At 37.9% G+C, this 57,542-nt stretch carries 59 protein-coding genes (2 of these 59 cut by a window edge); 25 read left to right on the plus strand and 34 right to left on the minus strand.

Going from position 1 to position 57,542, the window contains the following annotated elements; genetic code table 11:
- From aspT to RMA95_RS03975, 3 genes are all read right to left on the minus strand, one after another.
- Positions 1-817, minus strand: the start of a protein-coding gene (aspT, locus tag RMA95_RS03965; RefSeq protein ID WP_311069643.1) for an aspartate-alanine antiporter. 869 nt of this gene lie to the left of the window's left edge; the window shows 817 of its 1,686 coding nt (coding positions 1-817); the start codon lies at positions 815-817; its stop codon lies beyond the left edge, outside the window.
- Between the two features lie 589 nt (positions 818-1,406).
- Entirely contained in the window at positions 1,407-1,817 is a 411-nt protein-coding gene (locus RMA95_RS03970) for a tautomerase family protein (RefSeq protein WP_311069644.1), read from the minus strand.
- The gene (locus RMA95_RS03975) at positions 1,808-2,125 is read right to left on the minus strand and encodes a carboxymuconolactone decarboxylase family protein (protein ID WP_311069645.1); all 318 of its coding nucleotides are present in this window, start codon (positions 2,123-2,125) and stop codon (positions 1,808-1,810) included. The genes RMA95_RS03970 and RMA95_RS03975 overlap by 10 nt, the downstream gene beginning before the upstream one ends.
- A gap of 92 nt (positions 2,126-2,217) precedes the next feature.
- Between RMA95_RS03975 and RMA95_RS03980 the strand changes: the two genes are divergently transcribed.
- From RMA95_RS03980 to RMA95_RS04000, 5 genes are all read left to right on the plus strand, one after another.
- Positions 2,218-3,102, plus strand: coding sequence for a LysR substrate-binding domain-containing protein (locus RMA95_RS03980; protein WP_311069646.1), 885 nt, complete (start codon positions 2,218-2,220; stop codon positions 3,100-3,102).
- 121 nt (positions 3,103-3,223) lie between these two features.
- Positions 3,224-3,832 carry a paraquat-inducible protein A gene (locus RMA95_RS03985; protein ID WP_151767877.1) on the plus strand — a complete coding sequence of 203 codons (609 nt, stop codon included), beginning with the start codon at positions 3,224-3,226 and terminating at the stop codon, positions 3,830-3,832.
- Positions 3,829-4,638 (plus strand): paraquat-inducible protein A, encoded by an 810-nt coding sequence (locus tag RMA95_RS03990; protein WP_311069647.1) that lies wholly within the window; start codon positions 3,829-3,831, stop codon positions 4,636-4,638. Before RMA95_RS03985 ends, RMA95_RS03990 begins: the two co-directional genes overlap by 4 nt.
- A 7-nt stretch (positions 4,639-4,645) precedes the next feature.
- Positions 4,646-6,313, plus strand: a complete 1,668-nt coding sequence (locus RMA95_RS03995; protein ID WP_311069648.1) for an MlaD family protein — start codon at positions 4,646-4,648, stop codon at positions 6,311-6,313.
- Entirely contained in the window at positions 6,303-7,010 is a 708-nt protein-coding gene (locus RMA95_RS04000) for a membrane integrity-associated transporter subunit PqiC (RefSeq protein ID WP_199987797.1), read from the plus strand. Before RMA95_RS03995 ends, RMA95_RS04000 begins: the two co-directional genes overlap by 11 nt.
- Before the next feature lie 60 nt (positions 7,011-7,070).
- On the opposite strand, the gene uraH is transcribed toward RMA95_RS04000, so the two are convergent.
- Positions 7,071-7,472: a hydroxyisourate hydrolase gene (uraH, locus tag RMA95_RS04005; RefSeq protein WP_005046214.1), complete on the minus strand. Its 402-nt coding sequence runs from the start codon at positions 7,470-7,472 to the stop codon at positions 7,071-7,073.
- Positions 7,473-7,483: 11 nt separating this feature from the next.
- Positions 7,484-7,951 (minus strand): heme-binding protein, encoded by a 468-nt coding sequence (locus RMA95_RS04010; protein ID WP_167564335.1) that lies wholly within the window; start codon positions 7,949-7,951, stop codon positions 7,484-7,486.
- Positions 7,952-8,076: 125 nt separating this feature from the next.
- Between RMA95_RS04010 and RMA95_RS04015 the strand changes: the two genes are divergently transcribed.
- The 10 genes from RMA95_RS04015 (at position 8,077) to RMA95_RS04060 (ending at position 18,393) form a co-directional block, all read left to right on the plus strand.
- On the plus strand, positions 8,077-8,748 hold the full coding sequence (locus tag RMA95_RS04015; RefSeq protein WP_311069649.1) for a heavy metal response regulator transcription factor: 672 nt from the start codon (positions 8,077-8,079) through the stop codon (positions 8,746-8,748).
- On the plus strand, positions 8,745-10,148 hold the full coding sequence (locus RMA95_RS04020) for a heavy metal sensor histidine kinase (protein WP_311069650.1): 1,404 nt from the start codon (positions 8,745-8,747) through the stop codon (positions 10,146-10,148). Before RMA95_RS04015 ends, RMA95_RS04020 begins: the two co-directional genes overlap by 4 nt.
- Before the next feature lie 96 nt (positions 10,149-10,244).
- Positions 10,245-10,808, plus strand: coding sequence for a lipocalin family protein (locus RMA95_RS04025; RefSeq protein ID WP_311069723.1), 564 nt, complete (start codon positions 10,245-10,247; stop codon positions 10,806-10,808).
- Between the two features lie 120 nt (positions 10,809-10,928).
- Positions 10,929-11,900, plus strand: a complete 972-nt coding sequence (locus tag RMA95_RS04030; protein WP_311069651.1) for an acyl-CoA desaturase — start codon at positions 10,929-10,931, stop codon at positions 11,898-11,900.
- Positions 11,897-13,159 carry an FAD-dependent oxidoreductase gene (locus tag RMA95_RS04035; RefSeq protein ID WP_311069652.1) on the plus strand — a complete coding sequence of 421 codons (1,263 nt, stop codon included), beginning with the start codon at positions 11,897-11,899 and terminating at the stop codon, positions 13,157-13,159. The genes RMA95_RS04030 and RMA95_RS04035 overlap by 4 nt, the downstream gene beginning before the upstream one ends.
- A gap of 21 nt (positions 13,160-13,180) precedes the next feature.
- The gene (locus RMA95_RS04040) at positions 13,181-13,972 is read left to right on the plus strand and encodes a DUF1365 domain-containing protein (RefSeq protein WP_311069653.1); all 792 of its coding nucleotides are present in this window, start codon (positions 13,181-13,183) and stop codon (positions 13,970-13,972) included.
- Positions 13,969-15,168, plus strand: coding sequence for a cyclopropane-fatty-acyl-phospholipid synthase family protein (locus RMA95_RS04045; protein WP_311069654.1), 1,200 nt, complete (start codon positions 13,969-13,971; stop codon positions 15,166-15,168). The genes RMA95_RS04040 and RMA95_RS04045 overlap by 4 nt, the downstream gene beginning before the upstream one ends.
- A gap of 29 nt (positions 15,169-15,197) precedes the next feature.
- A complete protein-coding gene (locus RMA95_RS04050) occupies positions 15,198-15,977 on the plus strand; it encodes a DUF1295 domain-containing protein (protein WP_042076852.1) in 780 nt (259 codons plus the stop codon).
- An 8-nt stretch (positions 15,978-15,985) separates the two neighbouring features.
- The gene (locus RMA95_RS04055) at positions 15,986-17,035 is read left to right on the plus strand and encodes a cyclopropane-fatty-acyl-phospholipid synthase family protein (protein WP_311069655.1); all 1,050 of its coding nucleotides are present in this window, start codon (positions 15,986-15,988) and stop codon (positions 17,033-17,035) included.
- Positions 17,036-17,064: 29 nt separating this feature from the next.
- Positions 17,065-18,393, plus strand: coding sequence for a HAMP domain-containing sensor histidine kinase (locus RMA95_RS04060; RefSeq protein WP_311069656.1), 1,329 nt, complete (start codon positions 17,065-17,067; stop codon positions 18,391-18,393).
- On the opposite strand, the gene RMA95_RS04065 is transcribed toward RMA95_RS04060, so the two are convergent.
- The 4 genes from RMA95_RS04065 to RMA95_RS04080 form a co-directional block, all read right to left on the minus strand.
- Complete coding sequence (locus RMA95_RS04065; protein WP_311069657.1) at positions 18,390-19,082, minus strand: response regulator transcription factor; 693 nt, start codon at positions 19,080-19,082, stop codon at positions 18,390-18,392. The genes RMA95_RS04060 and RMA95_RS04065 overlap by 4 nt on opposite strands.
- A 17-nt stretch (positions 19,083-19,099) precedes the next feature.
- Positions 19,100-19,594, minus strand: coding sequence for a chalcone isomerase family protein (locus RMA95_RS04070; RefSeq protein WP_311069658.1), 495 nt, complete (start codon positions 19,592-19,594; stop codon positions 19,100-19,102).
- Positions 19,561-20,133, minus strand: a complete 573-nt coding sequence (locus RMA95_RS04075) for a nuclear transport factor 2 family protein (protein WP_200001876.1) — start codon at positions 20,131-20,133, stop codon at positions 19,561-19,563. The genes RMA95_RS04070 and RMA95_RS04075 overlap by 34 nt, the downstream gene beginning before the upstream one ends.
- Positions 20,134-20,283: 150 nt before the next feature.
- Positions 20,284-20,790, minus strand: coding sequence for a GNAT family N-acetyltransferase (locus RMA95_RS04080; protein WP_311069659.1), 507 nt, complete (start codon positions 20,788-20,790; stop codon positions 20,284-20,286).
- Positions 20,791-20,927: 137 nt separating this feature from the next.
- Here RMA95_RS04080 and RMA95_RS04085 point away from each other — a divergent pair, with 137 nt between their 5' ends.
- Entirely contained in the window at positions 20,928-21,662 is a 735-nt protein-coding gene (locus RMA95_RS04085; protein ID WP_311069660.1) for an aspartate/glutamate racemase family protein, read from the plus strand.
- 9 nt (positions 21,663-21,671) lie between these two features.
- Here RMA95_RS04085 and yddG read toward each other — a convergent pair whose 3' ends face one another.
- Positions 21,672-22,583: an aromatic amino acid DMT transporter YddG gene (gene yddG, locus RMA95_RS04090; protein WP_311069661.1), complete on the minus strand. Its 912-nt coding sequence runs from the start codon at positions 22,581-22,583 to the stop codon at positions 21,672-21,674.
- 349 nt (positions 22,584-22,932) lie between these two features.
- Here yddG and RMA95_RS04095 point away from each other — a divergent pair, with 349 nt between their 5' ends.
- Together RMA95_RS04095 and RMA95_RS04100 are read left to right on the plus strand one after the other, a co-directional pair.
- On the plus strand, positions 22,933-24,282 hold the full coding sequence (locus RMA95_RS04095) for a sorbosone dehydrogenase family protein (protein ID WP_311069662.1): 1,350 nt from the start codon (positions 22,933-22,935) through the stop codon (positions 24,280-24,282).
- A gap of 189 nt (positions 24,283-24,471) precedes the next feature.
- Positions 24,472-25,623, plus strand: coding sequence for a sterol desaturase family protein (locus RMA95_RS04100; protein ID WP_191001408.1), 1,152 nt, complete (start codon positions 24,472-24,474; stop codon positions 25,621-25,623).
- A gap of 38 nt (positions 25,624-25,661) precedes the next feature.
- Here the strand turns inward: RMA95_RS04100 and RMA95_RS04105 are convergent, their stop codons facing one another.
- The gene (locus tag RMA95_RS04105; RefSeq protein WP_311069663.1) at positions 25,662-26,864 is read right to left on the minus strand and encodes an MFS transporter; all 1,203 of its coding nucleotides are present in this window, start codon (positions 26,862-26,864) and stop codon (positions 25,662-25,664) included.
- Between the two features lie 137 nt (positions 26,865-27,001).
- Between RMA95_RS04105 and RMA95_RS04110 the strand changes: the two genes are divergently transcribed.
- Together RMA95_RS04110 and RMA95_RS04115 are read left to right on the plus strand one after the other, a co-directional pair.
- Complete coding sequence (locus RMA95_RS04110; protein ID WP_311069664.1) at positions 27,002-27,562, plus strand: TetR/AcrR family transcriptional regulator; 561 nt, start codon at positions 27,002-27,004, stop codon at positions 27,560-27,562.
- 480 nt (positions 27,563-28,042) lie between these two features.
- A complete protein-coding gene (locus tag RMA95_RS04115) occupies positions 28,043-29,341 on the plus strand; it encodes a dicarboxylate/amino acid:cation symporter (protein WP_311069665.1) in 1,299 nt (432 codons plus the stop codon).
- Between the two features lie 241 nt (positions 29,342-29,582).
- Here RMA95_RS04115 and RMA95_RS04120 read toward each other — a convergent pair whose 3' ends face one another.
- The 11 genes from RMA95_RS04120 to RMA95_RS04170 form a co-directional block, all read right to left on the minus strand.
- A complete protein-coding gene (locus RMA95_RS04120; protein WP_000758190.1) occupies positions 29,583-29,786 on the minus strand; it encodes a hypothetical protein in 204 nt (67 codons plus the stop codon).
- 359 nt (positions 29,787-30,145) lie between these two features.
- Positions 30,146-30,877, minus strand: coding sequence for a hydroxyacylglutathione hydrolase (gene gloB / locus RMA95_RS04125; RefSeq protein ID WP_209046110.1), 732 nt, complete (start codon positions 30,875-30,877; stop codon positions 30,146-30,148).
- A gap of 146 nt (positions 30,878-31,023) precedes the next feature.
- Positions 31,024-31,719 carry a methionine ABC transporter permease gene (locus RMA95_RS04130; protein WP_022575478.1) on the minus strand — a complete coding sequence of 232 codons (696 nt, stop codon included), beginning with the start codon at positions 31,717-31,719 and terminating at the stop codon, positions 31,024-31,026.
- Positions 31,716-32,741, minus strand: coding sequence for a methionine ABC transporter ATP-binding protein (locus tag RMA95_RS04135; RefSeq protein WP_004708029.1), 1,026 nt, complete (start codon positions 32,739-32,741; stop codon positions 31,716-31,718). The genes RMA95_RS04130 and RMA95_RS04135 overlap by 4 nt, the downstream gene beginning before the upstream one ends.
- Before the next feature lie 75 nt (positions 32,742-32,816).
- Positions 32,817-33,689 carry a MetQ/NlpA family ABC transporter substrate-binding protein gene (locus RMA95_RS04140; RefSeq protein WP_311069666.1) on the minus strand — a complete coding sequence of 291 codons (873 nt, stop codon included), beginning with the start codon at positions 33,687-33,689 and terminating at the stop codon, positions 32,817-32,819.
- Between the two features lie 471 nt (positions 33,690-34,160).
- Positions 34,161-35,447: a phosphoribosylamine--glycine ligase gene (gene purD / locus RMA95_RS04145; protein ID WP_004700803.1), complete on the minus strand. Its 1,287-nt coding sequence runs from the start codon at positions 35,445-35,447 to the stop codon at positions 34,161-34,163.
- Positions 35,448-35,572: 125 nt separating this feature from the next.
- Positions 35,573-37,147, minus strand: a complete 1,575-nt coding sequence (purH, locus tag RMA95_RS04150) for a bifunctional phosphoribosylaminoimidazolecarboxamide formyltransferase/IMP cyclohydrolase (RefSeq protein ID WP_311069667.1) — start codon at positions 37,145-37,147, stop codon at positions 35,573-35,575.
- Between the two features lie 88 nt (positions 37,148-37,235).
- Positions 37,236-37,505 (minus strand): DNA-binding transcriptional regulator Fis, encoded by a 270-nt coding sequence (gene fis, locus RMA95_RS04155; RefSeq protein ID WP_001086304.1) that lies wholly within the window; start codon positions 37,503-37,505, stop codon positions 37,236-37,238.
- A gap of 376 nt (positions 37,506-37,881) precedes the next feature.
- The gene (locus RMA95_RS04160) at positions 37,882-38,724 is read right to left on the minus strand and encodes a zinc-ribbon and DUF3426 domain-containing protein (RefSeq protein WP_311069668.1); all 843 of its coding nucleotides are present in this window, start codon (positions 38,722-38,724) and stop codon (positions 37,882-37,884) included.
- A gap of 13 nt (positions 38,725-38,737) precedes the next feature.
- Entirely contained in the window at positions 38,738-39,643 is a 906-nt protein-coding gene (prmA, locus tag RMA95_RS04165; protein ID WP_311069669.1) for a 50S ribosomal protein L11 methyltransferase, read from the minus strand.
- A 155-nt stretch (positions 39,644-39,798) separates the two neighbouring features.
- Positions 39,799-40,083 carry a hypothetical protein gene (locus tag RMA95_RS04170; RefSeq protein ID WP_311069670.1) on the minus strand — a complete coding sequence of 95 codons (285 nt, stop codon included), beginning with the start codon at positions 40,081-40,083 and terminating at the stop codon, positions 39,799-39,801.
- A gap of 232 nt (positions 40,084-40,315) precedes the next feature.
- On the opposite strand from RMA95_RS04170, the gene mnmG reads away from it, so the two are divergent.
- A complete protein-coding gene (gene mnmG / locus RMA95_RS04175) occupies positions 40,316-42,196 on the plus strand; it encodes a tRNA uridine-5-carboxymethylaminomethyl(34) synthesis enzyme MnmG (protein WP_311069671.1) in 1,881 nt (626 codons plus the stop codon).
- Positions 42,197-42,583: 387 nt separating this feature from the next.
- Here mnmG and RMA95_RS04180 read toward each other — a convergent pair whose 3' ends face one another.
- A complete protein-coding gene (locus RMA95_RS04180) occupies positions 42,584-43,591 on the minus strand; it encodes a YafY family protein (RefSeq protein ID WP_200027567.1) in 1,008 nt (335 codons plus the stop codon).
- Positions 43,592-43,816: 225 nt separating this feature from the next.
- Between RMA95_RS04180 and RMA95_RS04185 the strand changes: the two genes are divergently transcribed.
- From RMA95_RS04185 to RMA95_RS04200, 4 genes are read left to right on the plus strand one after another with little or no spacing between them, the layout of a single operon-like run.
- Complete coding sequence (locus tag RMA95_RS04185) at positions 43,817-45,367, plus strand: circularly permuted type 2 ATP-grasp protein (protein WP_311069672.1); 1,551 nt, start codon at positions 43,817-43,819, stop codon at positions 45,365-45,367.
- A 22-nt stretch (positions 45,368-45,389) separates the two neighbouring features.
- On the plus strand, positions 45,390-45,986 hold the full coding sequence (locus RMA95_RS04190; RefSeq protein WP_263614055.1) for an alpha-E domain-containing protein: 597 nt from the start codon (positions 45,390-45,392) through the stop codon (positions 45,984-45,986).
- A 2-nt stretch (positions 45,987-45,988) separates the two neighbouring features.
- Positions 45,989-46,768, plus strand: coding sequence for a transglutaminase family protein (locus RMA95_RS04195; RefSeq protein WP_263614054.1), 780 nt, complete (start codon positions 45,989-45,991; stop codon positions 46,766-46,768).
- 16 nt (positions 46,769-46,784) lie between these two features.
- Positions 46,785-47,519 carry a proteasome-type protease gene (locus RMA95_RS04200; protein ID WP_263614053.1) on the plus strand — a complete coding sequence of 245 codons (735 nt, stop codon included), beginning with the start codon at positions 46,785-46,787 and terminating at the stop codon, positions 47,517-47,519.
- Between the two features lie 56 nt (positions 47,520-47,575).
- On the opposite strand, the gene alr is transcribed toward RMA95_RS04200, so the two are convergent.
- The 11 genes from alr to RMA95_RS04255 all read right to left on the minus strand — a co-directional run.
- Complete coding sequence (gene alr, locus RMA95_RS04205) at positions 47,576-48,646, minus strand: alanine racemase (RefSeq protein ID WP_263614052.1); 1,071 nt, start codon at positions 48,644-48,646, stop codon at positions 47,576-47,578.
- Between the two features lie 32 nt (positions 48,647-48,678).
- Positions 48,679-50,124, minus strand: a complete 1,446-nt coding sequence (dnaB, locus tag RMA95_RS04210; protein WP_263614051.1) for a replicative DNA helicase — start codon at positions 50,122-50,124, stop codon at positions 48,679-48,681.
- A gap of 201 nt (positions 50,125-50,325) precedes the next feature.
- Positions 50,326-50,772 carry a 50S ribosomal protein L9 gene (gene rplI, locus RMA95_RS04215; protein ID WP_000382591.1) on the minus strand — a complete coding sequence of 149 codons (447 nt, stop codon included), beginning with the start codon at positions 50,770-50,772 and terminating at the stop codon, positions 50,326-50,328.
- A gap of 8 nt (positions 50,773-50,780) precedes the next feature.
- Positions 50,781-51,008: a 30S ribosomal protein S18 gene (rpsR, locus tag RMA95_RS04220; protein WP_000090661.1), complete on the minus strand. Its 228-nt coding sequence runs from the start codon at positions 51,006-51,008 to the stop codon at positions 50,781-50,783.
- An 11-nt stretch (positions 51,009-51,019) separates the two neighbouring features.
- Positions 51,020-51,403 carry a 30S ribosomal protein S6 gene (rpsF, locus tag RMA95_RS04225; protein ID WP_002049107.1) on the minus strand — a complete coding sequence of 128 codons (384 nt, stop codon included), beginning with the start codon at positions 51,401-51,403 and terminating at the stop codon, positions 51,020-51,022.
- A gap of 181 nt (positions 51,404-51,584) precedes the next feature.
- Entirely contained in the window at positions 51,585-52,463 is an 879-nt protein-coding gene (gene cyoE, locus RMA95_RS04230) for a heme o synthase (protein WP_311069674.1), read from the minus strand.
- Between the two features lie 10 nt (positions 52,464-52,473).
- Positions 52,474-52,803 (minus strand): cytochrome o ubiquinol oxidase subunit IV, encoded by a 330-nt coding sequence (locus RMA95_RS04235; RefSeq protein ID WP_000094534.1) that lies wholly within the window; start codon positions 52,801-52,803, stop codon positions 52,474-52,476.
- The gene (cyoC, locus tag RMA95_RS04240; protein ID WP_002049203.1) at positions 52,803-53,423 is read right to left on the minus strand and encodes a cytochrome o ubiquinol oxidase subunit III; all 621 of its coding nucleotides are present in this window, start codon (positions 53,421-53,423) and stop codon (positions 52,803-52,805) included. The genes RMA95_RS04235 and cyoC overlap by 1 nt, the downstream gene beginning before the upstream one ends.
- A 4-nt stretch (positions 53,424-53,427) precedes the next feature.
- On the minus strand, positions 53,428-55,419 hold the full coding sequence (gene cyoB / locus RMA95_RS04245; protein WP_039251505.1) for a cytochrome o ubiquinol oxidase subunit I: 1,992 nt from the start codon (positions 55,417-55,419) through the stop codon (positions 53,428-53,430).
- A gap of 3 nt (positions 55,420-55,422) precedes the next feature.
- A complete protein-coding gene (cyoA, locus tag RMA95_RS04250; RefSeq protein WP_200027564.1) occupies positions 55,423-56,475 on the minus strand; it encodes a ubiquinol oxidase subunit II in 1,053 nt (350 codons plus the stop codon).
- Positions 56,476-56,792: 317 nt separating this feature from the next.
- Positions 56,793-57,542, minus strand: the 3' portion of a protein-coding gene (locus RMA95_RS04255; protein ID WP_311069676.1) for an RDD family protein. 6 nt of this gene lie beyond the right edge of the window; only the last 750 of its 756 coding nucleotides appear in the window; the start codon falls outside the window, past its right edge; it ends in the stop codon at positions 56,793-56,795.

Below are 57,542 nucleotides of genomic sequence, written 5' to 3' on the forward strand. Positions count from 1 at the left end.
CCAGCAATACCACATCGTCTGTTTGTAAGGTTAGTTCAGGAGCAACATCAATAAACTGATCTTTACGTTTTAACCGTTCAATCGTAATGCTTGCTTCTTTTGCTTCAAGTTCCGCAATAGTGTGTCCATTGGCTTGTTTAACTTTATAAATACGGCCAACAATTTCCGGCATTGCCAGTTCCTGACCCGGTGCGAGTTCAAAAGCACCTTTAAGTCGTTCACTTTGAGCTTTTAGAGCATCGTCGTGAATTTCTTTACCCATAAATTTAGGCAAGATATTTACACATACAATGATTGCGCCCAATGAACCGAAAATGTAAGTCACCGCATAGCCAATCGCGACATTTGCTTGAAGTCTTTGAATCTCAGCCAGAGGCAGATCGAGTCTAGAAATGGCATCTCCGGCAGTACCAATAATCGCAGATTGAGTCATGCCGCCAGCAGCGAGTCCAGCCGCCAAACCTTTATCGAGATGGAAAATTTTAGCCATGACTAAAACGGTGACTAAACCACACACTGCCATAAATACTGCTAACAAAATTTCTTTTATAGACTGTGGTCCGAGTGATTTAAAAAACTGGGGGCCACTTTCAAACCCTACGGCGTAAATGAAGAGAGCAAACAAAATTGCTTTAACGCCGTTATCGACAGGTATGCCAATAAGACTTAAAACAACCGCTACAAGTAAGGAGCCTGCGACTCCACCAAACTGAAATTTTCCAAACTGGAACTGTCCAATCCAGAAGCCGATTGCGAGTGATAAGAACAATAATATTTCGGGGCTGTGTTTTAAAACACCTTGTAACCATTCAATCATTTTGATCTCACTTTTATTATTAGATCTATCTTTAATATATAAATTTATTTATTTTTTCATTTTTAAAATACTATATGAAAATTACTTAAGCAAACCTTCAAGTTTATTGCTTTTCTTAAGTTTAATTATAAAAATTAATAAGTTTAAAATGCTTGCAATCCAAGGTATATCGGTAATTCTGAGTAATTAAATTGGTTTTTATTTTTTTAATGTAAGGTAAAATTTACTTACAATAATATAAAGAATTTTTTGTAAGATGAAATTGTCTTTATTTAGATTTTTTGAAGATAACTTTTGTTAATATATTGATATTTAGTTGATTTAATTTTTACTGTTATGTGGATGGCTCTTTGTTGATTAGAATAATAAGTAATCTAATTAAAATTAACTTTCTGTTAAATATGTCGCACATTTTATATATTTAAATTGATCTTAATAATAAGGTTGATTTTAAAGAAAATGTAGAGCTTATATTTATATTTTTAATTGAATTTATATAAAAACATAAAGCTTCTTAATATCGAAGCTTTATGTTTGAGTGAGTTTAACGTATTAAAAATAGTAATTTAGTCGGATTTAAATTTGTCAATTAACTTATAGAAGTTAAGGTTTTTAAATAAAGATCTGCACGCTGTGCATGCCCAAAGCACCAATCTTCTGCACTGTTTTGTACAATCACAAACATGACATCCTGCTCAGGAATGTTAAATGTTTGATGGAGCTGTGTAGTCACATGTCGCATTAAATCTAATTTTTGCTGAGCTGTTCTGGGTTTGCCAGAAGTGATGTATAGCAGGATAAACTTTTCGGTACGGGAAGACTTCACCCAATAGTCAGGATCGACAAGTACATTGCCTTGAGGTAATTGCTCAAAGAAATGAAAGCAATCATTTGGAGGAGTATCAAAATAACTTTCCATACAAGTTTGGACAATTTTCGAAATCTGAGCTTTCTCAAGATCTGTATATGCATAACTAGTCGTAAAACGAATCATGGGCATGACCATATCTCCTCTGGCATATGTTCAAGGGCTGAAATAGCGGTGGGTAGTCCTGCATAAAAAGTAAGGTGGGTAATCACTTCAATAATTTGTTCTTTGGAAATACCTTCATTTAGAGCATTTTTGATGTGCCATTCGAGCTGTGAATAGCGGCCTTGCAAAACAAGTGCGGTGATTGTAATAAAACAACGTGTTTGAGTATCAAGCATCGGCCTTTGCCAGATATCAGCAAATAAATAGTCTTTGCCGAATTCATAAAGCTTGGGTGAAATACTTTCTAAATTATTAATATCAATTTTTCTGAACATGTTAGGACTCAACATTGATGTTGTTGTCGCTAATATGGCAGTTTGTTATAGTTAAAAAAATCAAAACTTTTCTAAGTAATAGTTCAGTTTTTATGAATGATCATGCCAAACTTCCGACCAATCTTGATTTAGATGCCTTACGTGCATTCATTAAAGGAATTGAGCTTGGGAGTTATCAGCTAGCAGCACAACAGTTATGCCGCTCTCCGGCCGCAATTAGCGCGCAATTAAAAAAGCTAGAGCAACAAACGGGCTGCCTGCTTCTTAGAAAACAGGGGCGTTTATTAGAATTAACCCCAAGTGGTGAATTGTTATTGAGCCATGCAAAAAACATGTTGGCTTTGAACGATACAGTGCTTTTAAAGCTGCATCAGACTCAAGCGAGTGGAGTCATTCGTTTTGGTTTACAAGAAGATTTTGCTGAAGGAACCTTACAGCAACTTATCGCTCAGTTTATGTTGCAGCATCCAAACGTACAGTTTCAAATTCGGGTTGACCGCAACCTTAACTTGATTGATAAAGTACAAAAGCAAGAGCTTGATTTAGCACTTATATGGCAGCAAAAACCAGTAATTGAAAACTTTCATGAGCTTAAAAGTGTAGAGACAAAATGGTTATTCTGTCCTCATCCCCATATCTTGCAAATCATTGAAAATAGAGCCTCCATACCACTTGTGGTATTGCAGCAACCATGCATTTTAAGGCAAATGGCTATTGAAGCACTGGAACAGTTTGGGCTGCCTTGGCATATTGCTTATGAGTGTAATTCTGTTCAGGCATTGTGGCCTGCTGTAAGGGCGGGTATAGGTATAAGCTTGAGATCATGTTTTCAGATTCCTTCAGACATTCATCGCATAGAAAGTGATGTATTGCCGGAGCTTAAGCCTTTAAATTTTGGTCTCTATTTCAATTCAACCACACAATCTGTACATATTATTCAGCAGTTTCAACAATATATTGAACAGCACCTACGGTAATTTTTATTCTAAAATTTCCATTGTCTGATATAGCTTTTAGATTGATTAATATTTTAATTTATCTTAGTAATAAAAAGAGCTTTATGTGACACAGTAAAACGATAAACCTTAGAGTATAACTATGAAGCTTAAAGAATTAGCAGGTTGTGAGGAGTGCGATACCGTCTATCGTAGAACCCCGCTTGCTTATGGAAAAAGAGCTTATTGCGTATGCTGCGGTGCTGAACTCTATCGGCACACCAAACCTTTTTCGACATTATTGGCTTTGATCTTAACGGCATTAATCGTATTTGTTATTGCCAATAGCTTTCCGATTGTAAAAATTGAATTACAGGGAAACACATCTGAAACCACCTTACTTGGAGCGGTTTGGGTGATGTTTCACTATGATCGGGCCTTTGTTGGTGTACTCATCTTAATCACTACCTTTATTGTGCCGCTTACCTATCTTTTATTACTTTCCTATGTACTGGGTACGGTAAGTGTATTAAAGAAAAGACCAACATTTTTGGTGATTGCCTTACGCACACTTTTTTTTATGAGAGTGTGGGGAATGGTTGAGGTGTTTTTAATCGGAATTTTGGTCACGCTTGTAAAGTTAATGGGAATGGTCTTGGTGATTCCTGAGATTGCGTTATGGGCGTTTGCGATCTTAAGTGTATTGTTGGTCTATATTACTTCCATAAAGGTGAGTGATATATGGAATGAAATTGATAGGTCACTGCCATGAAAACAATAAAAAATGTGACCCAAACCCAAAGCTCGCAGCAAGGGTCAGTGCTTAAGCAATATCCAAGAGCCAAAGATCTTTCATTAATTGTGTGTCACTGCTGTGGTGTTGTAAATTCTGCTCAAAATGAGAAAAGACGACTCAAGCAAAGCCCTCAAGTTTTACGTTGTATTCGATGTAATAGCGTGCTGCACTCACGTAAGCCAGCGAGTTTAAATCGAACTTTTGCTTTAGTGGTGGCTGCAACCATCCTCTATATTCCGGCCAATGTACTTCCCATGACGGTGACTGACTCACTTTTGGGAAGTCAGCAAGATACCATCATGAGTGGGGTCATTTACTTCTGGCAAAGTGGGGACTATTTGGTTTCAGTGGTTATTTTCATGGCCAGTATTTTTATTCCCATGTTGAAGCTACTGATTTTGTATTTTTTATTAGTGGCGGTATATCTTCAACAATCGGCAGGTTGGAAATTTTTACCCGAGCAATGCGTAAAATTATATCGAATTGTTGAGTTTATTGGCCGTTGGTCAATGATTGATGTATTTGTTGTGGCATTATTAACAGCACTCATTCAGATTCAATCGCTTGCTACCATTTTAGCAGGGCCAGGTTCGATTGCTTTTGGCGCGGTCGTGGTGTTAACCATGTTTGCATCGTTAAGTTTTGACCCACGTATTATTTGGGATAATTTCTACGCATCTCAAAATACCAATAAACCTTCTTCTTTTGCTTCAGAAAAACCAAAGATTATTCAGGCAGAACATCCGCCGTTGAATAATGATCCCATTAATCCCAGTCAATAAAAGAACAATGAGTATGTCTGAAAATGAAATAACCACTGGTAACTCAGATCATCGTGATCCGGAAGTTGAACTGGATAACATGAATGATTTGCCAGAACCCCAAGAAAAGAAAAATCGATGGAAGCCTTTATTAATCTGGCTCATTCCATTAATTGCTCTTTTAATCGCGCTTTCGTTGGCTATAAAGGCGTTACTGTCTCATGGTCCTAGCATTGATGTGTCTTTTCGCACAGCTGAAGGGTTGGTTGCCGGTAAAACAACAGTTCGTTATAAGCAGGTCGATATTGGTGTAGTAAGGCAGATTGATCTTTCAGATGATCGTTCACATGTTATTGCTAGAATTGATTTACGTAAAGGCGCCAGTAACTTTGCAGCAAAAGATTCACGATTTTGGGTCGTGCGACCGCGTATTGGGACAGGTGGCGTTTCAGGCATAGACACCTTATTGTCAGGTTCATATATTGAAGTAGATGGCGGTAAGTCACCCGAGAAAAAACTTGAATTTACGGGTCTAGAAATACCGCCAGTGATTACTTCCGATGTGCCGGGTAAAGAGTTTTTCTTAACAGCCGATGACTTGGGATCTTTGGATATCGGTTCACCGATTTATTACCGCCGAATTAACGTAGGGCAAATTACAGCCTATAAATTATCTAATGATGGTAAATCTGTAGAGCTGCAAACTTTTATTCGTGCGCCGTATGACAAGTTTGTCACTACCGATGCACGTTTTTGGCAGGCGAGCGGGATCGATGTAACCTTAAATGCTTCAGGCTTTAATTTAGATACTCAATCTTTGGCAAGTATTGTCGCAGGTGGTATTGCATTTGGATTCCCTGAAAGTTCACATGCCACAATGGCAGCGAATCAGAGTCGCTTTAATCTTTGGGATTCAAAATCTGAAGCATTAAAAGAGCCTGACGGACAACCTCGTGGTGTGATTATGTATTTTGATCATTCATTACGTGGGCTTTCTGTTGGAGCGCCAATTGATTTCATGGGTATTGAAATTGGTAATGTTAAATCAATTAATGCTGAGTTTTATGACCACTATAAACAGATTCGTATGCGTGTTGAGGCGGTTATCTATCCTTCACGTGTTGAAAATGGTCAAGCGCTTAATCCAAATAGTGAAATTTTCAAAGATTTTGTTGAACATGGCTGGCGTGCTCAAATGAGAACAGGCAATCTGCTCACGGGTCAAAATTACATTGCACTAGATAAGTTCCCTAAAGCTAAACCAGCGACATTACAAATTTTGAGTGATAACCGTGTAGTAATTCCGACTACACCAACCGAATTGAGTGGCTTACAAGCTCAAGTTTCTCAGATTGCTGATAAGTTAACGAAATTCCCGTTAGTTGAGATTGGGCAAGATGTACGTAAAACGCTCAATAATATGAACACCGCCATTGCCTCTACAGACAAACTGATTAAACAGTTAGATGGAAAAGTTGCCCCTGGTTTACAAGCAACTTTAGACGATGTTCGTAAAACTGTAAGATCGTCTGAGTCTATTTTGTCGAGCGATGCGCCGTTACAACAAGACGTACGTAAAGCATTGCAGCAAATGACACGTGCGGCAGCGTCACTACAGTTAATGGCAGATTATATTGAGCAACATCCCGAATCAATTATTCGTGGTAAGACACCAGAGGCCGATGATGAAAAATAAAAACACTCTATCTTTTCAACATCCTAAAGCAGCCAAATGGCTGCTTGGGAGCGGCCTGTTTTTAACGGCAGCTGCCATGACGGCATGTTCGAGTTCGCCAACGCCAAACTATTATACGATTTCCCCTAAAATTACTCCGGCAGTTAGCTCGAGTATTCGAGTCATTGAAGTTTTACCAGTTGGACTACCTGACCGTTTAGACCGTGCGCCTTTGGTGCTCCAAGACAGTAGTGGTAAGTCTACGGTGTTGAACAATGAACGCTGGACATCAACCATGAGTACGCAATTACGCGATACCTTGTCGGCGGGTTTGCAGCAAAAATTAGGGGCAATTGATAGTTATAGCAGTGGGCTTGCTGGAAATAATCAGCCTTTATATCGAGTTTCTACAGACTTTTCTCATTTTGATATTGTAGATAAAAGCTATATTAATATTGCAGTGTCTTGGGTGGTGAAGCGTCAAATACCGCCTAGTCAATTAGAGTCAAACAATGCAAAAGTCATCACTAATGCAGGATCTCAGCTCAATTGTCGAATTGCTTTTCAGCAGCCGATTGATCAAAAAGCTAAAAAGATGGATGCGATTGTGAATGCTTCAAGTGAGGCAATGACTCAAATTATTAATACGGTTTCTTCTTCAATTGTAGCGTTGGATTCAAACAAAAAATCGGTGATTAGCAATGGTGTTTGTTCGTAAAACATATCGCTTTTAACCAACCCCTTTATTTGTGTACAACAGATAAAGGGGTTTTTTATTTTAGTTGCCTCGATAGGTTGAGTAACCGTAAGGGCTGAGTAATAAAGGAATATGGTAGTGATTTACGCTTCCATCGACTTTAAAAATTACAGGAACCTCGGCAAAAAAAGTTTGTTGTTTATTCTTTTTAAACCAGTCTTCAGTTTTAAAAGTAACTTTATAAACCCCTTGCTCTAATTTTTTATTTTCTGGATAGAGTGCAGTGATACGACCATTTGAATCGGTCACTTGCTGGTTGAGTTTAACCCACTGGTTATTGGTGTTTTTCTCTAAAACGACTTCAACCTGAGAAGAGGGCAAACCCGTCTCTAGATTTAACACATGCACACTTAGCGGATTAGTTTGTGCAAATGTAGCCGAAGCAATAAATAACGAAGATAAAGCAATAAATGATTTAGGCATGTTGAAGCTCCTTATGAATGAAAAACGGTTTCAATGGCTTTACTTGCGCATTGATTGTCATTTTGTGCGCCGCCAGCACCCGCGACTCCAATCGCTCCGATTACTTGGTTCTCAAAGCGAACAGGTACGCCACCGCCTAACAAAAGTAAATTTGCTACGGTTGTTAAATTTTTTGCATCGGGGTTTTGGTTACTGTTTTGGCTTAAAACTAAGGTCGATGTTTTGGTCGATAAAGCGGTATAGGCTTTTTTCTCGGCAGCCATTAAATTATGCGGACCCACCAGCTCATGCCGTTCGGCAGTTAAAGGATTACCGCCACGATCTACAACAACGACAGCAATGTTTTGATTTAATTTTTTGCATGCCTCTTTTGCACTGTCGGCTAGCAGGTGGGCAGTTTTTAGATCTAATGAATAAACTTGATTCAAAGCAGGGGGCTGTGCAAAAGTACTATTACCGAATAGCACGACTGCTAACATCAGCCAGTTCAATTCTTTCATAATGATTGCCTCTATGTCGCTTTGAAAATCTTAAACAAATTGCTTAACTTCAAGCGTGACAATCACATTACAAAGTTGTCATCTTTCAAATGAGTCTCTACAAAATGCGTATCCTTATTATTGAAGACGAGATCAAGATTGCCACTTATTTGGTCAAAGGATTAAAAGAATCTGGATATCAAGCGGAGTGTGTTCACCTAGGGCTTCAAGGTTTGGAAATGCTAAAGAGAGATCAATATGACTTGCTTATTCTTGATGTGATGTTGCCGGACATAGACGGCTGGAGCGTATTACAAGTACTACGTCAGTTTTCAAAAATTCCGGTGATTTTCTTAACGGCAAAAGATCAGGTCATGGATAGAGTGAAAGGGTTAGAGTTAGGTGCAGATGACTACTTGGCTAAACCTTTTTCCTATATTGAACTGTTGGCACGTATTAAAAGTCTGTTAAGACGACAGCAATATCTGCAAGAAAACGAGCTAGCTATTAGTGATTTAAAAATGGATGTGGTCAATCATAAAGTATGGCGTAATGGAAACTTAATTGAGCTGAGCAAAACCGAATTTAATTTGTTGCGTTATCTGTTACTTAACAAAGAGCAAATTGTGACGCGTAGACAAATTGGTTCCGAAGTTTGGAATATTAACTTTGACACCGATACCAATTTTATTGATGTCGCTGTACGCCGTTTACGAAGCAAAATTGATGAAGGCTATGAGTTAAAACTCATTCATACCATACGTGGTTTGGGCTATAAAATATCGGTTAGCTTATGAACTTTAAATTTCTACGTTCGCTTGAAGTCCGTATTACATTATTGGTCACGCTTTGTTCTGCCTTAATTTTATGTTCCGTCGGCTTTATGACCTATTTAGGCATTAACCAGATTTTATTAAAGCAGCAAGATAAAGCTTTAGCAGACAGAATTAACCGTTTGGAAATTTTGCTGCAAGATAGCGAAAATGTAGAGCAAATCATTGCGCGGCCTAAGCTGTATCAAAACATGCTTGGCAACCAAGACAACTTGTTTTTACTCATTCATAAAGACAAAACTCTAATTAATATCAATCCGCTCCATATTCATTTACCAGAGCTTGCACAGCGCAACAGTCTTCAATTTCAAGATTTAGCCAACAATTCATATCCAACACGAATTGCGTGGAAAACCATAAAAATTAATAACGAGCCCTATTTGCTTATTGCAGGTAAACAATGGTCGGAACGCATCAATATTCTTTTACCTTTTCAAGAAAGTCTTTTGATGTATGTGGTCGGGGGCGTGTTTGCAATTTTTGTACTTTGTATTTTAGTGTGTCATTTAGGTTTAAAGTCGCTGCAACAGCTTCGCAAGCAAACTCATTCTATTAACGTAAATCAGCTACAGAAACGATTAAACCTCCCAAATTCATCTTTAGAAGTTGAGCTGCTTTCTAAAGATATAAACCATATGCTTGAGCGTATCGAAAAGGGCTATACGCAGCTCAACCGTTTTTCTGAAGATATCGCTCATGAGTTCCGCACGCCTTTAAATAATCTGATTGGGCAAACCGAGATTGCTTTAACTGGCGAACGTTCGGTTGAACAATATGAAGATTTGTTAGTGTCCCATTTAGACGACTACCACAGATTAAAACGCATGATTGATAGCATGCTTTTCTTGGCAAGAGCCGATCAGAAAATGGTTCTTGTAAACAAACAAGAAATAAATATACAAGTCGTTTTAGAAGGGCTATGCCAGATTTTTGAATATCAAGCTGAAGAACAAGACTGTTATTTTAGTTTTAATTTAGAAGCTCAAAAGTTATTTGCAGATCCAGAGCTATTTCAAAGAGCCGTTTATAACCTTGTGTTAAATGCGCTGGTTCACGGTGGTAAAGGGCGGACTATTTATATCGCAACTAAAAATAAGATGATTGAACATAGGCAATGGGTGAGTCTGACTGTGGTAACGGGTGCGGTTTCAATTGCTGAACATCAACTTGAGTATCTTTTTGAAAGATTCTACCAATGCCACTCAAGCCGAACTGATGAGAGTCAGACAGGTGGATTAGGTTTATCGATTGTCGCTTCAATTATGGATTTACATCATGGCTCATACCGTGTTTATAACACGCTCAAGGGCGTGTGTTTTGAGCTTGTTTTTCCAGTTTTAAATACATCAAAGACTCTAAATTAACGATTTAATAGCACTTCTTAATTTTTAAAATTCACACTTTGTTCACAACCCTCTGGCGTATGTTTAAACATATGAAATAAATAGAAGAGGGTAATGATGAAATTATTATTTAAATCACTGGTGATGAGCAGTGGTCTGGCCGTAGTTAGTCTAGCAGCCTCTTTGAGTACTTATGCAGGTCTAACGACTAACCCAGTGGCTGTTGATTCTATAGATATTAATCAATACGTAGGTAAGTGGTATGAAATTGCCCATTTACCTATGTTTTTTCAGCGTAATTGTGTAGCCAATACCACGGCAACTTATTCGATTAACGCAGATAAAACAGTGGGCGTTTTAAATAGTTGTACGACTAAAAAAGGCGAAGTGATTTCATCTGAAGGTGTAGCTTATCCGCAAAATGAAGGTAACAGTAAATTAGAAGTAAGCTTTTTACCTTCTGGCCTCCGATGGATTCCTTTTACCAAAGGTGATTATTGGGTGTTAAGAGTTGATCCAGATTATCAAGTCGCTTTAGTGGGCGGACCAAGCACAGACTATTTATGGATTCTTTCTCGTAGTCCTCAAATTGATCAGGCGACATATAACTCCTATTTGCAAACAGCAAAATATTATGGCTATGATGTGTCCAAACTCATTAAAACAAAACAAACGAACTAATGAAGTTGCTGATTATGTTGGTTTTTAGATTTAGCTCATAATCTTGTGATCTTCACATAAAATTCATTGCGCATTTTCTAAATTAATAAATAAAGAAATGCTTTAGATCAGGAAGAATCAATGTCTAAATTTTTTCTACGCTGGATCGATAGCTGGTCAGATTCAGAAAATGCGCAGCTTACTAGTTCGGGTGACTATATCATTGAAAAGAAAATTCAATGGTTAAGAATCATACCTTTTATTTTATTGCATATCGCTTGTTTAGCCGTTTTTTGGGTGGGGGTGTCTTGGTTCGCTGTGGTCTTCATGCTTGGTTTTTATTTTCTTCGCATGTTCGCAATTACTGCTTTTTTCCATCGTTATCTTTCGCATAAAACTTTTCAAACATCACGTATTGTTCAATTCATTTTCATTCTGATTGGAACCATGAGTGCACAGCGCGGACCGTTATGGTGGGCAGCACACCACCGTTATCACCATCACTTTACCGATACCGATCAAGACCCGCATTCAGCGAAAGCAGGTTTTTGGTATTCGCATGTAGGCTGGTTTTTAAATGAACAAAATTTTGCCACTCGAAAAAAAGTCATTAAAGACTGGTTGAAATACCCAGAACTGATTTGGCTCGACCGATTTAGCTTGCCTATTGTGATTTTGACAGCTTTGGCAATTTATGGTTTTGGTTCATGGCTTGCGCAGCATTTCCCTGAATTAAGGACCAATGGTCTACAGCTTTTAGTATGGGGATTTGTGATTTCTACTGTTCTGTTAACACATGCAACCTTGTGTATTAACTCACTTGCTCATCGTTATGGCTCACGTGAGTTTAATACTCCAGATGATAGCCGTAATAATTTTTTTCTCTCTTTAATTACCTTGGGTGAAGGATGGCACAACAACCATCATTTTTATGCGGGTAGTGTTCGACAAGGTTTTCACTGGTGGCAGATTGATATCACCTTTTATATTCTCAAAGTCATGTCTTTATTTGGTTTGGTATGGGGGTTAAAACCCGTACCGAATAAAGTTTACCAATATAAAAAAATTAAGGATCTACCGATAGAAAAAATTGAAAATGGGGAAGTGTTATGAAGATTGCCATTATTGGTTCAGGTATATCGGGGCTTTATGCTGCTTGGAAATTGTCAAAACAGCATCAAGTTACGGTATATGAAAAAAATAACTATTTTGGTGGTCATACTGACACTCACGAGCTAGAGATAGAATGTGCTAAAGTCGCGGTAGATAGTGGTTTTATTGTGTTTAATGATCATAACTATCCGTTATTTACCGACATGCTTAAAAAATTAGGCGTCGAAACTCAAAGCAGCGATATGAGTTTTTCGGTAAATAATTTGGTGAGTGGACTTCAATATAATCCTTCAAAAAAATGGTCACTCTTTGCTCGTCCGCAGAACTTTTTAAACCGTAAATTTCTACAAATGCTCTCAGATTTGCTGCGTTTTTATGATGACAATAAAGATATAGACGTGGCAGATATTGATCCTAATTTATCGATTGAAGAATATTTAGACCTCCATAAATATAGTCATGAGTTCCGTTATGAGCATCTTTATCCGATGTGCGGCGCATTATGGTCGGCTCCCGTTGAGCAGGTAGGCCAAATTCCATATCGATTTGTGGTGAGTTTTTTTCAACATCACCGCATGTTACAGCTAAAAGAGCGGCCACAATGGCAAACAGTTAAAAACGGCTCGGCAAGTTATATCCGTGCTATTCAAAAGAATTGCCCATCCATTGAATGGAAATTTGCAGAAGTAAAAGCTGTGAGCCGTTCACCAGAAATAGTGTGGATCGAAACTTCAGAAGGGCGAGCACAATATGACTGGGTAATTTTTGCCAGCCATGCTGACGATAGCCTAAGTTTAATTAAAGATGCGTCAGAACTTGAACAGGAAATATTAAGCCAATTTGGTTATCAAGATAATCGAATGGTGGTTCACCGTGATCTTTCGATTATGCCTAAAAGCCGTTTGCAGTGGGCAAGTTGGCATGTACATGTAACGCCAACATCACAAGTTCAAAACGATGAGTACGACATACATTATGGTTTTACTTACTGGATGAATAATTTGCAGAATTTACCCTGTAAAACCCAGATTTTTTGTACTTTAAACCCGAATATGAAAATTAAAGCTGAAGACGTCTTGGTTGAACGGCATTATCGGCATCCTGTATTTGATGCAAAAGCGATTCAAGCTCAATCTCGTTGGCACGAAATTAATGGGCAAAATCGGACTTCGTTTTGTGGAGCGTATTGGGGCTGGGGGTTTCATGAAGATGGCGCCCGCAGTGCAGCACGTGTTGTAGAGCAACTTTTAGAGTTATAAAAATAAGTAGGGAGCTTTCAAATGTTATTAAATAAACTTGCTATCGCTCCCGCGTTTATTCGTCATCGGCGTTATAGCCCCAAACCACACCAATTTACCTCGACCTTAAATTATTTGTGGTTCGATCCAGATCAACTAAATGAAATTACAAAAGATTGTTCACTTTGGTCGACTGATCATTGGAATGTATTAAAACTATCCGAAAATGATTTTTTAAATATGTACTGCGGTTCTATTAGGGAAAAAATAGAAAAAGCATTATTGCAAAATAATAGTATTGTTATTAAGCCTGAATGGGAAATTAGAGTATTGGCTTTACCGCGTTGTTTAGGTTTTCGGTTTAATTCAGTCGTATTTTATTTTGTTTTATCCCAAACAGGCGAACCCCTATTTATCTTAAGTGAAATTACCAACACCCCGTGGAATGAGCGGAAAGTCTATGCACACGACTGTATAAAACAACAAGGTCAGGTGGGTGATTATCAGAGTTTCGATTTTAACTTTGAAAAGTCATTTCATGTATCGCCGTTTATGCCCATGCAGTTGACTTACCGTTGGCGATTTAGTTTTTCAGAATTACAAAATGTCATTCATATGCAGCTTTTTGAGGAACAAAAACAAGTCTTTGATGCCACTATGCGCTTTGAACTTGTGCCCATCACATTTCCTTCACAGCAATATCGATATGCTCTTATTAACAGCCTAGCACCTTTTAAAATGCTGTTTTCCATATATTTAGAAGCATTTAAGTTGTGGCGAAAAAAAGTTCCATTTTATCGTCATCCTAAAAAGATCAAGGTAGATAAGACATGATAAAAACATTTCTTTATGGTGAAGATGACTCGTTACCGTTGCTACTCAAGAGTCTTCTCAAATTACGTCATGGACAGATTACTTTTCAGGGCGCATGGAATGGTACGGTTGGCGAAGTCTCAGACTTGCATGCGGTGATTGAAGTTCACAATCCTTTGCTGATGGATCTCATTTTAAAAAATGGCGTTTTAGGAGCGGCAGAGGGTTATATCCGTGGTGATTGGAGTAGCCAACAACTTGTTGAACTGATTCAGATCTTGGCACGTAATAGAGATGTATTAGACCAGATTAATCAGAATGCGATTGCTCAAGCCAGCCAGTTTTTGCTCAAGGCTTGGTATAGAAATAGAAAGAATTCTATAACGGGTAGCCGTAAGAATATTGCTGAGCACTATGACTTAAGTAATGACTTTTTTAAACTTTTCTTAGATCCATCTTTAATGTACTCAAGTGCAGTTTTTGAACATGAAAATATGACACTTGAAGAAGCATCTGACTTAAAAAAAGACATTATCTGTAAAAAGCTCGATTTAAAACCATTAGATCATTTGGTTGAAATTGGAAGTGGGTGGGGTGGTTTTGCAATTTATGCAGCTCAACACTATGGCTGTAAAGTGACCACAATTACTATTTCGCAAGCACAATATGATGAAGCCGTTACTCGTGTAAATGAAGCTGGCTTGGCACATCGAATTGATGTGCAACTCAAAGACTACCGTTTGCTTGAAGGAAAGTTTGATAAGTTAGTGTCAATTGAAATGGTTGAAGCAGTTGGTGCGCAATACTTGTCGACGTATTTTGATCAGTGTAAGGCATTGTTAAAACCGAAAGGTTTGGCATTTATTCAAGCTATCACCATTGAAGATTTTCGCTATAAAAAAGCATTAAATACAGTCGATTATATTAAACGCTATATTTTCCCTGGTAGCTTTATTCCTAGCATAGCGATATTGACCCAAACCGCCTCTGAAAGTGGTTTGAGGTTAAAACATTTAAATGACATTGGTCTAAGTTATGCACAAACAATTCATCACTGGAGAGAAAGGTTTTTAGCAGCCCGAGAACGGGTTTTGGCTCTTGGTTTTGATGAAAACTTTATTCGAATGTGGGATTTCTATTTATGTTATTGCGAGGGTGGCTTTAAAGAAGGCGTGATAAGCAATGTTCACTTGTTGTTTGAAAGTACCAGTTACTAACCCAAACACATCAAGCAAGGAGAATGCTCATGTTATGGAATTTACTGATTCTGGATTTACTCATCATGTTGCTGAGTTGGCTACTCGCCACTGCAAATGGTCGTGCTGGGATTGTGGACGCCGCATGGAGTTTCTGTCTGGCAGTGAATATTATTGTGTCGTCTCTACTTATTTCAGTTGCTCCTGTTGAAGTACGAATTTTTATTGGTCTTTTTAGTGGCCTATGGTTTTTAAGATTATTTTGGCATCTATTAAGACGTTATCAATCTGAACAAAAAGAAGATGGCCGTTACGCGAGTATGCGTCAGGCAATGGGTAAGTTCCAGCATTTGGGCTTCTTCTTATTTTTTATATTTCAAACCTTTTTAGTGCTTTTATTCTTTTTACCGATGTGGATGCTACTCAATGTAGAGGTACCTGCATGGGATAGTGGATATAAAGTTACTCTAGAGATTGCTGCTGTAATCATGGGCATAGCCTTAATTGGAGAGCAGCTCGCTGATCAGCAGTTATATCGATTCAAATTAAACCCAGAACATCAGGGAAAGACCATGGACCAAGGTTTATGGCGCTATTCCCGTCACCCAAATTATTTTTTTGAATGGTTACACTGGTTTGCCTATCCAATCATTGGTTTAGCTGCGGGCCAATATGTATTGTGGATTTATCCGTTATTGATGTGGCTATTTTTATACTACGTCACAGGTATTCCATTTAGCGAAAAACAGGCAATTAAAAGTCGCGGTCAAAATTATCTTGATTATCAACAGAAAACATCAATGTTTATTCCGCGAAAACCCAAAAAATAGGTGCGCATATGGATTTTATCGTTCATCAGTCTTTGAAAATTGTTGAAAGTGGTGTTGTTCCAGACCATGCAATCAGGGCTGCAATTCGTGCTTTAAGCAAAAAGCGTTTAATTCAAGAAGGCCGTTATGACCCTGAGCAAGGAGCACAGCGCTATATGGATGTGCTTAATATGCTGAAGAAGAGCGAAATCGCTGTTGAAACGGACAAGGCAAACGAGCAGCACTATGAATTACCGACTGAGTTCTTTCAGGCGGTGCTTGGAAAAAGACTCAAATATAGTGCATGTTATTTTCCAACTAAAACAACAACTTTAGATCAGGCAGAGGAGCTTGCACTTCAGCTTTATTGTGAACGTGCACAACTCAAAAATGGTCAACACATTTTAGAGCTAGGCTGTGGATGGGGTTCTTTAACTTTATGGATGGCAGAAAACTTTCCACATTCACAGATTACGGCTGTTTCAAACTCTGCAACGCAGAAGAAGCATATTCTTGGGCAAGCAGAATTGAGAGGTTTAACCAATGTCGAAGTGCTCACCTGTGATGTAAATGTACTTGAATTAGATAAAGGCCAATTTGATCGTGTTGTATCGGTCGAAATGTTTGAACATGTCCGAAACTATCAACGTCTATTTGAAAAAATTCAGGGATGGTTAAAGCCTGACGGCTTACTCTGGTGTCATATTTTTTGTCATCGCTTTTTGCATTATCCTTTTGAAGTAAAATCAGACTATGATTGGATGTCCAAGTATTTCTTTACTGGCGGTTTAATGCCTTCAACTTCAACTTTTTTGCATTTCCAAGAGCACCTAGAGTTGGCTCAGCACTGGCAGTGGTCGGGTGAGCAGTATATGAGAACCGCGAATGCTTGGCTTGAAAATATGGATAATCAAGAGCAAGAGCTTAAGCCGCTATTTAAAAAAATCTATGGAAAAGATGCCAATATTTGGTGGCAACGCTGGCGTATTTTCTTCATGGCTTGTGCCGAGCTTTTTGGTTTTGAACAAGGACAAGAGTGGGTCATTGGTCACTATTTATTTAAAAAGCGATCATTGTAATTTTGACAGCCTATCCCGGCGATAAAGATATGATAAGAACTCGAAACGATGGCAAAGCTAGTCATCCATTAGCCCAAATGTTCAATCGATATTATTGGTTGCAGATAGGTCTAATTGCCTTATCGATCGTGGTCGGGTTGGCATGTAGTGCTTGGGTGATTAAAGGCTCTTTACTTAAAACGGCTTTAGAACAGGAAATGGAGCATTATTGGTTGCGTATAGATCGCAATCCCAATGCAGACCTGCCAGACACTAAAAACTTATATGGATATCGGTGGAATACACAGATCGCTCCTCAACCCTTTAAAGATATGCATTTAGAGAGTGGGGTACATCGAATCTTTATTGATGGTAAAGAACGTATGACCGTATATGGTGAGCGAAACGGCCAGCATGTACTGTTGGTGTTTGGCGAAAGTAATGTCAATAAGTTGGTCTGGTTATTTGGACTTGCACCACTCATGTTCAGTTTGTCTGTTTTATATAGCTTTTTGTGGTGGTCAAATCGAAGAGCGAGGCGCTATTTTTCACCTATTACACGTTTAGCAAATGCGTTAGAAAATATTGATTGGGCACATCAAGACACACAAGCATCTCCATTTAAAGATATAAATACCAATGGCAATATGGAAGCAGAGTACTTAAAACAGGCTCTGGAAAAATATCATCAAGTTTTAAGTGAATTTATTCGACGCGAGCGAGAGTTTACGGGAGATGTCAGTCATGAACTGCGCACGCCGCTCACGATTTTGAAGGGTAATGTGCAACTTTGTCAGACCAAGTATGGAGAAGACAAAGCTTTAACTCGCCTTCACAATACCATTGAAGATATGCAATTGCTCGTCGACACTTTACTTGCGATTGCGCGTAATACGGTAAAAAGTTTACCGTCTGAAAAGAATTTATTGTCTGAAATTGTGGAGGACTTAGTCGAAAGTTTAGAAGGCGTAAGTGTGAGTAAAGGTATACATATGCATATTCACCCAGACTCAGCCGAACAACCACGGTGGTTATATCCATCTATGACCAAAATGGTCTTAAGTAATATTTTGCGTAATGCTCTTAATTATTCCCAAGGTTCACAAATCGATATTATCCAACAAAAAAATAGCCTAATTATTGCGGATAATGGCATCGGAATTTCTTTACCAAATGATGTGAAGGTTCAGGAACTTAGTGATTCACAACTCTCTTTAAAAGCTAAAGGTCATGGCATTGGGTTACAACTGGTGCAAAAGCTTTGCAAACAATTAGGATGGCGAGTCGAATTGTTTGATCGGCAATACTATTTAGCTACACATCCTGATCTGGACTTAGAAATGACTACGGGTTTGATAGTTGTAGTTTATTTAAGTTAATCAGTATCATCTAAAGCAATTTTTAAACCGACACCTGCTACCGTGTGTAATAGTTTAGGGTCAAAAGGTTTATCTACCATTTTCCTTAAATTATAAATATGACTACGTAAAGCATCGCTTTCGGGCTCTTCATCTCCCCATAGTTCCATCATCAGTTCTTGTTTGGTTACCACTTTCGGAGACTGGCGCATCAAAATTTTTAATAGTTTAAATTGGATAGGTGGCAATTCGATACTGTTTCCAGCACGAACAACTGTTTGAGTTGCGCTATCAAGAATTAAGTCGTGAATCTGAATTTTATGATTGGCGACTTCACCCGCGGCTCTTTTAATTAAGGCACGAATACGCATCACTAATTCATTAAAATCAAAGGGCTTAACTAAATAATCATCTGTACCAGCAGTAAATCCTTTAAGTTTGTCGTCTAAGGTGTCTCTTGCTGTCAGCATCAGCACAGGAATATCAACCCCTTGTTCAGTACGTAGCCAATTACATAGGTCATAACCTGAACCATCGGGTAAGTTTATATCAAGAAGTAAAAGATGATAATGCTGCGATTTAAGAAAAGAGCGTGCTGCATCTAAATTACGGGCATGATCAATGACATAACCGTGTACTTCAAGAAATTCGCAAACGGTTGCCGCCAGTTCAAAATGGTCCTCAACCATGAGGATAAAGTGATTACCCATAAGATTTTATTAAGCCATTAATTTAATAGTTGTTGTTTTAATTTAGCATTAAATGGTTCAGCACCAAACCAGATTTTAAAATATTGATTTGCATTTGGATTATTTATAGAACCCAGTAGCTTCTGGTTTAATTTTAGCTCTAGTTTTTGATTTTCATGTTGGTAATAAAGACTATATAAATCTCCGCTCTTAATTGGTCTATAAAGCTCATTAATATGATTAAGTGGAGATTTTGCATCAAATCCACTAATATTTTTCTTCAAATAGTGTGCTGCCGCCCGCTTAAATGCCCATTCGGGAATATCTCGGTTATAGCTAAAATCCATTTTTATGCTTTGGTTTTGCCAGCTTTTTAAGCAATCCTCAGCAAAGTAACTGACATTTCCTACTTTTTGACTCGTTACCGTTAAAGGTGCTGAACTACATTTCTTTAGTTCAGCCGCATTTGCATGAGATGCAATTAAAATACCCAGAAGTATTAAGATTCGGTTTTTTTGAACGGTAATATCCATTTATAAACTCCTCCAAATATAGGTAAAGAACGATAAAGACCGTTTGCTGGGTCCCAGAAATCTTGTTGGAAAATGATTTTCTGTTGATCATTAATTTTGATTTGGCTAATTCCGTAAGAAGCCATGGTTTTCGAGCGTCCTAGCATTTTAAAGTCATAGGTCATGTACCAATGGATATAAGCGCTATCTTGATGATGAGTTGCACTTATGAGTTTGACTGTGACGTTACTGACGCGTGTGTTCATACCCTCAAAGTGTTTAATCAAATCTTTTTTCTGAGAGAACTGTGAGAGTGTATCGTTGATATAGAGCTGATCTGCATAAAGATTACTTGCATTACTTACAAAGGATGGTGTGCCCAAAGTGTTAAACGCAGCAACAAAGTGATTACCAATCTCTAGTGCTTGTTCGTCATTTAATGTAACACCAGTAATTTGTTGTTCGGCTTTACTATAATCACCTGAATAACTAGGCACACTTTTGCATGCTGTTAGACCTACTAAGGTAATCAGCCCTAAGGCAGTAGTTATAATTTTCATGAATGAATCCTAGCCAACTTTATAAGATTAAATTAAAGAGGCTGTCGTGAAATTTGCGTGAATTCTTATTTTTTTTGATTTGAGTTTAATGGTGGCTTCTTTGAAGCAAATAGATCTTCATTAACTTAAAGTTTTCTATAGGAATAATACTTATGAAGAAAATAATAGATCTTTTTTGAAAAAGATAACATCCATATTCATATAACTAGATGAGTTGGTTTTTTCAAAACCAAGCTTATTTAATAGGTTGTGAGCAGGTAAATTATCTTTTTCTGAAAAAGCGATCACATGCTTAAAATTTCGATTTTTCATGTCATCTAGTAACTTAAGTGAAGCTTCAACAATATAGCCTTTATTTCGTTGAGTTTTAATAAGTCTAAAACCTAGTTCAGCTTCTGTTTTGCCATTAACTTCACAAATTTCAAACCCACAATAACCAATAATTTGATGAGTATCCTTTAAGACCACAGCCATTTTGCCAAAATTATACTTTTTATAATGCTCTAATATTTCAAAAAAACGAGTCGTTGCAGCTTCAAGTGTTAAGTGACCATAAGGTGAAAAAGCCATAAAATCTTTGTCTTGTAACATCTCAATGACTGTAGATAAATCTTCTTGAACAAATGGTTTTAAGATTAAGCGGTCTGTTTCTAACATAAAGTTTTTATTAATTAGTTTTAAAAAATATATTTTATAAAACAGTTTATAGATTTAATCAAGAGAGCAATTTCCTTCTAGTGATGTTTAGCTTTTTATGGCTATAAAGAATAGATCAAATAAAAGGACTGAAATGAATGAAAACGATTGGCTTGATAGGCGGAATGAGCTGGGAGTCGACATCGCTTTATTATCAACAAATGAATAGAACCGTTCAGGACAAATTAGGAAAGTTACATTCAGCTAAAGTCATTTTAAATAGTGTCGATTTTGAAGAAATAGCCGGTTTACAATCAAAAGGTTTATGGCAAGAGGTAGGCGAATACTTAGCTCAGCAAGCAATGAATTTAGAGAAAGCTGGGGTAGATTGTATAGTGTTATGTACCAATACCATGCATAAAGTAGCTCCTCAAATTGAAGAGGCCATTACGATCCCATTCATACATATTGCCGATGCCACAGCAAAAGAAATTTTAAGTCAAAATATCCGAAAAGTTGCACTGTTGGGAACAGCTTTCACCATGGAGCAAGACTTTTATAAAGCCAGATTACAAGACCATGGAATTGAGGTAATTATTCCAAATGAAACCAGTCGCAAAACAGTACATCGTATTATCTATGATGAATTATGCTTAGGCGTGATTAATCCAGATTCTCAACAAAAGTATATGACCGTGGTAGAGGAGCTGATTGCGGAAGGTGCCGAAGGTATTATTTTAGGCTGTACTGAAATTTGTATGTTGATTGGTGATGTTAAATTTTCTGTACCGTTATTTGATACCACGACCATTCATGCAAAAGAAGCTGTTAATTTTGCTTTAGAGCAAAAAACTAAAACTAACTCTGTTGCTGATAAGTCTGTATCAGTATGACCTAAGCTTTTAATTCTTTTTGAAATAAGTACTGATAACTGCCCAATTTGTTGAAAGCCAGCAAATGAGAGAACCTGCTGTAACCATAGCCGTTCCTTGCCAAAAGCTGATTGATAACTCGGTTTGTAAAACCAACATGGCAAGCAGAGAAGAGATGATGGGCGTAAAGTAAGAAGCAACTACTAGCATGGTGGTGTTGCCATGAATAATGCCAATATTCCATGCTGCATAACCTAGCCCAATTGCAGTGGATGCGAAGACTAGAGATAAAGTTGTATTTAAATCGAGTGATGGCAAAACGGCTTGACCACTAAATAACAACTTTAGCCACAAGGTTGCAGCAACGCCAATAAAGAAAATAGAAATAGGGTTTTGCCCTTTACCTATTTTCTTGGTTAATACACAGTAAAAAGCCCAGATAATGGCACCTATAAATGCCAAAATATAACTTAGAGGATTGCTATAAAAGTTATCGATAACTCGACTTAGACTAAAATCTCCGTTTCCGGTCTGAATAAAAATAATGCCGAAAATTGAAATGATTAAGCCTAAAATAATAAATACATTAAATTTTAGTTCTTTAAAAATTACAAAAGCTAATACCGTCAAACTTGGCCAAAGGTAGTTCACGATACTTACTTCAATCGCTTGTTGTGCCGTCTTTGAATAAGCAAGAGCAAACGAAAAACAGAGCTCATAAGCAATAAATAAAATGGCACCTAAAATTAAATATTTTTTAGAAATTAACTTAAAATTTGGCACTCTAAAAATAATAAGGAGTAGCAACGCGCTTAAAGAGTAGATCAGTGTAATTCCAACATCTGGCCCAATCACAGTCGTGATATGTTTTACAAAACCCACCATTGAGGCCCACATCAGGATCGCACTTAAACCAATCAATGTTGCTAATTTTTTTGACATAAGAAATAAATGAACTTAATTAAACGCCTGAGCTACCGTGAAAGTTAAAAATAGTTAAAGTAGGTCAGGGTAAAGGAATTTTTAATTAAAAAATAGGCGAGATCGACAAAATTAGCTAATAAGTTATTATCAGCCAACATAAATACTTTACATAACAATCCTAATGCGAAGTTTTAATTTGTAGTTATGATGAAGGGGATTTAAGTGCCTAGAAAACACTCGGTTATGTATTAAAATTTTTAAAATATAGACTGTACTGCTCAGCACAGTTAAATAAATAAACTATAAGTCTCTCTTCTAAAGCATTACCCTGTGCATATTGCGAAAAAATAAGAAATGGAGATAAAAGATGCTTACACGTTTTTTACTGCCGATTTTAGGCACGACCGTTGTAGTTCTAGTTACAGGGTGTGCTTCATCCTCTAAATATCCGATTGCTGAGAGTTATGGCCCGGAACCAAAATTACCTGAACCTAAATCAAGCCTATTACCGACCGTAAATATAGCACCCGCGCAAGGGTGGCCAAGTGGGGTAATGCCAAAACCGGCAGAAGGCTTAAAGGTAAAAGCATTTGCTAAAGGACTTGAACACCCACGTTGGCTCTATGTATTACCAAATGGTGATGTGTTAGTTGCTGAAACAGATGCTCCTCCTAAACCCGAAGACAGTAAAGGCATTAAAGGTAAAATCATGACGTTTGTGATGAGACGGGCAGGCTCATCTCATCCGAGTGCTAACCGTATTACTTTACTTCGTGACACCAATGGAGATGGAGTTGCCGATCAGAAAACGGTATTTCTTCAAAATTTAAACTCACCATTTGGTATGGCGCTAGTCGGTAATAATTTGTATGTTGCCAATACGGATGCACTTGTGCGTTTCCCTTATCAGGAAGGCGAGACAAGAATTACTGCGAGTGGCACTAAAGTATTAGACTTACCTGGTGGCCCTTTAAACCACCATTGGACCAAAAATGTCATTGCCAATCGTGACGGGACAAAGCTCTACATTACCGTCGGTTCTAACAGTAATGTTGCTGAAAATGGTCTAGATCAAGAAAAAGGCCGTGCACAAATTATGGAGTTTGACATCGCAAGCGGGCAGTCACGTCCATTTGCAACTGGACTGCGTAATCCCAATGGTATGGCGTGGCAACCTCAAAGCGGTAAACTCTGGACGGTTGTTAATGAGCGTGATGAAATTGGTAGTGACCTAGTACCCGATTATATGACATCGGTTCAAGATGGAGCTTTTTATGGCTGGCCTTATAGTTACTATGGTCAACACGTAGATGTGCGAGTCAAACCACAAAATTCAGCAATGGTCGCTCGTGCAATTAAACCTGACTATGCACTAGGCAACCATACGGCTTCTTTAGGTCTTACATTTTATGCAGCCGAGCTGATGCCACAATTTAGAGGAGGTGCATTGATCGGGCAGCATGGTTCTTGGAACCGTAAGCCTCACAGTGGTTATAAAGTCATTTTTGTACCATTTAGAAGTGGTCAACCTTCTGGCCCACCGCAAGATATTTTGACTGGATTCCTCAGTGATAAAGGTAAGGCTTATGGGCGCCCAGTGGGGGTGGCAATTGATTTTTCGGGTGCACTATTAGTCGCAGATGATGTTGGTAATACAGTTTGGCGTGTTTCACCTGTTGCTGAAACAACCTATGAGACTCCATATAAAAATAAATAGCCTATTTCCACGTTCTGAAATAGATAAATATTTATAATAACTAACCAATTAATCCTGTTTTTGTGTTGATTGGTTAGTTTTATTTATATATCTATTTTTAGTCTGAGTTAAATAAGGTTCTTTTTACAATTAATAATTAAATTTTGTTAGCATGCGCGGCATAGAGAATAAGAACTGTTGATATGAATTATGACCGATCAATTAAGAGCAAGATTTGAAAATTTAGAGCTTAATGCGGGTTTAGGAAAAATTAGTGCTTTTATATCCATGGCATTAAGCTTACTTTGCTTATTTGGAGCTTTATGTTTTTTGTTTCCCAGTGTGCTGACAACTCCTGAGTTACGTCCACTTTATGCAAAGCACTATAGTCTTTTTTATTATGGCCTCATTACAGGCATAATCATTAGCGCAGGTTTTGGAGCATTTAGTGCAATCATCCGACAAAATCGATATGGCTTTTATGGTTTATGCTTTGCACTCATCGCAGCAGTATTAGGCTGTGGTGTTATTCATGCTCCAGTCATTCCAAGCGTACCATTTTATGCAGGCATTGATTATTTTGTACTTACCTTAGTCATTTTGGCTTTTATTTTTATACCCCTTGAAGGCTTTTTTGCTAAAAACCCTGAACAAAAGATCTTAAGAGTGGGCTGGGTGACCGATATGAAATATTTCATGGTCAGCCATATTGGTATTCAACTATTTAGCTTCTTAACGGTTATGCCAATTCAGTATTGGATTACGCATTTACCTGATAACCCAATTGTGCCGTATGTTCAAGCTCAGCCAATTTGGCTGCAATTCATTGAATTGCTCATTGTGGTTGATTTTACGGTGTATTGGTTACATCGAGCCATGCATGAAGTTAACTTTTTATGGCGTTTTCATGCGATTCATCATTCGACTGAATATATGGATTGGTTAGCATCTTCCCGTTTACACGTTGTTGAAGTTTTAATGACTCGCTTTATTGCCACTTTACCGATTTTTCTTTTAGGGTTTCATACTTCTGCTGTTTTTGCCTATTTAATTTTTATTTCGTTTCACGCGATTTTTATTCATTCCAATGTACGTTTTCGATTTCCATATTTACGTTGGTTTATCGCAACACCGGAATTTCATCATTGGCATCACTCTTCAGAAAAACCTGCGATTGATAAAAATTACGCTGCTTTTATTCCGCTTTATGATGTCTTATTTAAAACTGTATATATGCCGAATCATTTGGCAAGTGTTTATGGAACAGTTGGCTATAAAATTCCAAATAGTTTTATAAAACAGTTTACTTGGCCATTTAAAAAGTATGTAAAACGTTTTTTAAAACGCTGGCGTGACCAGTAAATGTTAAAAAAGCCTCTGTTCGAGGCTTTTTTATATAGTTATTTATTTTTAAAATTTCTAAAAATCATGAAAAGGGCAACAAGTGATAGTAAGACAATAAAGCAGATGTAGCTATTTGCTGTATGCATCAGTCCAATCTTACCCACAAAATAGCCAGCTAAAATTGCAGGAATACTAAAAGCCAAATAACTTTCAACGAAAAATGCTGCCATAAGTCCAGCACGTTCTTCTGGAAGAGCCAGCGGCATTACACTACGAATGGCTCCCATAAACGCCGTACCAAAACCAACGCCAGTAATAATAGAACCTAAAAATAAAACTACAGCATTGGTTAGGTTAATGGCGATGAATAAGACAATGGCACCAATAGCAATCGAGAGCGTACCGGTTAATAAAATACGAAAATTTGTCGACTTTCTAAGCGTTAATATACCTGCCGCACCGGAAAGGGCGAGCGCCATAAACATAATACCGTTTAGCCATGCCGATGAAGTATGGAAAATTTTTGCTAGTAAAGATGGCATGAGTGACAAGAAGAAACCACTGACCATCCAAAGTGCAATATTAATTGGGCTAATAGTTAATAAAGCACTTTTCGTTTGCGTAGGAATAGCCATCGCAGGCTTTAAAGAAGCAAGCGCACCAGCTCTTTTTTGTGCAGTCTCTGGGGTAAGAAAACTTAAAATGAGTTCACAAATAAGAAGAAAACATAAGAATTCAAAAACAAGCTGTAACGGGTGAGCGGAGAGCTGCAAAATAGAACAAGTCAGAAAAATCCCAACAGCCATACCTATCATTGGTGCAATACTATTAATCAGTGAGCCATGAAGCTTACTAAAATCTAAAATGGCTGCTCCTATAGCTGAAACAGCAAGCCCTGTTGCGATTCCTTGTAAGCCTCGTGCGATAAATAGCATCGAAACATCTGAAGCAAATAAAAAGAAGCTCATTGAAATAATTTGTAGAGAAATGGCAGCAATAATGACTGGTCGACGCCCAATATAGTCAGACAGAGAACCAATAATCAGTAATGATCCCAGCAGGGTAAAAGCATAAGTTGCAAAAATTAAAGTTAATGTGACCGGTGAAAATTGCCATATCTGTTGGTATAGACGGTAGAGCGGCGTTGGTGCACTAGATGCAGCCATAAATGTCATAAGCGTAATTGTGTTGAGTGTCAAAGCGCTTGCAGCATCTAATTGAAAAACAGCTCTTGACCGTTTTGAACTTGAATTGTTCATAGAACATGAATAACATAAAAGCGAATATTTAGCTTTTATACATTATTTTGACACTAAAGCAAATCCTTAGCTTTAGTGTATTTTGTATATAGATATAAATATTTATAAATTTTTTGATCCCTTTACAGAGTTTATAAATGGCAAAAGTTGTTACTGGATTACGCCCTGGTGGTCGCAGCGAGAGAATACAAACTGCAGTACATAATGCTGTAAAAGAATTACAAAAAGATTTCGAGCAAAGCCAAATTACAATTCCAATGATTGCAGCACAAGCAGGGGTAACGCCTTCAACCATTTACCGTCGATGGGGTGATATCAATCAGCTATTTTCAGATGTAGCTTTAAATGAACTCAAACCAGACATGGAACCCAAAGATTTGGGTTCATTTGAACGAGATATCACAGCATGGGTTGAACAATATTTTGAAGAATATGCTTCCGAAGTTGGGCAAGATTTATTACGAGACGTACTCTATACGTCAAATTCGGATTCTAACAATGCCCGTAAATGTGAAACCTTAATTATTCAACAACTCGACATTATTCAAAATCGAGCAAAATTACGTAATGAGTTCACTATACCGAACCAAGAAATAATCGAGACTGTAATCGCACCTATGCTATTTCGGATTTTATTTACCAATCAGGAATTAAGCCTAGATTACGTACATGGTCTTTTAAAACGCCTATTTATTTAAAGTAATAGGCGTAACTTCCTATTTTTAGATAAAAAATAGCTTATTTAAATAGCTCACCAAATAGGTTTTTGTTTTTATTAAATAACTATATATCAATATTTCTTATTATTTAAAAACTAAATTTTCATAATTTAGAATAAACATGAAATTGTTTTGGTCATTTATTTTTGAAATGATTGTTTTGTTAAATTAAAAACAAAAGATAAAAGTTCTTAAAGAGGTTCTTAATAGAATTAATTAAATAATAAACATGTGGTTAGGTGTATTTTTAAGGTTTTTTTCTAAATTGTAATTTTAAATAATGCAGAAAAAGATAGACTTTATATACAAAAATATACATGGTTTTTAAATTTTACATTTTCTAAATTTATAACACAGGGTATTTTTTATTCTTTACAATGGCTTCACTTCCTTTAAAGCAGCTTGTGGTGCACGCTTTATATTTTATTTTTTTATCCCCATCGAACAGGTATTTAGATAATGGATTTCAATACCCTTGACCAAGAAACCGTACAGAAAAAACAGAAATTTCACCAAATTTTGTATGTACAGGTCATCTTTGCAATTATTTTAGGCGTTTTAATTGGTCATTTTTACCCTGAACTTGGACAGAGCTTAAAACCGCTCGGTGATGCATTCATCAAAATCGTTAAAATGATTATTGCTCCCGTAATCTTTTTGACTGTGGTTACCGGTATTGCCAGTATGACGAACATGAGTCGGGTTGGACGCGTGACTGGTAAAGCAATGCTGTATTTCATTACTTTCTCAAGTCTTGCACTTGTGGTTGGTATGATTGTGGCAAACATCATTCAACCGGGTAAAGGTCTAAACATTGACCCAGCAACCTTAGTCAGCGATAAGGTAAATACTTACGTTGAGAAGGCTCATGCCACCAATATTACTGACTTCTTCATGAATATTATCCCGCAAACCCTGGTAAGTCCGCTTGCTGGTGGTGAAATTTTGCAGGTTCTATTTGTAGCAGTGCTATTTGGTATTTCTTTAGCTGCTTTAGGCGATCGTGCACGTCCAATCACTGATTTCCTAAATAACTTAACGGCACCAGTTTTCTACTTGGTTGGCATGTTAATGAAACTTGCGCCAATTGGTGCTTTTGGAGCTATGGCATTTACTATTGGTGCTTATGGAATCGAATCAATCGGTAATTTATTAGTATTGATTATGACTTTCTATATCACGGCTGTACTGTTCGTACTAATCATTTTAGGTGCTGTAGCGCGTTACAATGGCTTTTCAATTATTGCTTTAATTCGTTATATCAAAGATGAACTCTGGTTGGTTTTAGGTACAAGTTCATCTGAAGCAGCTTTACCGTCTTTAATGGATAAAATGCAAAAAGCGGGATGTGAAAAATCTGTAGTGGGCTTAGTTATTCCTACAGGTTATTCATTTAACCTTGATGGTACTAACATTTATATGACTATGGCTGCTTTATTTATTGCACAAGCATGTAATGTGGACTTATCCATTAGTGAACAACTTGCCTTGCTTTTAGTGGCAATGGTGAGTTCAAAAGGTGCAGCAGGGGTAACAGGTGCAGGCTTTATTACACTCGCTGCTACTTTATCAGTTGTCCCATCTGTACCTGTGGCAGGTATGGCGCTCATTTTAGGTATTGACCGCTTTATGTCTGAGTGTCGTGCATTAACTAACTTAATTGGTAATGCATGCGCAACAATTGTTGTTGCTCGTTGGGACAAAGCTCTGGACAAGGACGTTCTAGATAAAGCATTAGGTAAATCTAAAACGGATTAATTATTTAAAATTTTAATTCGAAATAAAAAACCTGTAGCAATTGGCAATTTGGGAGAGGCGCCATGCTACAGGTTTTATTTTATCTAGTCGAAAATTTAATTTAAAAAAACTATCTTGTATGTAAATGCTTAATTATGGGAGGCCAATATAAAATTTTCACAAACTCTCATATAGATCTACTTTGAAAGCAGAACTTTTAAGTTGCCTATACTGAAAATAGTATATGCAAAACAGCTCAAGCTTACGCTTTTAAGTGATCCTCAAACTCTTCACCTAATTGCATCGCTAAGGCGTTACCAGCCAAATCACACGTGACTAAGCCATACTCTTTTTTAAAACTGAAAGTGAAACCTTTTCCATCGGCCAAGTTTTTAACCGAATACCCTAATTTTTCTAACCAAATACGGAACGCAATTAAATTTTTAGCTTTAACAACCTTTTTCACGTGAGAACTCCTTCTTCTATCCGTGTCTTACACCTTATTTATTAATAGGGATTTACCTAGATTTTTTAAAGGGGGAAAACTTTGTTTTATTTTGCAACTTGTAAAAAAAGTAAAAGAGATAAAGTAATCTTCTTCATTTTATAAATTTATTCAGTTTTTATGTAATCAATTTTTGTACTAATAAATTGTAAGTATTTAATTTTTATGATTATTTTAAAATAAAAAGATTAGGGTAAAATTTAATCAAAATAAGTTAATTTAAAATCAATAAATGTAAAAAATAATTTCATGAAACATGCTTTATTCAAAAAGATACAGTTCTTAAAATGAAACTGTATCTTTCTATAAAGCCCATAAATTTAGAAATTATCTTTTAAACTACGTAAATGAGCGAACTCATCTACACTTTCAGCACGTAAAAATGGATTAGTTGCCAATTCAAGTTCAATACTACTTGGTAGGGTAATTTTACCTTCCGTACGAAGCTTACGAACTTGTTCTGCACGTTCTTGTAAGGCATGATTTTCAGGTTCTACGCTTAAAGCAAACTCAGCATTAGAAAGTGTATATTCATGCGTGCAATAGACTTTGGTTGTGGTTGGAAGGGCTGCAAGACGATTTAATGAGTGATACATTTGCTCTGCCGTACCTTCAAATAATCGACCACATCCCATTGCAAACAAAGTATCTCCACAAAAGAGCGCATTCAACTCTTCAATAAAATACACAATATGTCCCAGGGTATGACCTGGTGTGGCAATAATCTCTGCCTTTAAATCATTAAATTTTAGATGGTCATCATGTTGAAGGGGATGAGTAATACCGGGAATTTTACTTAATTCATCTCTTGGACCATATACAGTCAGAGTAGAGTTAGCAGTTAAATCTGCAACGCCACCGATATGATCTTTATGCCAATGCGTAAGCCAAATTTGCTTTAAGGTTAAATCATGGTCATTGCAAAATTGAGTGACTAACTCAGCTTCTGTTGGATCAACTGCAACAGCTTCATGAGTTTCAGTATCTTCTAAAATCCAGATATAGTTTTGTAGGGCATTTTGCACATCAATAAAATGAATTCTATAACGCATTTTTTTATCCTGAAACCAAATCCAAAGAGTAACCACTAATTTTGATGATAACAGAAAATGGCATTAAGCCATGTACTCAACTTTTTAATAACAGGAGACTATAAAAACAAAAAGCCCCCGTTTAGGGAGCTTTCTATATAAATGACTTAGCGTATCTTAGAGAGCCAGTTGCCTAAAGTCTGTACAATCTGTACCAAAAGCAACAGGATAATCACTGTTAAAATTACAACGCTTGTATCAAAACGTTGGTAGCCATAAGAAATGGCTAAGTCACCAATACCACCAGCACCAACTGCACCAGCCATAGCGGTCGCACCAATAAGGCTAATCGTAGCAGTCGTCAAGTTCAAAATAAGAGAACTACGAGCTTCAGGTAAAATAAAGCGTGAAATAATCTGCCAAGGTGTTGCACCCATTGCTTGAGCAGATTCGATAATTCCTTCATTTACTTCAAGTAGGGAAGTTTCAATAAGTCGGCCCATATATGGTCCAACATAAATCGTTAAAGGAACGATTGCCGCCCATGTACCAATCGAAGTACCTACCAAGAACTTTGTAAGTGGAATAACTGCAATAAGCAAAATAATAAATGGGAGAGAACGCAGAGCATTTACAATTGGGTTGAGTAAATGATAAATGAATCTGTTTGGTAAGATCCCTTCTGGGCGAGTTACAAGCAGAATAATGCCTTGGATGAAGCCCCAAATACCACCAAATATAAGCGCAAAGAACACCATATTAAAGGTTTCTTGTAAGGCAGTTACAAACTGGTCCATAGAAAGCGAACTGTGCCAGAAAGGCTGAGTAAGTTCAGTTAACCATTGTACGATTAAATCTCTCATACTTGATCTCCTGATTGAACGACGCTCACTTCATTTTTCTCTAAAAACTCAATCGCTTGACTGATCAACTGCGGGTCACCTAAAAGCTGTACAAACATTTGACCAATCACTGTGCCATTAATTTCAGTCATATTGGCAAATAAGATATTTAAACTAATATCATATTGTTTAATAAGTGACTGAATCACAGGTTCTTGAGCCGAACGTCCTAAGAATTGTAGGCAATAAATGCTGTGGTGATGTTGATTTTCTAATTGATTTAGAATGTTAACTGGCAACTGTTGATGTAAAACAGTTTGTATAAAGTTTTTAGTTGTTGGATGCTGAGGATTACTAAAAATATCAATAGTTGAGCCTTGCTCAATCACTTTGCCAGCTTCCATAACTGCAACATGGTCACAAATAGATTCAATGACATCCATTTCATGAGTAACCATAACAATTGTGATTTTCTGTTCTTGATTGATTTTCTTTAAAAGCTCTAGAACGGATTGTGTAGTTTGTGGATCTAGTGCAGATGTGGCTTCATCACATAATAAAATTTTAGGATGATTTGCCAAAGCACGAGCAATACCTACACGTTGCTTTTGACCGCCAGAGAGTTCATCTGGGTAAGCATCTTTTTTATGCTTAAGATCAATAAACTCTAATAATTCATTTAAACGCTTTTCACGTTCTGCTTTTTTATAATTTAGCAGACGCATTGGCATTTCGATATTTTCAGCAACTGTTTTAGTTTGAAGCAAATTGAAATGCTGAAAAATCATACCAATATTTGCACGCTCCTGACGTAATGAACGTGCATCTAAAGCAGTGAAGTCCTTTTGATTAATAATAATCTGACCTTCATTTGGTCGTTCAAGTAAATTAATCAGGCGAATTAAAGTACTTTTACCTGCACCACTATAGCCAATAATGCCGAAAATACTGCCCTCTGGAATCTCTAAATTGATTTGATCGAGTGCGCGTATGGTTTGGCTTTTGAGCTGATAGTGCTTTGAAATGTTTTTAAATTGAATCATATCGTCAGAAACTATGCTTGAAAGAAAAAACAGGCAAAGATAATTTGCCTGTTTCACGTTTGGGCTATTATATTACTATTTAGCTTCTGAGAGATAGCTGATTGGTTTGTCTACGTCAACTTTTGTTCCACCAAAGTGTTCTTCAATGTATTTTTTAACAGCTGCAGTGTGGTAAAGCTTACCAACTTTTTGCAAGACAGGATCATTTTTACGTGATTCAGCAGTTGCTAGAACGTTGACACTAAGTTTTGAGATTTGATCAATAGGTTCATAGAACATAGAATCTTTGAGTACGTTTAAACCTCCCTCGAGTGCTATGGTATTATTTAATACAACTGCATCAAATTCATTTTTAAGACGTAATGCAGTTTCCATTTTGATTGGTTTGATGTTGATCTTTTTAGGATTTTCGATAACATCAATTGGACTGCCCTGAACAGGATTATAGTCAGCTTTAAGCTTGATTAAGCCAGCAGTTTGTAACAAGAGTAGCGCACGAGATTCGCTGGCAGCATCATCCGGGATTGAAATAATTGCACCTTCAGGAAGTTCTTCAATTTTTTTGTATTTACTTGAATAAATCCCCATTGGCTCAATATAAGTGGTAGAAACCGCTGCAATCTTATCCGGGTTTGAATTATTAAATACAGTAAGATAAGAATAAGCTTGGAATGCGTTCAAATCTACTTCTTTATTTGCAACTGCTGTATTCATTGAAACGGAGTCTGAGAAGTTTTTTACTTCTAACTTCAGTCCAGCAGCTTGGGTTTCAGGTAAAGATGCGATATAACGCCAAATGTCAGCATCCGAACCTGTAGAGGCAATTACTACCTTTTGTACTTTGGAACTATCATTGTTTTGTTCGGCTTGTTGAGCATTTTCTTGTTTGCTACATGCTGTCAATAATACTACTGACATGCTTAAAAAAAGGCTGATCAGCTTTTTCATTTAAAAAAGTCCTGATTAAGATATAGAACAATAACGATTGATCTATATCAATATGAAAAGAGAGGAGTTGGAATTACAACTAGTCTAAACTCTGTGATCTTTTTCTGGGGTTCCATAATTTGCTTGCATATTTTGGCTATAACAGAGGGTAATTGTTTAATAAACAAAAACTGTTTCCCCAAACAGTTCATCCCCAACAGTAGCCAAACGAGCATTCATAAATTTAGAATATTAAAAAACTCTCTACAGGCATAATTTGTAGAGCAAGTCTTTATGGAAATTATTAAAACAGCAGTGTCTGATGACAGTTACAACTATGTACTAATGATAGCAATAAAAATGTAGTTGATATAGAGGGCTTTTTTCTATTTGTTGATATCTTAATAAATCTTATAAAAATTTATATCATTTTCTTTTGTTGGTGTACAAAATAAAAAAGCTCCCTAAATAGGAAGCTTTTTTTGCTAACTTTTATTCAGCTTTTTCACGTGCAATCGCGCGGTAACCGATGTCACTACGGTATTGCATACCTGTGAAAGTTACTTGGCCGCATACTTCTAAAGCATTAATTTGTGCTTCAAGAACGCTGTCACCTAAAGCAGTTACGCAAAGTACACGTCCACCAGAAGTCACAATGTGACCATCTTCACGAGTTGCAGTACCTGCATGGAAGATTTTAGTATCTTCAGGTGATTGGCCGATACCAGAAATCACATCGCCTTTACGTACGCTATCTGGGTATCCTTCTGCTGCAAGTACAACACCGATTGACTTACGCTCATCCCACTCAGCTTCTTTTGGTAAATTACCTGCAATACCTGCTTCAACCAAATCAACAAGAGATGACTTTAAGCGCATCATGATTGGTTGAGTTTCAGGGTCACCAAAACGGCAGTTAAATTCAATTACACGTGGTTGACCTTGTTCATCAATCATTAAACCAGCATATAAGAATCCCGTGTAAACATGTCCGTCAGCCGCCATACCATCGACAGTTGGACGCATAATTTCCGTCATTACACGTTCAAAAACATCTGGAGTTACAACTGGAGCAGGAGAGTAAGCACCCATACCACCAGTGTTTGGACCTTGGTCGCCTTCAAAAATACGTTTATGATCTTGTGAAGTTGCCATTGGTAAAATATTTTTGCCATCAATCATACAAATGAAAGAAGCTTCTTCACCAGCAAGGAACTGTTCAATTACAACGCGTGAACCAGCATCACCAAATTTGTTACCTGCAAGCATGTCATCAATTGCTGCAAAAGCTTCTTCGTTGGTCATTGCAACGATTACGCCTTTACCAGCCGCAAGACCGTCAGCTTTAATAACGATTGGTGCACCATTTTTTTCAACATAAGCTTTAGCTGCATCAACTTCAGTAAATACATCGTAAAAAGCAGTTGGAATGTTATGGCGTTTTAAAAAGTGCTTAGCAAATGCTTTTGAGCCTTCAAGTTGTGCTGCATATTGAGTCGGTCCCCAAATTTTTACACCAGCTTCACGTGCAGCATCTACTACACCATTTACTAATGGTGCTTCTGGACCAACAACAACGAGTTCAACATTATTTTCTTTAGCAAAAGCAATAATTGCTGGGTTGTCTAAAATATCAAGTTGAACGTTAACGCATTTTTCTTCAGTTGCAGTTCCAGCATTACCAGGTGCAACAAAAACTTGAGTCACTTTGGTATCTTGCGCGATTTTCCATGCTAAAGCATGCTCACGACCACCACTACCTAAAACTAAAATATTCATTTTTAATTTGTTCCTTAACTTTAATCCTTTTTCATCCCCCTCTATTTCTCGAAGTGGAGAGATAGTTCCATTATTGTGGAAAACCCTCCTGAATAAAAGGAGGGTTAGGGAGGACTAAATTTAAATTAGTGGCGGAAATGGCGCATACCAGTGAAGACCATTGCAATACCAGCTTCATCAGCTGCTGCAATGACTTCTTCATCACGCATAGAACCACCTGGTTGAATAATGCATTTAATGCCAGCTTTAGCCGCATTATCAATACCGTCACGGAACGGGAAGAATGCATCAGATGCCATAACGGCGCCTTCAACAACCAAACCAGCATGTTCTGCTTTAATTGCAGCAATACGCGCTGAGTTAACACGGCTCATTTGACCCGCGCCTACACCAATAGTTTGACGGTTTTTTGCATAAACAATAGCATTTGATTTTACATATTTCGCAACTTTCCATGCGAAAATAAGGTCATCAATTTCTTGTTCAGTCGGTGCACGTTTAGTAACTACTTTAAGATCATCTTTAGTGATCATGCCCAAGTCTTGGTCTTGAACAAGTAAGCCACCGTTAACGCGTTTATAGTCAAGTTGTGGAGCGCGTGCATCAATTGCAGGTAATTCGCCACATACTAAAACACGAACATTTTTCTTCGCACCAGTTACTTCAAGTACGCCATCAGCAATGCTTGGAGCAATAATAACTTCAACGAATTGACGATCAACAATTGCTTGAGCAGTTGCAACATCTAACTCGCGGTTAAATGCAATAATGCCACCGAAAGCAGATTCTGGATCTGTTGCATAAGCTAAATCATAAGCGGCTTTAATGCCGTCTAAAGAAACCGCAACACCACAAGGGTTAGCATGTTTTACGATTACACAAGCTGGTTTAGCAAATGATTTAACACATTCAAGTGCAGCATCTGTGTCAGCAATATTGTTATAAGACAATTCTTTGCCTTGTAATTGTTTTGCTGTAGAAACAGAAGCTTCTTTTGCTTTTGCTTCAACATAGAAAGCAGCAGATTGGTGTGGGTTTTCACCGTAACGTAAATCTTGTGCTTTGTTTAATTGAGTGTTGAACGTACGAGGGAATAAATCAGCTTCACCTTCGGTCTTACCAACGCGAGCGCCTAAGTAAGAAGCGATCATGCCATCATATTGAGCTGTATGTTCAAATGCTTTAACAGCTAAATCGAAGCGTGTTTCATAAGAAAGTGAACCAGCAGCTTTTAATTCGTTAATCACTGTATCGTAATCTGAAGCATTTACAACAATACCCACAGAAGCGTGGTTTTTAGCAGCAGCACGCACCATTGTTGGACCGCCGATGTCGATATTTTCGATAGCATCAGCAAGTGAACAGTTCGGTTTAGCAACTGTAGCAGCAAATGGATAAAGGTTAACTACAACTAGATCGATTGGATCAATGTTGTGTTCTTGCATCACTGCTTCGTCTAGACCACGACGAGCTAAAATGCCGCCATGAATTTTTGGATGTAGTGTTTTTACACGGCCATCCATCATTTCTGGGAAACCAGTATGTTCAGATACTTCAACAACAGCAATGTTATTATCTTTAAGCAACTTATATGTGCCGCCTGTAGATAATAATTCTACCCCTAAAGCTGCAAGGTTTTGAGCAAATTCGACAATTCCTGTTTTGTCTGATACAGAAATCAAAGCACGTTTAATAGTCATGATGTTCAAGTCAACAATTTCAAGTCTACGGATTAAAACCAATTAGAAGCATAAAAAAATGCCCACGACGTCGTGAGCATTTTATCATTTATTCACTCATTAAACCGTGAGCTTTTAACTTTTTGCGTAAAGTGCCGCGGTTTAGTCCAAGAATTTCTGCGGCACGTGTTTGGTTGCCACGAGTATATTCAAGAACTACAGATAAAAGAGGTTTCTCCATTTCTGCTAGCACCATGTCATATACCTGAGATGGTTGCTCACCTTGCAATTGTGCAAAATAATGACGAACTGCGCGATCCACGTGGATGCGAAGAGCAACATCAGATTGTGCAGTAAAAATAGGAGATTTGCTATTCATGCGAGTTAATCCGAAAATCAAATACTAGCTTGGGTAAAGTAGTATATAAATGTGGTCTAAAAATACGGAGTCCTGTTTTAGATCCTAAAACAGTGACTCTAAAACATAAGAACAATTAGCTTGCCATAATTCTTCGTATTGAGTAAAAAATAAGCGTAACAATAGTTAAATATTTGTTACAGCCCCCTCAAAAACAAAAAAAGTTAGGCTATGTGCTTAATGTAGAAAAGCACACATGCTTAACAGTATATTTTTTGAATTGAGAGCGAGGAGTATATGAGTCAAAGCTTTCGTGGCGCGTATCATACCATTGTCTAGGAAAAAGTGAGCAAATTAACTGCATTTTTTTTTAATTTTTTTTCACTTTTTTTACAATTTAGGGGTGGACAATTTCTAATCGATAATTTACTAGGCTTTTTTTGCTTTTATTTAAATCAAATTGAAATCTAAAAGGTGTATTAGTGGGGATGCGTTGAATGCCACGTAAATTTTCAACCAAATATTCCTGCGGTTGAAAAATGATTTCTTCTTGCTCGTCTTCTTTGCCAAAACTTAGTTTTAGATTAGGCAACTCAATACTTTTATTATTTTGATTGATTAGAACACCAGAAAATTGCGTATGTTCTGTATCAACTCTACGTAGTTTTACCTTTTCTATATAAAGAAGTTGATATTGTTCAGTTGACTTACTGCAGTGCAATATTTGACAGACATAATTAAATGCATGGCTAATAGCAGGACTCTGCTGCATGAGTTTCGGGTTGAACCAGAGAATCTGAAAAGTAAAAACCAAAATCAGTATCAGATTCGCAGAACTCCAAAGTGTATAGTACAACCAGCTATGCTTTTTACCGTTATCTTGTTCAGGTGAAGTTGCTTGTTCAGCTAAGTTGAGGTTGGGGAGTGCATTGATTGGCTCGTTATGGAAGTAATTTAAATTATTTAAATACGTCAAAAGATCAATATTAGAGTTTTCAACTTTTTGATCAAAGATATCTAACACATGTGAATGAGTCATATATCGTGTTTGAATCGAGCCGTCAGCTAAAACAGAGGAATTTGTTGCTTCTGGAAGTTCAACATTAACTAAGTTGGTTAGAGCATTAAAATTTAAATTACATTTAGGGCAACAAACCATGCCCTGAGCAACAGTTAACTGGGTCAGAGAAACTTTATAAACTGTTAAACATTTAGGGCAGCGGGTTTGTTTTTCATTCATGAGTTAAATAGTCTCAATTTATTGTTTTGCGTTTTCCTGATATACGACACCAGTTTTCTTCGCGCTTTTCGACGTCTAATATATCAAAAAAATCAGAATAAACACCTGAAACATCAGCTACTTGCTCTTCAATCACACCAGCAAGTGCGAACTCACCATCAGATTTAAGTAATTTTGCAAACTCTGGCGCAAGTGCCATTAATGGTCCCGCTAAAATATTTGCTACCAAAACGTCTGCTTGTTGAGGTTTGAATTCTTGATCAAACTCTTCAGGAAGGCCAACATATAGGCGATCTAATACTCCATTAAGTTCAGCATTTTGTTTTGTTGCTAAAACCGCTTGTGGGTCGATATCTGTCGCAAATACTTTTTTAGCGCCTAATAATAAAGCTGCAACACCTAAAATTCCTGAACCACAGCCATAATCAATGACGATCTTATCTTTTACATCGGTTTTACCTAACCATTGTAAGCATAAGAATGTACTTGCATGGTTGCCTGTACCAAAAGCAAGTCCTGGATCAAGTTTAATATTGGTCGCATCTGCTTCTGGTGGTTCTAACCATTCTGGCACAATCCAGAATTTTTCCCCAATTTGAATCGGTTCATAATAATCCATCCATGCGCGTTCCCAAACTTGGTCTTCAAGTTCTTCATGACGCATAGGTACATTTGGAAGCTGAGCTTTTAAGAAAGCTTCTAAAGTGTCAACATCAATTGGGTCTTGTTCGTCTTGTTGATAGATACCTGTAACAATGACTTTATTCCATAAAGGTGTTTCACCTGGTAATGGTTCAAGTAGAGCCTGATCTTCGGCATCATCCAGAGTTACGCTTACCGCACCTAGAGACATTAATAGTGTTTCTGTGAATTCAACTTGTTCTTGATCAACGGTAATGTGTATTTGTAACCACTTCACGAAAAGGACCTAAAATTTTATTTAAAGGCATATTGTAGCTGACTAGAAGGCTTTAAAAAAGAAAACGGCCCATCTTTAATGGACCGCTTTTGAAAATGATGATCTGGTATAGAAGAAAATAAAGTGATTTCTTTATACCTTAAGTCAAAACTATATTAAGGAGCAGGGGCTTTAAATTGTAATTTGCCATTTTCATTTGGTTGGCAAGTACCATTAAAGGTTACCCCATTATGGCTGTAAGACACCCATTCGCCCTGACGTTTTTTAGCACAAGCTCTCAGTTCTTTTTGCGTTACTGATGTACCTGACTCTGCAGCATGCTTAGTTGTTTTAGCAGTATGAGTCGATTTAGCAGTATGATTGGTCGCAGCGTGGGTCAACGTTACGCCTGAAAAGCAAAGGAGAGATGCGGTTAAGATTTTTAACATGGTACTTTTCATTTTGTGTTCCTTCTAGTTGCGTTAGTTTTAAAGTCATAGAAGTGCTGTACAATTTTTATTCTAAAATGAAATATTTGAAAAAACATTCACTTTGTATTGAATTCATGCAACAAAATGTCAAAACATGTGGTGTAGCGTAAATCATGTGATGACAATTTTGTAATTATGTACATCAATAAGCAGATAATTTTGCTATAATGTTCCGTCTTTTTTTTCTGGTGTTTTTGTACTCATGCACTATCCTAAAGTTTATGATGTTATCGTTATCGGTGGCGGTCACGCAGGTACGGAAGCGGCACTTGCTGCGGCGCGTATGGGACGACAGACTTTGCTTTTGACCCATAACATTGAGACTTTGGGTCAGATGAGCTGTAACCCAGCAATTGGTGGTATTGGTAAATCACACTTAGTTCGTGAAATTGATGCTCTTGGCGGTGCGATGGCTTTGGCTGCCGATAAAGGTGGTATTCAATTCCGTATTTTAAACTCGCGTAAGGGTGCGGCAGTACGTGCAACGCGTGCTCAGGCTGACCGTGTTCGCTATAAAGCTGCGATTCGTGAGACTTTGGAAAACCAAGCAAATCTTGATATTTTCCAACAAGCGGCCGATGACCTGATTGTTGAAGGTGATACTGTTAAGGGTGTTGTTACCCAAATGGGTATTCGCTTTGACGCAAAAACTGTTGTGTTGACTACTGGTACATTCTTGGGGGGTGTTATTCACGTTGGTTTAGAAAAATCAAGTGGTGGTCGTGCAGGAGATCCTCCTTCTATTGCTCTTGCTCAACGTCTGCGTGAATTAAAACTACCGGTAGGTCGTTTAAAAACAGGTACTCCACCGCGTATTGATGCCCGTTCAGTTGATTTCTCTGTTATGATACCACAACCAGGTGACTTCCCGTCTCCAGTCATGTCATTTATGGGGGATGCTTCAATGCACCCTGAACAAGTGAACTGCTATATCACGCATACCAATGAAAAAACGCATGACATTATTCGTGGTGGTTTAGACCGTTCACCAATGTATACCGGTGTCATTGAAGGTGTAGGTCCACGTTACTGTCCTTCAATTGAAGACAAGATTCATCGTTTCTCTGATAAAGACTCACATCAGGTATTTTTAGAGCCAGAAGGCCTAGATACACATGAGCTTTATCCAAATGGCATTTCGACTTCATTACCATTTGATGTTCAGTTTGAACTTGTTCGCTCAATTCGTGGTATGGAAAATGCCCATATTTTGCGTCCGGGTTATGCAATCGAATATGATTATTTCAACCCGCAAGCTTTGAAATTTACTCTAGAAACCAAAGCAATTAACGGCTTGTATTTTGCAGGACAAATTAACGGTACTACCGGTTATGAAGAAGCAGGTGCCCAAGGTTTACTTGCAGGTTTAAATGCTGCGCGTCGTGCATGGGAACAAGAAGAATGGACACCTAAACGTGACCAAGCTTATATGGGCGTATTGGTTGATGACTTGATTACTTTAGGTACGAAAGAGCCATACCGTATGTTCACTTCACGTGCAGAATATCGTTTGATGTTACGTGAAGATAATGCCGATCAACGTTTAACAACTATTGGCCGTGAGCTTGGTTTGGTTGATGATGTTCGTTGGGCTGCTTATTGTGAAAAAATGGAAGCAGTTGAGCGTGAAACATCGCGTCTACAGCATTTGTGGGCAGCGCCTAATAACCCAATGGGTAAAAAGTTTGTCGAAATGACTGGTGCTGACTTGAGTAAAGAATGTAGTGCGATTGATTTGCTCAAACGTCCTAATATTAATTTTGCTCAAATTGCAGAACTTACGGGTTCAGAAGTTTCAGAACAAGTTGGTGAGCAAATCGAAATTGCTGTTAAATACGAAGGTTATATCAACCGTCAGCATGAAGATGTAGCTCAATTAAAGCGTCTTGAAGAAACCAAAATTCCTGCCGATTTTGATTATGATGTCGTTTCTGGTTTATCTCGTGAAATTACTCAGAAATTAAAAACTGTTCGTCCGGAAACATTAGCTCAAGCGAGCCGTATTCCTGGTGTTACTCCAGCTGCTGTTCAGCTAGTAATGATCACGATTCGTAAAAATAACATGATGAAAAAAACAGCTTAATCATTTAAGTATGTAAAAAAAGCCCAGTTAAGACTGGGCTTTTTTATTTTCTGATCAAAAAATATATTAAAACTTCCTAAGGAAGAAAATAGATTACACTTCCTTTTTTTCTTATTTCACATGTTTAAAAGCGAAGGTTATATTGAATTCACGTTCAAACAAGAGGGCTTTAAACATGACAATGAAATCAATTCGCTACAATGGATATGATTTGGCATGCCAATGCTCATGTTCAATATAGCGCAAACGAAGAAGCAGATCAGTTTTGGTGGGGGAGAACATATTGATCTGAAAATAAATAAAAGTATAAATGCCAATATAAAATTAAGAAAATTATAATTCAAAATCTAAAGAGAACCATATGGTTCTCTTTTTTATATCTACTGATTATTTGCTCTCAGTTTCGATTTCCCGTACAGCATTGTGTACTTGAACTGGTTCAATATGAAGCAGCTTTTTACCGAAACTTCGTAACCACCAGACGAGTTGAGAGGTAAATGGAACAGTTGCCGTAACTTCGACAATGTTTTCTTCAATTGGAGTAATGGTCTGGTCTTTACTTAACTGACTTTCATAAAAAGTTTTGGCGGTTTGTTCGGTCATGGTTAAGGTGAGTTGAATAGATTCAGTAGGCTGGTTGTAATCTACTCTGAAGCCTAAAGCACCCGAGTCAATATAATGGTCAATATCAAAATTAACGGGGTGGAGCGCACGACTTTCTAAAACCTTAGCGGATTTGAAGCGGTGTAGGGCAAAGGTTTGCACTTCAGTTTTGTCGTGTCGGGTGCAAATTAAGTAAATAACAGCACCTTTTTGGACCAACGCGAGTGGATTTAAAATATAAGTTTTATCTTCACCTTGATTTACTCGGGCTTGATAAACACATTCAATTTGTTTGTCTTGTAATAAACCTTCATAAATTGCCTGTTGAGCAGCACGGTCGACTACAGGTGGAATGAGTGGTTGGCTTGCTGGCACAATCCGCACACGATTAATCCATTGCCTTACATTATTTTGTGTAGAAAGACTGCGTTTTGCTAAATCAAACCAAGGGCCCATCTCATCAAGTAGGCTTGGTGGGAGCAAATGTTTAAGATGTTCTTCAACCATCATAAAGGTTACTGCTTGAGAGCTTGTCATATGCGGTAAGCTTTGAATTGGTGCATCTGATTGCCAACGCCAGCCTTGAGGCACAGCTTTGTTACTTTCAATTGGAAAACGCTGAGCAATTTGATTTAAATCACGCTGAATTGTCCTTAAACTGATTTCAATACCTTCACGCTCAAGCATTTCTTGCAATTCTCGAGTCCCGATCCATTTACCGGTAGGAAGGCGAGATAGAATCTGCCACTGGCGATATAAACTATTTGAAGTTTCTTTTTCTATTACAGACATAAGCGTAATACATCTATATCCAATTGCTTTGGTGTCAACACAATAAAAAAACTTTACACATTTAGCAAGTTTGTCAGATTCGGTTTATGGCTACTTTTACAATCAATGCTAAAATTTAGAAGAAAGTTATAACAAAGAAAGCCAATAAGCATTATAGATATATAAGTGGCACTGAAATTGCTTATTTAAAAATGAAATATAGATAAATGATAAGACGAGGTTGCTATGTCAGAACAAGAGAAAGACCTACAAGCCGATATTGATTATTTTTTACAAGAGCAGGCGACCAACGCATTACTTAATCAAACTTCGTTTATAGAAAATCTTTCGGTACAGACGAACTTATTTGAACAGCTAAAATCGCAGTTTTTTAACGAAATGCTAGATGATGTGACATCTAACGGTGCCGCTTCTAAAAAAATTGAGCAATGGTTGAGCATTCGCACTTTAGATGAGCTTAAACAGTTAAATACGGAGGCCAAACAACATTTTCTCTATCAAGGTATTACATTTAATGTTTACGGTGATAAAGAGGGTGCAGAGCGAACAATTCCTTTTGACTTAATTCCAAGAGTAATCGAAAAAAAACAATGGGAGAAAATAGCCGCTGGCTGTGCACAGCGCGTGAAGGCTTTAAATTACTTTTTAGATGATATTTATCATGGGCAGCATATTTTAAAGGAACAGTTAATTCCAGAAAGTCAGATTATTTGCCATGAAGCTTTTCAGCCACATATGCTTAAACATACGCTTAAAGGTAAAATTTATTCTCAAATTAGTGGGATAGATATTATTCGTGACGGTGAAGGGGAGTTTTTCGTACTGGAAGATAATTTAAGAACACCTTCTGGCGTATCGTATATGATTGAAAGTAGAAATATTAGCCAGAAACTTATGCCAGAGCTTTGTGCTGCTAATAATTTACAAGGAATTGAACACTACCCAAGCTTATTAAAAGAAATACTTCAAGAAAATTCAGATGTTGATCGACCTTTCATTGTGGTTTTAACCCCAGGGCGTTTTAACAGTGCTTTTTATGAACATGCCTTTTTAGCACGTGAAATGGATGTGCCACTGGTCACTAACCGAGATTTATTCGTAGAAAATGATCAAGTATTTGTAAAAACAATTCGAGGACGTCAAAAAGTTGATGTGATTTATCGCCGTTTAGATGATGATTTTTTAGATCCGCTTGCGTTTAGACCTGATAGTGCTTTAGGTGTAGCGGGCCTAATGTCTGCTTATTTACAGAAAAATGTAGTGATTGCTAACGCACCCGGTACTGGAGTAGCTGACGATAAGTCGATTTATCCATATGTTGACCAGATGATTCAATATTATTTGGGAGAAACTCCAATTCTGAAAAATGTACCCACTTATCAGTGCCGTGAAAAAGAACATTTAGACTATGTGCTAGCTCATCTAGATCAATTAGTGATTAAGGAAGCTCAAGGATCTGGTGGGTATGGCATGTTAATTGGTCCTAAGGCGAGCTCATGTGAAATTGATGAATTTAGACGAAAACTGATTGCTACACCGCATGAGTATATTGCACAGCCAACTTTAGCTTTATCTGTTGCACCGACTTTAACCACATCAGGAGTGGCTGAGCGCCATATCGACCTACGCCCGTTTGTATTGAGTTCTCCATATCGCACAGAAATTGTGCCTGGAGGCTTAACCCGAGTAGCCATGCAGGCAGGATCTTTAGTCGTAAACTCCTCACAAGGGGGAGGGATTAAAGATACATGGGTCGTTGAAACGCTACATTCCTAATGGCTGGTTAAAGAGGACATTTATGGTTTTACTCAATTCGAGTGCACACCACATTTATTGGTTGGGCCGTTATTTAATGCGGATTAAATTTGCTGTATCACACTTGCCATTTACAGATGATGAAAAAGCAACTCAATTTGCAGCAGCATTTGGGCTGGTCATTGATCAAGCAGAATTACTGAATTGCTATATGTTAGATACGAAACAAACATATTCGTTACTGAACCAATTCGTTATTGCTAAAGATAATATTCAGGAATTAAGAGGAATATTATCTTCGAGCGCTTATGCGGAATTGAATCATGCGATTAAGTCCATTCGAGCTCATCCTAATTCATTAAGACAGGCTCTAGATAAATGTAATCAAATACTTGATGCTGAACATGAAGATATAGCGTTATTTCTGCATTTAGGACAAAAGATAGAATTATTTGATATACAACTACGTTTTCAGCAAGATCTTACAGGTCTTTTACAGGAGCTAGATAAATTACTTCAACGGTTGAATGATTTAGGTTGGAATATGCTTAATCAATCGTGGCAATTATTAAAAGATCATCCGACTTGGGATGCTTATTATAATTTTACTCAGCAGCTGGAATATATGTTCGAGGCATGATTATGAAATTGATGGTTAATCATCAAACGCATTATAATTATACTGAAACTGCTAAAAACAGCATTCAGTATATTAAAATGATGCCTCAAACATCGCTGCATCAACATGTTGTAAATTGGGCAATCAGTGTTCCAGGTGATAAAACACTGAAAAGAGATATTTTTAATAATGTCTGGTTAACTGCTACTCAGCGTTATGAATATCAACATCTCACTTTCATGGCACAGGGTATTGTAGAGCTTCTAAATACAGAAATAGGTGGGGTAGATGTACCTATACCAACCAATCTATTTCTTCAAAGTACAGAAGTGACTAAATATGATTCTGAAATGTTGGATTTTGCCCAGAAAATTGTAACTGTTAAAGATCGACAGCATATTGCCTTGCTTAGCGAAAATATTTTGCAAAAGATGCCATATCAACCAGATAGTACATCTGTTCATACCACTGCTACACAAGCTTTTCACACAGCTCAAGGGGTATGCCAAGATCATGCGCATGTTTTAATCGCCATGTGTCGTGCGTTACAATTACCAGCACGTTATGTCTCTGGTTATTTATTTGATCAAAACTATCCGCACCTAGCCAGTCACGCTTGGGCGGAGGTATTTTTAGATAATCAGTGGTATTGTTTTGATGTAAGCAATCAATTGTTTACGCCAAAGCATCATATTTATCTGGCAGTTGGTCGGGACTATCTTGATGTTGCCCCAATTCGAGGGGTGCGAGAGCAAGGTGGTATTGAAAATATGATGTCTGTGGTTCAAGTGCTGGCTTGTTGAATGTAAAGAGAACGAAATGACCTATTGTTGTGCGCTGAGATTAGAACAGGGTTTGGTGTTTATAAGTGACACTCGAACTAATGCCGGGGTCGATCATATTTCTGTGTTTCGTAAATTGCATACTTTTGGTGTGACGGGAGAGCGGTTTATTGCCTTGCAAACAGCAGGTAATTTAGCAACGACACAAGCGGTTATTGGGCATTTGCAAAATGCGCTCACTTTGCAGCAAGAGCCTAATTTATATAGCATTAATACAATGTTTGAAGTGGCCGATTTAGTCGGTAAAACTTTAAAAAATGTTTTAGAAGATATTAGCTCAGATACTCAAGAACAAATGAATTATGCTTGTAGTATTTTGGTGGGTGGGCAAATCAAAGGCGGCGATATGCAGCTTTATAATGTTTATCCGCAAGGTAATTTTATTTGTGCGACAACAGACACGCCTTATTTTCAAATTGGTGAAAGTAAATATGGTAAGCCTATTTTAGATCGTGCTTTATATTATGCGATGCCGTTGGATGATGCACTGCGCTGTAGTTTAATCTCGTTTGACTCAACTTTGCGTTCTAATGTTTCGGTAGGTTTGCCATTAGATGCGCTGGTCTATAGCAAAGATAGTTTTGTGATCCCTATGGGTAAACGAATTAGTGAAGACGATCCATATTTTTCACAAATTAGTCGTCAATGGTCGGATACTTTGCGCCGTGGTTTACAAGAAATGCCAAAACCTACAGATGATTACTGGCGTTGAAAGCGACTTCAAATAAAAAATCCAAGCTTGCTTGGATTTTTTTATTTATTCAATTATTAAGAGCTTTGACGGACTGGACGAGTACTTAAGCGGCAAAGTAGTTCATAACCAATTGTTCCGTTTGCTTCAGCGACATCATCAACCAAACGTTGATTGCCCCAAAGTTCAACTTGGGTACCAAGCTTTACTTGAGTATTTGTGACATCAATTGCAATCATGTCCATACTTACACGACCAACTACTGGACAAAGTTTGCCATCAATAGCAACAAAGTTTTGCTTTATATAAGCTCGTGGATAACCATCCCCGTATCCAATAGAAACTATTGCGATATCCATAGCCTTTTGAGCGCAAAAAGTCGAACCATAACCAACATGTTCACCAGCTTGAATGTGGTTTAACGCGATAACTTCTGCTGTGAAAGTCATGACTGGTTTTAAATCAAGCTCATGCACTGTTTTATCTGCAAAAGGTGAAGCACCGTAGAGCATAATACCTGGCCGTACATAGTCAAAATTCAGTTCTGGCCATTTAAAAATAGCAGCTGAATTACAGCAAGATGCTAAAACTGGATCACAAGCCTGTTTAACATGCAAAAATTGCTGTTTTTGCTGCTCGTTTAATGGGTGGTCTACATCTGCGTTTGCAAAATGCATCGCTAGTACACAGGTAAAGCCTTCAGATTTTAAAGTTTTAATCACTTCAATAATTTCAGGATTTTTAAAACCTAAGCGGTTCATACCGCTATTTAGTTTAACCCAAACTTTTAAGCCTTGAGCGATATAGGTTTGTTTGTGTTTAATTAACCACTCAAACTGTTGTTGATGGTGAATTACACATTCAAATTTTTCTTCAATTGCGATAGGCATTTCATCTTCAGAAAATACTCCCTCAATTAAAGTCACAGGTTGCTTGAATCCGAGTTGTCGGATTTCTAAGCCTTCTTGTAGACAGGCGACACCAAAGGCATCTGAGGCATTTAAGGCTGCTAAACAGTCTTTGACTCCATGTCCGTAAGCATTAGCTTTGACCATACTTACAATTTTTGAATTTGCTGCGAGTTGTTTGACACGGTTTAAATTATATTGAAGCGCTTGGCGATCAATATAAACTGTTGCTTGACGCACCCTCATTTACTCCTTTGGGCTAGAGATAGAGCTTATTCTTCATCATCATATTGGCTGTAATACTCAGGAGAGAGATTACTAAATCGGGTATATTGGCCTTCAAAGGCAAGACGGACAGTACCAATTGGACCGTTACGCTGCTTACCAATAATAATTTCCGCGGTGCCTGCTTCTTTAGATTCTTTGTTATAGACTTCATCACGGTAAATGAACATGATTAAGTCGGCATCCTGCTCAATCGCACCCGATTCACGTAAGTCAGACATTACTGGACGCTTGTTTGGTCGGTTTTCCAGACTTCGGTTAAGCTGAGATAGTGCAATCACAGGGCAGTTCATTTCTTTAGCTAAAGCTTTTAAGCTACGTGAAATTTCCGAGATCTCGCCAACACGGTTGTCACCCATACCCGGAACTTTCATGAGCTGTAAATAGTCGACCATGATACAGCCGATTTTGCCATCATGCATTTTGGCAACGCGGCGAGCACGGGCACGGAGTTCGGTTGGCGGTAAGGCTGATGAGTCATCAATATACAAATGCATTTGCTGAAGTTGCAGGATGGTACCTGTAACTTTAGTCCATTCATCAGCATCTAAGTTACCTGAACGTAAATGTCCTTGGTGAACTTTACCCATTGCCGAAATTAGACGCATTGCAATTGAGTCTGCTGGCATCTCCATAGAAAATACCAGAGCAGGGAGTTGGTTGTATTGTAAAACACTTTCAACCAAGTTCATTGCAAAGGTAGTTTTACCCATAGATGGACGTGCAGCGACAATAATTAAATCTCCAGGTTGCATACCGGAAGTTTTATTATCAAGTTCTAAGAAGCCAGTCGTTAAACCGGTAATATTTCCATCGAGTTTTGAAAGCTCATCAAGTTTGCTAATAACGTCAGCAGTTACAGAGCTAATTGCTTTAGGACCAGAATCTTTCTTATTGTTATTATGCTGTTCTGCTAAAGAGAAAATACTGGTTTCAGCCAAATCTAAAATTTCACTAACACCTCGACCTTTTGTGTCATAAGCATTCTGTAAAATTTCCGTACTGACTTTAATCATGCTACGTAAGGTGGAAAATTCTTTAATTTTGGTTGCATAAGTTTCAAGATTATAGAAACTCGATGGTGAGTCAGCCATAAGCTGCATCAAATATTCTTCGCCACCGATTGCACTCAGTAAATTTTGTTTTAAAAGCCAGTCATTCACTAAGACCGCATCGTACGGTGAATTTTCCTGTGCTAGTTTTTCAATCGCGCGATAAATATATTTATGACGAGTGGCATAAAAATCATTTTCTTTGAGGAGATCACTGACTTGCTCAAAAGATTCAGCAACGGTCATCAGCGCAGCAAGCACAGCTTGCTCGATGGCTAAATTGTGTGGGGGAGTGCGAAACTCTTTAAGTTGGCCTGATTCACTCGTCTTATTTTCTGTTGGAGATGAAAGCGTTAAAGAAGTGGCATTCGCCTGAGACATAATTAGACCTGATGATAAAATGTGTGCACAAAAAAGGGTTTTAAGCCGAGAACTATCTTAAAACAAAAATAAATAAACTACCTAATTAAAAAACCAATTAAACTGAAGAACTGATCAGGAATTAATATATCTAATTTTATTGCATAAATTTAAGAGATAAAAAAAGAGCATGCGTGAGCATGCTCTTTTTTTGATGAGAAATTACTCAGATACGATAGTAACGAGAACTTCTGCAACAACATCATGATGCAATTGGATTGCGATGTTGAATTCACCAGTGTGACGAAGCGCACCGTTTGGTAAACGAACTTCTGCACGGTCAACTGTAAGACCAGCATTCGTTAACGCGTCAGCGATGTCACGAGTACCGATAGAACCGAAGAGTTTACCTTCGTCACCAGCTTTAGCAGTGATAACGATGTTAACTTCGTTCAATTGTTCAGCACGTGCTTGAGCAGCAGCTAAAACTTCAGCTTCTTGCTTCTCAAGTTCAGCACGACGAGCTTCGAAAGCAGCAGTGTTAGCTTCAGTAGCTGCAACTGCTTTACCTTGAGGGATAAGGAAGTTACGGCCGTAACCAGCTTTAACTGATACTTTATCGCCTAATTTACCAAGGTTCTTAATGCGTTGTAATAAGATAACGTCCACAGATCACCTCACTTATGGTTGTCAGTGTACGGAATCAAAGACAAATAGCGAGCTTGTTTGATAGCAAGTGCTAATTGACGTTGATAACGAGCTTTAGTACCAGTGATACGGCTAGGAACAATCTTGCCGTTTTCAGTGATGTACTGTTTTAAAGTGTCGATATCTTTGTAGTCGATGTACGCAACATTCTCAGCTGTAAAGCGGCAGAACTTGCGACGACGGTAAAAACGTGCCATTGATGTTCTCCTTATTCAGCTTCTTGAGCAACTTGCTGTGCTTCTTCACGTTGAGCTTTACGCGCACGCTTTTCTTCAGCACTCTTAGCAAGCAATGACTCTTCAGTGATTGCGTGTTCACGACGGATGATAAGGTTACGAATGATCGCGTCGTTATAACGGAATAATTCTTCTAACTCATCAAGCGTAGTTTGACCACATTCAACATTCATAAGAATGTAGTGCGCTTTGTGAATTTTGTTAATTGGGTAAGCCAATTGACGACGGCCCCAATCTTCTAAACGGTGAATTTGACCATCAGCTTCTTTGATCTGAGAGATATAGCGTTCAACCATACCTACAACTTGATCGCTTTGGTCTGGATGTACCAAAAGTACGATTTCGTAATGACGCATTGTCAGCTCCTTACGGTTTAAACAGCCCCTAAAAAATTAGAAGCAAGGAGTCATAGCTAAAATAATAATAGCTACGTCGCAAAAAATGCGAAGGCTGAATTATAGGTAAAAATTAGACTAAAAACAAATCTTTTGATAAGAAATATAAAAAGTTGTTTTTGAGGAGGAAATCCTCCCTTAATTAAAAGAGAGGAAGATTTGGAGCTGGAGATTGATAGGTAAAGCTAAAGCTCAAACTTAACAGGGTAATTAATATGACCGAGTAGAGGAAAAAACGTTTAGCCCATAGTTGGTCGTTTTCGGCTTTAAACCCAATAATCGATAAATAGAACCAGTATGCGGTCAAAGCATTAAAGGTAATTAAAAAGAATACATTGGTATAGCCAAAACAATATAACCCATTCAAAACAGCTGCAAATAACAGGATATATATTACACATTCAATTTTCGTACGATAAATAGAACGTGCTACAGGCAAGATTGGGATTCCCGCATTTTTGTAATCATCAAAACGATAAATTGCAATTGCCCAAGAGTGGGGCATTTGCCATAAACCGTATGCTAAAAACAAAAGCAAGGCTGCTACATCAAATTGATGAGTTACTGCTGTATAACCAATAACAGGAGGACTCGCTCCGGAGATACTACCAATAACGGTTTGATGGATTGAGGTACGTTTGGTCCACAAGCTATAAAAACCGACATAGACAACAAAACCAATGACTGCAAACAAAAATGCGTAACCATTTACACCAAACCACAAAATGCCAAAACCAATTAATCCAAGTACTAATGCATATATAAGCGCAACAGTAGGAGAGATGGTTTTTTTAACAAGTGCGCGGTTTTGAGTGCGCTGCATCTTTGTATCAATATCTTGATCAATAACATTATTGACGACACAACCTGAAGCAACAACTAACGTTGTACCAATCAGAGTGAGCAATAATAATAAGATGTCTATAGAGCCTTGGGCGGCTAAGAAGAAGCCGCCCAAGGTGGTAATGAAATTACCGAAGAGAATTCCTGGTTTAGTCAGGAATAAATACTTTCTCAACATGACAATCAGTTTAGATCATCATATTGTAGTGAAGGTAATTCATAATCCACACAGAACCGATTAAAAGTACAGCGATACATAGGATTGTGTAGATAAATGCAATCATATTCCAACGTTGTTCAGATGATGTATTCATGTGTAAGAAGTACACAAGCTGTACAAGAACCTGAGCAACGGCAGTAATTGCAATCACTGTAACTAAAAGACCGCGGCTAAAACCACCTGCCATCACCATCCCGAATGGGATGATGGTAAGAATAACAGATAGAATAAAACCTACAGTGTATTGCTTAAAGTTACCGTGTGACGCACCAGCAGCATTATGCTCATGACTACTCATTAGAGAACTCCCAGTAAGTAAACGACGCTGAATACACAGATCCAAACGATGTCAAGGAAGTGCCAGAACAAGCTTAAACAAGCAAGACGACGTGTATTCGGTAAAGTCAAACCTTTAGTTTTGATTTGATACATCAATACTAACATCCACACTAAACCAGAAGTTACGTGGATACCGTGCGTACCAACCAAAGTAAAGAACGATGACAAGAATGCACTGTGAGTTGGACCATGACCTTCCTCTACAAGGTGATGGAATTCATAGAGCTCCATACCGATGAAGGTTGCACCAAAAAGGAATGTAATAAATAACCAAGTGATCACTTGATTTACATTCTTTTTGTAAGATGCAAGTACAGCAAAACCGAATGTTACCGATGAAATCAATAAGGCAAATGTTTCAGTTAACACGTAGCCTAATGAGTTATGGAACAGGTCATATGCACTTGGAGTCCCTGCTGGAACATGACTGCTTAATACAGCGAACGCAATGAAGAGTGATCCGAAAAGAATCAAGTCACTCATCAAGTATGTCCAGAAACCAAAGACCGTTAGATCTGTATCATCATGTTCATGATGACCATCGTGGCCATGGTTGTCGTGATGAAGTACTTCAGCCATTTCCTTAGTCCTTCTTCAAGTGTTTTTCAAGTAAAGCATAGCGTTCGTTTTCAATACGCTCAACTTCAGCAGCTGGAACATAGTAATCAACATTCTTAGTGAATGAGCTTACGATCAAGCTAATAACAGCTGAAGCGAATGAAACAACAACGAGCCACCAAATATGCCAGATGAGTGCAAAGCCAAGAAGAGTAATGAACATTGCAATGACAAAACCAGCAGCACGATCAGTCGGCATGTGGATGTCTTCATATTTAGTGTTACGTGCGTATGCTACACCATTTTCTTTGTCAGTCCAGAAACGGTCAACACCGCTTGCATCTGGTTCATGCGCAAAGTTATAGAATGGAGCAGGGGAAGAAGTTGCCCACTCAAGCGTACGAGCATCCCATGGATCGCCTGTAAGGTCCATGTTGTCTTTGCGTTGTAAGAAACCAACAATGATTTGCATTAAGAAACATGCAATACCAATAGCAACAAGAACAGCACCAAATAATGCAATCGCAAGGTATGGGTCCCATTCAGGGTTGTCATATGTATTCAAACGACGAGTCATACCCATGAAACCAAGGATATAAAGTGGCATGAATGCAAAATAGAAACCAAAGAACCAGAACCAGAACGCAGCTTTACCCCATGCTTCATTGAGCTTCCAACCAAACATTTTCGGCCAGTAGTAAATGATGCCGGCAAACATACCAAACACCACACCACCGATAATTACGTTATGGAAGTGAGCGATCAAGAATAATGAGTTGTGTACTAAGAAGTCCGCAGGTGGAACAGCCATAAGTACACCAGTTAAACCACCGATACCGAATGTTACAAGGAAGCCAAGCGTCCATAACATTGGAGTAGTAAAGGTGATGCGACCTTTATACATGGTGAATAACCAAGAGAAGATTTTCACACCAGTAGGAATCGCAATAACCATGGTCATGATACCGAAGAACGCGTTAACGTTCGCACCAGCACCCATGGTGAAGAAGTGGTGAAGCCATACAACAAACGCAAGAACAGTAATCGCGATAGTTGCATACACCATAGACTTGTAACCGAACAACGCTTTACGAGAGAAGGTTGCAACGATTTCTGAGTATAGACCAAACGCTGGCAATACCAAGATATATACTTCAGGGTGACCCCATGTCCAGATCAAGTTCACATAAAGCATTGGGCTACCACCAAGCTCATTTGTGAAGAAATGGAAGCCGAAGTAACGGTCTAGAGTAAGCATTGCAAGTGTACCTGTTAATACAGGGAATGATGCAATGATTAATACAGCCGTACAAAGCGAAGTCCACGTGAAAATAGGCATGTCCATTAATTTCATGCCAGGTGCACGCATTTTAATGATGGTAACGAAGAAGTTAACACCAGATAAAAGCGTACCTAGACCAGAAACCTGAAGTGCCCAGATATAGTAGTCAACACCTACACCAGGAGAATATTGAATGCCAGATAGAGGAGGGTAAGCCATCCAACCAGTCGCAGCAAATTCACCTAATACAAGTGAAAGCATCATTAAACCAGCAGCACCAGCGAATAACCAGAAGCTTAAAGAGTTTAATAATGGGAAAGCAACGTCACGAGCACCAATCTGTAAAGGTACAGAGATGTTCATCATACCTACAACGAGACCCATTGCTACGAAGAAGATCATGATTACACCGTGTGCGGTGAAGATCTGGTCATAGTGGTCAGGATGTAAATAACCTTCACCGCCGCCTTTAGCGAGGAAAAGTTGTAAACGCATCATGATCGCATCGGCGAAACCACGCAAAAGCATGACAACAGATACGATGATATACATGATACCAATTTTCTTATGGTCTACTGTAATAAACCACTCATTCCACAAATATCCCCATTTTTTGAAATAGGTGATACCGCCAAGCACTGCAATTGCACCAATTGCCATAAGGACCATGGTGACAAGTACGATTGGCTCTGTCGGGATAGAGTCCCAACCCAGTTTACCAAAAATCATATCCATGTCTTATTCCCCTTGAGCAGCGTGTTCAGCTGCAGCATGAGTGTCAGCTGTTGCATGTTCAGCAGAGTGGTCAACACCATGATAGTTACTCATATAATGGTTGATAACTGTTTCAAACAGTTTTGGTTCAACTGCAGAGTAATAAGTCACAGGGTGCGGCTTAGTCGGGAACGGTTTCATCGCTTCTGCTTTAGCAAGCGCTTCTTGATCACCAGCAGCTTTAGCACGATTTACTAAATGCTCGATTTGGTGCTTAGAACGATCGCCATCACGTAAGGTTGCCAATTCAGCTTGGTCAAGCGTAGCTTTTTGAATTGCTTCTGGATTAATGGTTGAGCCATTACCTGCTTTAACAGCTGCTACCCATTCGTTGAATTGTTGCTCTGTAACGCTATGCGCTTTGAAACGCATTTGAGAGAAACCATAGCCTGAGTAGTTAGAAGAGAAACCACGATATACACCAGTTTCATTTGCTAACAAATGAAGGTGAGTTTGCATACCTGCCATTGCGTAAATCTGACCGCCTAACTGTGGAATGAAGAATGAGTTCATTGTGAAGTTAGAAGTGATTTTGAAGCTTAACGGAGTTTTTTCTGGGAAACGTACTTCGTTAACAGTCGCAATGTTTTGTTCAGGATAAATAAAAATCCACTTGAACTGTTCAGCAATAACCTGAATAGTTAAAGGTGCTTTATCTGATTCTAAAGGACGGTATGGGTCATACTTGTGGGAACCCCACCAAGTTAACCAAGCTAAAATACCAATAATAATGACAGGGATACCCCATACTACAACTTCAATTGCAGTTGAGTGTGCCCATGTAGGTTTATAGTCTGCATCTTTATTTGACGCACGATATTTCCAACCAAACCATAATGCCATGATGATTGAAGGAATCACCACAAGTAACATTAAATAGATCGCAGTCATCATAAGGTCACTTTGACCTTGACCAACTGGACCTTTAGAGTTTAGAAGTACCATATCACCACCACACCCAGTCAAAAGTGCGGCAAGCGTTGATAAAGACAATACAGCTAAAATCGTTTGTCTCATTTTACAACCTCGGTGAAGAGTCCCATTCCCTAATTAAATATGGGATAGCGATTAAAGTGTCGCATGATTGAGAATGCTAGTCTTAAAAAATTAGACTTCTCAATGATGCGACACCGCTACGTTGTAGGGCATTATGCCTCATATCGACAAACTAAGCTACACATAAAGAAGCTTGAAATAATTGTTTTAAAACCCGATTTTTTTTGTAGGGTATCGAATCGCGATAGAGCTTTTATTTAAATATCAACTCTCTATAGAAAAAAAGGAGGCGGGGTGCCTCCTTTTTTTTAGACATTAAATGAATGAGTTATTCACTATCATTTGATCACTTTTGTTCTTGCAATTTTGTCATGTAGAGCTTGACGCTTTTGTCCTAATGCAAAAGCATAGTCAATAATTGTACTAATTGGCATAAACAGTAAGTTTAATATAATGAAAACGATACTTCTAAGTAAGAAGATACGCGTTAAATTAACTTTGCCATTCGTTTCAGCATCGACAATTTTAATTCCGACAATTTTTTTGCCAATACTTTGTCCAAATTTAGTCAACAAAAATGCTTGAATAGCGAGCATTATTACTACATAGAGTAACATTGTATGCCACGCTTCAATTGGAATAAGTGTAAAAAGCTGCTGTTGAAGTTCAGCTGCTTTAGTTGATGCAACTTCTGCAGACTGCATTTGTTTTTGTAGCTCAAAAAGTTGTTTATATTGAGCTTCATTAAAGAAAAAAGATGGAATGGCTGCAATAGGTAGCCAAAGTAATAAGTCAATAATTTTTGCAAGCGCACGAGATGAAATTGAAGCAAGCTCATGTAGTTTAGCTTCAACACGAATTTGCTGAATTGTCTCGTTATAAGGCGTATTTGTATTTGCTGAAAAAGCAGAATAACCCGTAGGTTGATATACAAGTTTACCTTGGGTTAATTCTCCTAAAGCTTTCCATTCTGTCATGCCTTCATGCCAAGCTAAATCAGTGAGTAAAACTTGTTGGCTTGCCAACATTTGATTTAGTTGTTCTAAGGTATAAGGCCCAGCTTGTTGATTATTACGTGCCAAGTAAAT

This window comes from Acinetobacter sp. V110_1 (genome assembly GCF_031798975.1).
GTDB classification, from domain to species: domain Bacteria; phylum Pseudomonadota; class Gammaproteobacteria; order Pseudomonadales; family Moraxellaceae; genus Acinetobacter; species Acinetobacter nosocomialis_A.

Bases quoted from the DNA above. Each gene is read 5' to 3' on its own strand.
- RMA95_RS03970 (WP_311069644.1), bottom strand. From the start codon at position 1,817: ATGCCCATGATTCGTTTTACGACTAGTTATGCATATACAGATCTTGAG.
- RMA95_RS03975 (WP_311069645.1), bottom strand. From the start codon at position 2,125: ATGTTCAGAAAAATTGATATTAATAATTTAGAAAGTATTTCACCCAAG.
- RMA95_RS03980 (WP_311069646.1), top strand. From the start codon at position 2,218: ATGAATGATCATGCCAAACTTCCGACCAATCTTGATTTAGATGCCTTA.
- RMA95_RS03985 (WP_151767877.1), top strand. From the start codon at position 3,224: ATGAAGCTTAAAGAATTAGCAGGTTGTGAGGAGTGCGATACCGTCTAT.
- RMA95_RS03990 (WP_311069647.1), top strand. From the start codon at position 3,829: ATGAAAACAATAAAAAATGTGACCCAAACCCAAAGCTCGCAGCAAGGG.
- RMA95_RS03995 (WP_311069648.1), top strand. From the start codon at position 4,646: ATGAGTATGTCTGAAAATGAAATAACCACTGGTAACTCAGATCATCGT.
- RMA95_RS04000 (WP_199987797.1), top strand. From the start codon at position 6,303: ATGAAAAATAAAAACACTCTATCTTTTCAACATCCTAAAGCAGCCAAA.
- uraH (WP_005046214.1), bottom strand. From the start codon at position 7,472: ATGCCTAAATCATTTATTGCTTTATCTTCGTTATTTATTGCTTCGGCT.
- RMA95_RS04010 (WP_167564335.1), bottom strand. From the start codon at position 7,951: ATGTTAGCAGTCGTGCTATTCGGTAATAGTACTTTTGCACAGCCCCCT.
- RMA95_RS04015 (WP_311069649.1), top strand. From the start codon at position 8,077: ATGCGTATCCTTATTATTGAAGACGAGATCAAGATTGCCACTTATTTG.
- RMA95_RS04020 (WP_311069650.1), top strand. From the start codon at position 8,745: ATGAACTTTAAATTTCTACGTTCGCTTGAAGTCCGTATTACATTATTG.
- RMA95_RS04025 (WP_311069723.1), top strand. From the start codon at position 10,245: ATGAAATTATTATTTAAATCACTGGTGATGAGCAGTGGTCTGGCCGTA.
- RMA95_RS04030 (WP_311069651.1), top strand. From the start codon at position 10,929: ATGTCTAAATTTTTTCTACGCTGGATCGATAGCTGGTCAGATTCAGAA.
- RMA95_RS04035 (WP_311069652.1), top strand. From the start codon at position 11,897: ATGAAGATTGCCATTATTGGTTCAGGTATATCGGGGCTTTATGCTGCT.
- RMA95_RS04040 (WP_311069653.1), top strand. From the start codon at position 13,181: ATGTTATTAAATAAACTTGCTATCGCTCCCGCGTTTATTCGTCATCGG.
- RMA95_RS04045 (WP_311069654.1), top strand. From the start codon at position 13,969: ATGATAAAAACATTTCTTTATGGTGAAGATGACTCGTTACCGTTGCTA.
- RMA95_RS04050 (WP_042076852.1), top strand. From the start codon at position 15,198: ATGTTATGGAATTTACTGATTCTGGATTTACTCATCATGTTGCTGAGT.
- RMA95_RS04055 (WP_311069655.1), top strand. From the start codon at position 15,986: ATGGATTTTATCGTTCATCAGTCTTTGAAAATTGTTGAAAGTGGTGTT.
- RMA95_RS04060 (WP_311069656.1), top strand. From the start codon at position 17,065: ATGATAAGAACTCGAAACGATGGCAAAGCTAGTCATCCATTAGCCCAA.
- RMA95_RS04065 (WP_311069657.1), bottom strand. From the start codon at position 19,082: ATGGGTAATCACTTTATCCTCATGGTTGAGGACCATTTTGAACTGGCG.
- RMA95_RS04070 (WP_311069658.1), bottom strand. From the start codon at position 19,594: ATGGATATTACCGTTCAAAAAAACCGAATCTTAATACTTCTGGGTATT.
- RMA95_RS04075 (WP_200001876.1), bottom strand. From the start codon at position 20,133: ATGAAAATTATAACTACTGCCTTAGGGCTGATTACCTTAGTAGGTCTA.
- RMA95_RS04080 (WP_311069659.1), bottom strand. From the start codon at position 20,790: ATGTTAGAAACAGACCGCTTAATCTTAAAACCATTTGTTCAAGAAGAT.
- RMA95_RS04085 (WP_311069660.1), top strand. From the start codon at position 20,928: ATGAAAACGATTGGCTTGATAGGCGGAATGAGCTGGGAGTCGACATCG.
- yddG (WP_311069661.1), bottom strand. From the start codon at position 22,583: ATGTCAAAAAAATTAGCAACATTGATTGGTTTAAGTGCGATCCTGATG.
- RMA95_RS04095 (WP_311069662.1), top strand. From the start codon at position 22,933: ATGCTTACACGTTTTTTACTGCCGATTTTAGGCACGACCGTTGTAGTT.
- RMA95_RS04100 (WP_191001408.1), top strand. From the start codon at position 24,472: ATGACCGATCAATTAAGAGCAAGATTTGAAAATTTAGAGCTTAATGCG.
- RMA95_RS04105 (WP_311069663.1), bottom strand. From the start codon at position 26,864: ATGAACAATTCAAGTTCAAAACGGTCAAGAGCTGTTTTTCAATTAGAT.
- RMA95_RS04110 (WP_311069664.1), top strand. From the start codon at position 27,002: ATGGCAAAAGTTGTTACTGGATTACGCCCTGGTGGTCGCAGCGAGAGA.
- RMA95_RS04115 (WP_311069665.1), top strand. From the start codon at position 28,043: ATGGATTTCAATACCCTTGACCAAGAAACCGTACAGAAAAAACAGAAA.
- gloB (WP_209046110.1), bottom strand. From the start codon at position 30,877: ATGCGTTATAGAATTCATTTTATTGATGTGCAAAATGCCCTACAAAAC.
- RMA95_RS04130 (WP_022575478.1), bottom strand. From the start codon at position 31,719: ATGAGAGATTTAATCGTACAATGGTTAACTGAACTTACTCAGCCTTTC.
- RMA95_RS04135 (WP_004708029.1), bottom strand. From the start codon at position 32,741: ATGATTCAATTTAAAAACATTTCAAAGCACTATCAGCTCAAAAGCCAA.
- RMA95_RS04140 (WP_311069666.1), bottom strand. From the start codon at position 33,689: ATGAAAAAGCTGATCAGCCTTTTTTTAAGCATGTCAGTAGTATTATTG.
- purD (WP_004700803.1), bottom strand. From the start codon at position 35,447: ATGAATATTTTAGTTTTAGGTAGTGGTGGTCGTGAGCATGCTTTAGCA.
- purH (WP_311069667.1), bottom strand. From the start codon at position 37,147: ATGACTATTAAACGTGCTTTGATTTCTGTATCAGACAAAACAGGAATT.
- fis (WP_001086304.1), bottom strand. From the start codon at position 37,505: ATGAATAGCAAATCTCCTATTTTTACTGCACAATCTGATGTTGCTCTT.
- RMA95_RS04160 (WP_311069668.1), bottom strand. From the start codon at position 38,724: ATGAATGAAAAACAAACCCGCTGCCCTAAATGTTTAACAGTTTATAAA.
- RMA95_RS04170 (WP_311069670.1), bottom strand. From the start codon at position 40,083: ATGAAAAGTACCATGTTAAAAATCTTAACCGCATCTCTCCTTTGCTTT.
- mnmG (WP_311069671.1), top strand. From the start codon at position 40,316: ATGCACTATCCTAAAGTTTATGATGTTATCGTTATCGGTGGCGGTCAC.
- RMA95_RS04180 (WP_200027567.1), bottom strand. From the start codon at position 43,591: ATGTCTGTAATAGAAAAAGAAACTTCAAATAGTTTATATCGCCAGTGG.
- RMA95_RS04185 (WP_311069672.1), top strand. From the start codon at position 43,817: ATGTCAGAACAAGAGAAAGACCTACAAGCCGATATTGATTATTTTTTA.
- RMA95_RS04190 (WP_263614055.1), top strand. From the start codon at position 45,390: ATGGTTTTACTCAATTCGAGTGCACACCACATTTATTGGTTGGGCCGT.
- RMA95_RS04195 (WP_263614054.1), top strand. From the start codon at position 45,989: ATGAAATTGATGGTTAATCATCAAACGCATTATAATTATACTGAAACT.
- RMA95_RS04200 (WP_263614053.1), top strand. From the start codon at position 46,785: ATGACCTATTGTTGTGCGCTGAGATTAGAACAGGGTTTGGTGTTTATA.
- dnaB (WP_263614051.1), bottom strand. From the start codon at position 50,124: ATGTCTCAGGCGAATGCCACTTCTTTAACGCTTTCATCTCCAACAGAA.
- rpsR (WP_000090661.1), bottom strand. From the start codon at position 51,008: ATGGCACGTTTTTACCGTCGTCGCAAGTTCTGCCGCTTTACAGCTGAG.
- rpsF (WP_002049107.1), bottom strand. From the start codon at position 51,403: ATGCGTCATTACGAAATCGTACTTTTGGTACATCCAGACCAAAGCGAT.
- cyoE (WP_311069674.1), bottom strand. From the start codon at position 52,463: ATGTTGAGAAAGTATTTATTCCTGACTAAACCAGGAATTCTCTTCGGT.
- RMA95_RS04235 (WP_000094534.1), bottom strand. From the start codon at position 52,803: ATGAGTAGTCATGAGCATAATGCTGCTGGTGCGTCACACGGTAACTTT.
- cyoC (WP_002049203.1), bottom strand. From the start codon at position 53,423: ATGGCTGAAGTACTTCATCACGACAACCATGGCCACGATGGTCATCAT.
- cyoB (WP_039251505.1), bottom strand. From the start codon at position 55,419: ATGGATATGATTTTTGGTAAACTGGGTTGGGACTCTATCCCGACAGAG.
- cyoA (WP_200027564.1), bottom strand. From the start codon at position 56,475: ATGAGACAAACGATTTTAGCTGTATTGTCTTTATCAACGCTTGCCGCA.